Origin of the sequence: Microbacterium testaceum (assembly GCF_001476655.1) — a bacterium.
GTDB lineage: Bacteria > Actinomycetota > Actinomycetes > Actinomycetales > Microbacteriaceae > Microbacterium > Microbacterium testaceum_C.
On sequence record NZ_LDRT01000001.1, the window covers coordinates 1 to 55844 of the forward strand.

The 55844-nt window shown below is 69.8% G+C and carries 57 protein-coding genes and 1 pseudogene (1 of these 58 running past the window's edge); 45 read left to right on the forward strand and 13 right to left on the reverse strand.

Annotated elements, in window-relative coordinates:
- Window positions 1-336 (reverse strand): hypothetical protein (locus tag NS220_RS00005; protein WP_242864478.1); only part of this gene is annotated, 336 nt, incomplete at its 3' end.
- A gap of 302 nt (window positions 337-638) precedes the next feature.
- Here NS220_RS00005 and NS220_RS00010 point away from each other — a divergent pair.
- The 3 genes from NS220_RS00010 (at window position 639) to NS220_RS00020 (ending at window position 4847) form a co-directional block, all read left to right on the forward strand.
- Entirely contained in the window at window positions 639-2936 is a 2298-nt protein-coding gene (locus NS220_RS00010) for a polyribonucleotide nucleotidyltransferase (RefSeq protein ID WP_058622073.1), read from the forward strand.
- Between the two features lie 202 nt (window positions 2937-3138).
- Entirely contained in the window at window positions 3139-4164 is a 1026-nt protein-coding gene (locus tag NS220_RS00015) for an aldo/keto reductase (RefSeq protein ID WP_058622074.1), read from the forward strand.
- 80 nt (window positions 4165-4244) lie between these two features.
- Window positions 4245-4847 (forward strand): histidine phosphatase family protein, encoded by a 603-nt coding sequence (locus NS220_RS00020; RefSeq protein WP_058622075.1) that lies wholly within the window; start codon window positions 4245-4247, stop codon window positions 4845-4847.
- Window positions 4848-4874: 27 nt separating this feature from the next.
- Here NS220_RS00020 and NS220_RS00025 read toward each other — a convergent pair whose 3' ends face one another.
- Complete coding sequence (locus tag NS220_RS00025) at window positions 4875-5510, reverse strand: class I SAM-dependent methyltransferase (RefSeq protein ID WP_058622076.1); 636 nt, start codon at window positions 5508-5510, stop codon at window positions 4875-4877.
- A gap of 42 nt (window positions 5511-5552) precedes the next feature.
- Between NS220_RS00025 and NS220_RS00030 the strand changes: the two genes are divergently transcribed.
- Window positions 5553-5792, forward strand: coding sequence for a hypothetical protein (locus NS220_RS00030; RefSeq protein ID WP_058622077.1), 240 nt, complete (start codon window positions 5553-5555; stop codon window positions 5790-5792).
- 91 nt (window positions 5793-5883) lie between these two features.
- Here the strand turns inward: NS220_RS00030 and NS220_RS00035 are convergent, their stop codons facing one another.
- Window positions 5884-6510 (reverse strand): hypothetical protein, encoded by a 627-nt coding sequence (locus NS220_RS00035; RefSeq protein ID WP_058622078.1) that lies wholly within the window; start codon window positions 6508-6510, stop codon window positions 5884-5886.
- 130 nt (window positions 6511-6640) lie between these two features.
- On the opposite strand from NS220_RS00035, the gene dapB reads away from it, so the two are divergent.
- Both dapB and NS220_RS00045 read left to right on the forward strand, forming a co-directional pair.
- Window positions 6641-7453, forward strand: coding sequence for a 4-hydroxy-tetrahydrodipicolinate reductase (gene dapB, locus NS220_RS00040; RefSeq protein WP_058622079.1), 813 nt, complete (start codon window positions 6641-6643; stop codon window positions 7451-7453).
- Window positions 7450-7902, forward strand: a complete 453-nt coding sequence (locus NS220_RS00045) for a hypothetical protein (protein WP_058622080.1) — start codon at window positions 7450-7452, stop codon at window positions 7900-7902. Before dapB ends, NS220_RS00045 begins: the two co-directional genes overlap by 4 nt.
- A gap of 109 nt (window positions 7903-8011) precedes the next feature.
- On the opposite strand, the gene NS220_RS00050 is transcribed toward NS220_RS00045, so the two are convergent.
- From NS220_RS00050 to NS220_RS00065, 4 genes are all read right to left on the reverse strand, one after another.
- Entirely contained in the window at window positions 8012-8932 is a 921-nt protein-coding gene (locus NS220_RS00050) for a TIGR01777 family oxidoreductase (protein WP_058622081.1), read from the reverse strand.
- On the reverse strand, window positions 8925-9350 hold the full coding sequence (locus tag NS220_RS00055) for an OsmC family peroxiredoxin (protein WP_058622082.1): 426 nt from the start codon (window positions 9348-9350) through the stop codon (window positions 8925-8927). Before NS220_RS00055 ends, NS220_RS00050 begins: the two co-directional genes overlap by 8 nt.
- Before the next feature lie 134 nt (window positions 9351-9484).
- Entirely contained in the window at window positions 9485-10060 is a 576-nt protein-coding gene (locus tag NS220_RS00060) for a DUF4395 domain-containing protein (RefSeq protein WP_058622083.1), read from the reverse strand.
- Window positions 10053-10490, reverse strand: coding sequence for a TlpA family protein disulfide reductase (locus tag NS220_RS00065; protein ID WP_058622120.1), 438 nt, complete (start codon window positions 10488-10490; stop codon window positions 10053-10055). Before NS220_RS00065 ends, NS220_RS00060 begins: the two co-directional genes overlap by 8 nt.
- Window positions 10491-10645: 155 nt before the next feature.
- On the opposite strand from NS220_RS00065, the gene NS220_RS00070 reads away from it, so the two are divergent.
- Genes NS220_RS00070 through NS220_RS00080 form a run of 3 tightly spaced genes read left to right on the forward strand, consistent with a single transcriptional unit; the run spans window position 10646 to window position 12706 of the window.
- A complete protein-coding gene (locus NS220_RS00070; RefSeq protein WP_058622084.1) occupies window positions 10646-11455 on the forward strand; it encodes a thymidylate synthase in 810 nt (269 codons plus the stop codon).
- Window positions 11452-11952 carry a dihydrofolate reductase gene (locus tag NS220_RS00075; RefSeq protein ID WP_058622085.1) on the forward strand — a complete coding sequence of 167 codons (501 nt, stop codon included), beginning with the start codon at window positions 11452-11454 and terminating at the stop codon, window positions 11950-11952. Before NS220_RS00070 ends, NS220_RS00075 begins: the two co-directional genes overlap by 4 nt.
- 1 nt (window position 11953) lies before the next feature.
- A complete protein-coding gene (locus NS220_RS00080) occupies window positions 11954-12706 on the forward strand; it encodes an SDR family NAD(P)-dependent oxidoreductase (protein ID WP_058622086.1) in 753 nt (250 codons plus the stop codon).
- Between the two features lie 7 nt (window positions 12707-12713).
- Here NS220_RS00080 and NS220_RS00085 read toward each other — a convergent pair whose 3' ends face one another.
- Window positions 12714-13250: an NUDIX domain-containing protein gene (locus NS220_RS00085; protein WP_058622087.1), complete on the reverse strand. Its 537-nt coding sequence runs from the start codon at window positions 13248-13250 to the stop codon at window positions 12714-12716.
- Between the two features lie 83 nt (window positions 13251-13333).
- Between NS220_RS00085 and dapA the strand changes: the two genes are divergently transcribed.
- The 10 genes from dapA to NS220_RS00135 all read left to right on the forward strand — a co-directional run bounded on the left by dapA (window position 13334) and on the right by NS220_RS00135 (window position 23594).
- Window positions 13334-14311 carry a 4-hydroxy-tetrahydrodipicolinate synthase gene (dapA, locus tag NS220_RS00090; RefSeq protein ID WP_013583404.1) on the forward strand — a complete coding sequence of 326 codons (978 nt, stop codon included), beginning with the start codon at window positions 13334-13336 and terminating at the stop codon, window positions 14309-14311.
- A gap of 106 nt (window positions 14312-14417) precedes the next feature.
- Window positions 14418-16094 (forward strand): ribonuclease J, encoded by a 1677-nt coding sequence (locus NS220_RS00095; RefSeq protein WP_058622088.1) that lies wholly within the window; start codon window positions 14418-14420, stop codon window positions 16092-16094.
- Window positions 16095-16172: 78 nt separating this feature from the next.
- Window positions 16173-16664 carry a GNAT family N-acetyltransferase gene (locus tag NS220_RS00100; RefSeq protein WP_058622089.1) on the forward strand — a complete coding sequence of 164 codons (492 nt, stop codon included), beginning with the start codon at window positions 16173-16175 and terminating at the stop codon, window positions 16662-16664.
- A 50-nt stretch (window positions 16665-16714) separates the two neighbouring features.
- The gene (locus NS220_RS00105) at window positions 16715-19438 is read left to right on the forward strand and encodes a DNA translocase FtsK (protein ID WP_058622090.1); all 2724 of its coding nucleotides are present in this window, start codon (window positions 16715-16717) and stop codon (window positions 19436-19438) included.
- On the forward strand, window positions 19438-20025 hold the full coding sequence (gene pgsA, locus NS220_RS00110; protein ID WP_058622091.1) for a CDP-diacylglycerol--glycerol-3-phosphate 3-phosphatidyltransferase: 588 nt from the start codon (window positions 19438-19440) through the stop codon (window positions 20023-20025). Before NS220_RS00105 ends, pgsA begins: the two co-directional genes overlap by 1 nt.
- The gene (locus NS220_RS00115) at window positions 20022-20549 is read left to right on the forward strand and encodes a CinA family protein (RefSeq protein WP_058622092.1); all 528 of its coding nucleotides are present in this window, start codon (window positions 20022-20024) and stop codon (window positions 20547-20549) included. Before pgsA ends, NS220_RS00115 begins: the two co-directional genes overlap by 4 nt.
- A 171-nt stretch (window positions 20550-20720) precedes the next feature.
- On the forward strand, window positions 20721-21029 hold the full coding sequence (locus tag NS220_RS00120) for a helix-turn-helix domain-containing protein (protein WP_013583398.1): 309 nt from the start codon (window positions 20721-20723) through the stop codon (window positions 21027-21029).
- 18 nt (window positions 21030-21047) lie between these two features.
- Window positions 21048-21272, forward strand: coding sequence for a DUF3046 domain-containing protein (locus NS220_RS00125; RefSeq protein ID WP_058622093.1), 225 nt, complete (start codon window positions 21048-21050; stop codon window positions 21270-21272).
- Window positions 21273-21585: 313 nt separating this feature from the next.
- Window positions 21586-22638, forward strand: coding sequence for a recombinase RecA (recA, locus tag NS220_RS00130; RefSeq protein ID WP_013583396.1), 1053 nt, complete (start codon window positions 21586-21588; stop codon window positions 22636-22638).
- A complete protein-coding gene (locus tag NS220_RS00135) occupies window positions 22638-23594 on the forward strand; it encodes a regulatory protein RecX (RefSeq protein WP_058622094.1) in 957 nt (318 codons plus the stop codon). Before recA ends, NS220_RS00135 begins: the two co-directional genes overlap by 1 nt.
- Window positions 23595-23686: 92 nt before the next feature.
- Here NS220_RS00135 and NS220_RS00140 read toward each other — a convergent pair whose 3' ends face one another.
- Window positions 23687-26275, reverse strand: coding sequence for a helix-turn-helix transcriptional regulator (locus NS220_RS00140; protein ID WP_058622095.1), 2589 nt, complete (start codon window positions 26273-26275; stop codon window positions 23687-23689).
- Between the two features lie 201 nt (window positions 26276-26476).
- Between NS220_RS00140 and miaB the strand changes: the two genes are divergently transcribed.
- The 4 genes and pseudogenes from miaB to dapF all read left to right on the forward strand — a co-directional run bounded on the left by miaB (window position 26477) and on the right by dapF (window position 30108).
- Window positions 26477-28024, forward strand: coding sequence for a tRNA (N6-isopentenyl adenosine(37)-C2)-methylthiotransferase MiaB (miaB, locus tag NS220_RS00145; protein WP_058622096.1), 1548 nt, complete (start codon window positions 26477-26479; stop codon window positions 28022-28024).
- Complete coding sequence (gene miaA / locus NS220_RS00150) at window positions 28021-28950, forward strand: tRNA (adenosine(37)-N6)-dimethylallyltransferase MiaA (protein ID WP_058622097.1); 930 nt, start codon at window positions 28021-28023, stop codon at window positions 28948-28950. The genes miaB and miaA overlap by 4 nt, the downstream gene beginning before the upstream one ends.
- Window positions 28910-29146, forward strand: a pseudogene (locus tag NS220_RS20750) (hypothetical protein); the annotation flags it as partial. The gene miaA and the pseudogene NS220_RS20750, both read left to right, overlap by 41 nt.
- Window positions 29147-29253: 107 nt before the next feature.
- Window positions 29254-30108: a diaminopimelate epimerase gene (dapF, locus tag NS220_RS00155; RefSeq protein WP_058622098.1), complete on the forward strand. Its 855-nt coding sequence runs from the start codon at window positions 29254-29256 to the stop codon at window positions 30106-30108.
- Between the two features lie 82 nt (window positions 30109-30190).
- Here the strand turns inward: dapF and NS220_RS00160 are convergent, their stop codons facing one another.
- On the reverse strand, window positions 30191-30835 hold the full coding sequence (locus tag NS220_RS00160; protein ID WP_058622099.1) for a class I SAM-dependent methyltransferase: 645 nt from the start codon (window positions 30833-30835) through the stop codon (window positions 30191-30193).
- A 98-nt stretch (window positions 30836-30933) separates the two neighbouring features.
- Between NS220_RS00160 and hflX the strand changes: the two genes are divergently transcribed.
- Window positions 30934-32451 (forward strand): GTPase HflX, encoded by a 1518-nt coding sequence (hflX, locus tag NS220_RS00165; protein WP_058622100.1) that lies wholly within the window; start codon window positions 30934-30936, stop codon window positions 32449-32451.
- Between the two features lie 103 nt (window positions 32452-32554).
- Window positions 32555-33547 carry a cell division protein ZapE gene (zapE, locus tag NS220_RS00170; RefSeq protein WP_058622101.1) on the forward strand — a complete coding sequence of 331 codons (993 nt, stop codon included), beginning with the start codon at window positions 32555-32557 and terminating at the stop codon, window positions 33545-33547.
- Window positions 33548-33604: 57 nt separating this feature from the next.
- On the opposite strand, the gene NS220_RS00175 is transcribed toward zapE, so the two are convergent.
- Together NS220_RS00175 and lexA are read right to left on the reverse strand one after the other, a co-directional pair.
- Window positions 33605-35497, reverse strand: coding sequence for a S9 family peptidase (locus NS220_RS00175; RefSeq protein ID WP_058622102.1), 1893 nt, complete (start codon window positions 35495-35497; stop codon window positions 33605-33607).
- A 103-nt stretch (window positions 35498-35600) separates the two neighbouring features.
- Window positions 35601-36290, reverse strand: a complete 690-nt coding sequence (lexA, locus tag NS220_RS00180) for a transcriptional repressor LexA (RefSeq protein WP_058622103.1) — start codon at window positions 36288-36290, stop codon at window positions 35601-35603.
- A 258-nt stretch (window positions 36291-36548) separates the two neighbouring features.
- On the opposite strand from lexA, the gene NS220_RS00185 reads away from it, so the two are divergent.
- The 6 genes from NS220_RS00185 (at window position 36549) to NS220_RS00210 (ending at window position 40974) form a co-directional block, all read left to right on the forward strand.
- On the forward strand, window positions 36549-36902 hold the full coding sequence (locus tag NS220_RS00185; RefSeq protein ID WP_058622104.1) for a LysM peptidoglycan-binding domain-containing protein: 354 nt from the start codon (window positions 36549-36551) through the stop codon (window positions 36900-36902).
- A gap of 118 nt (window positions 36903-37020) precedes the next feature.
- Entirely contained in the window at window positions 37021-38106 is a 1086-nt protein-coding gene (locus NS220_RS00190) for a histidinol-phosphate transaminase (RefSeq protein WP_058622105.1), read from the forward strand.
- Window positions 38103-38717: an imidazoleglycerol-phosphate dehydratase HisB gene (gene hisB, locus NS220_RS00195; protein ID WP_058622106.1), complete on the forward strand. Its 615-nt coding sequence runs from the start codon at window positions 38103-38105 to the stop codon at window positions 38715-38717. Before NS220_RS00190 ends, hisB begins: the two co-directional genes overlap by 4 nt.
- On the forward strand, window positions 38714-39364 hold the full coding sequence (hisH, locus tag NS220_RS00200) for an imidazole glycerol phosphate synthase subunit HisH (RefSeq protein WP_058622107.1): 651 nt from the start codon (window positions 38714-38716) through the stop codon (window positions 39362-39364). Before hisB ends, hisH begins: the two co-directional genes overlap by 4 nt.
- A 46-nt stretch (window positions 39365-39410) precedes the next feature.
- Window positions 39411-40157, forward strand: coding sequence for a bifunctional 1-(5-phosphoribosyl)-5-((5-phosphoribosylamino)methylideneamino)imidazole-4-carboxamide isomerase/phosphoribosylanthranilate isomerase PriA (gene priA, locus NS220_RS00205; RefSeq protein ID WP_013583379.1), 747 nt, complete (start codon window positions 39411-39413; stop codon window positions 40155-40157).
- The gene (locus NS220_RS00210) at window positions 40141-40974 is read left to right on the forward strand and encodes an SseB family protein (RefSeq protein ID WP_058622108.1); all 834 of its coding nucleotides are present in this window, start codon (window positions 40141-40143) and stop codon (window positions 40972-40974) included. The genes priA and NS220_RS00210 overlap by 17 nt, the downstream gene beginning before the upstream one ends.
- 135 nt (window positions 40975-41109) lie before the next feature.
- Here NS220_RS00210 and NS220_RS00215 read toward each other — a convergent pair whose 3' ends face one another.
- A complete protein-coding gene (locus tag NS220_RS00215; RefSeq protein ID WP_440589449.1) occupies window positions 41110-41535 on the reverse strand; it encodes a DUF1844 domain-containing protein in 426 nt (141 codons plus the stop codon).
- A 207-nt stretch (window positions 41536-41742) separates the two neighbouring features.
- Here NS220_RS00215 and infC point away from each other — a divergent pair, with 207 nt between their 5' ends.
- The 14 genes from infC to NS220_RS00285 all read left to right on the forward strand — a co-directional run.
- Window positions 41743-42408, forward strand: coding sequence for a translation initiation factor IF-3 (gene infC / locus NS220_RS00220; protein ID WP_081322906.1), 666 nt, complete (start codon window positions 41743-41745; stop codon window positions 42406-42408).
- Window positions 42409-42456: 48 nt separating this feature from the next.
- Window positions 42457-42651 carry a 50S ribosomal protein L35 gene (gene rpmI / locus NS220_RS00225; RefSeq protein WP_013583375.1) on the forward strand — a complete coding sequence of 65 codons (195 nt, stop codon included), beginning with the start codon at window positions 42457-42459 and terminating at the stop codon, window positions 42649-42651.
- Window positions 42652-42680: 29 nt separating this feature from the next.
- On the forward strand, window positions 42681-43064 hold the full coding sequence (rplT, locus tag NS220_RS00230; protein WP_058232312.1) for a 50S ribosomal protein L20: 384 nt from the start codon (window positions 42681-42683) through the stop codon (window positions 43062-43064).
- 104 nt (window positions 43065-43168) lie between these two features.
- Window positions 43169-43966, forward strand: coding sequence for a TrmH family RNA methyltransferase (locus NS220_RS00235; RefSeq protein WP_058622109.1), 798 nt, complete (start codon window positions 43169-43171; stop codon window positions 43964-43966).
- A gap of 74 nt (window positions 43967-44040) precedes the next feature.
- Window positions 44041-44802, forward strand: coding sequence for an amino acid ABC transporter ATP-binding protein (locus NS220_RS00240; protein WP_058622110.1), 762 nt, complete (start codon window positions 44041-44043; stop codon window positions 44800-44802).
- Window positions 44803-44920: 118 nt separating this feature from the next.
- Entirely contained in the window at window positions 44921-45823 is a 903-nt protein-coding gene (locus NS220_RS00245) for a glutamate ABC transporter substrate-binding protein (RefSeq protein ID WP_058622111.1), read from the forward strand.
- 69 nt (window positions 45824-45892) lie between these two features.
- Entirely contained in the window at window positions 45893-46549 is a 657-nt protein-coding gene (locus NS220_RS00250) for an amino acid ABC transporter permease (RefSeq protein ID WP_058622112.1), read from the forward strand.
- A complete protein-coding gene (locus NS220_RS00255) occupies window positions 46546-47469 on the forward strand; it encodes an amino acid ABC transporter permease (protein WP_058622123.1) in 924 nt (307 codons plus the stop codon). The genes NS220_RS00250 and NS220_RS00255 overlap by 4 nt, the downstream gene beginning before the upstream one ends.
- 55 nt (window positions 47470-47524) lie before the next feature.
- Entirely contained in the window at window positions 47525-48565 is a 1041-nt protein-coding gene (gene pheS / locus NS220_RS00260) for a phenylalanine--tRNA ligase subunit alpha (protein ID WP_058622113.1), read from the forward strand.
- Window positions 48565-51075: a phenylalanine--tRNA ligase subunit beta gene (gene pheT / locus NS220_RS00265; RefSeq protein ID WP_058622114.1), complete on the forward strand. Its 2511-nt coding sequence runs from the start codon at window positions 48565-48567 to the stop codon at window positions 51073-51075. The genes pheS and pheT overlap by 1 nt, the downstream gene beginning before the upstream one ends.
- A 539-nt stretch (window positions 51076-51614) precedes the next feature.
- Window positions 51615-52664: an N-acetyl-gamma-glutamyl-phosphate reductase gene (gene argC, locus NS220_RS00270; RefSeq protein ID WP_058622115.1), complete on the forward strand. Its 1050-nt coding sequence runs from the start codon at window positions 51615-51617 to the stop codon at window positions 52662-52664.
- A complete protein-coding gene (gene argJ / locus NS220_RS00275) occupies window positions 52661-53818 on the forward strand; it encodes a bifunctional glutamate N-acetyltransferase/amino-acid acetyltransferase ArgJ (RefSeq protein WP_058622116.1) in 1158 nt (385 codons plus the stop codon). Before argC ends, argJ begins: the two co-directional genes overlap by 4 nt.
- Window positions 53815-54717 carry an acetylglutamate kinase gene (gene argB / locus NS220_RS00280; protein WP_058622117.1) on the forward strand — a complete coding sequence of 301 codons (903 nt, stop codon included), beginning with the start codon at window positions 53815-53817 and terminating at the stop codon, window positions 54715-54717. Before argJ ends, argB begins: the two co-directional genes overlap by 4 nt.
- Window positions 54714-55844: the 5' portion of an acetylornithine transaminase gene (locus NS220_RS00285; protein ID WP_058622118.1), read on the forward strand. The gene runs 90 nt beyond the window's last position; only the first 1131 of its 1221 coding nucleotides appear in the window; its start codon is at window positions 54714-54716; its stop codon lies beyond the right edge, outside the window. Before argB ends, NS220_RS00285 begins: the two co-directional genes overlap by 4 nt.

Below are 55844 nucleotides of genomic sequence, written 5' to 3' on the forward strand. Positions count from 1 at the left end.
TGGGTATAAGGGACAGGCAGTGGCCAGCACCGCGTCGGCGGCCGAGCTCTGCGTCGCGAGCGCCTCGGCGCGCGCTGCGGTCGACTCCGCGAGAAGACGCGTGCGCTCAGCCTCGGCAGAGGCGTCGAGGGCGCGCCGTGATGCCGCGGCGGCGGACGCCTCTGCCGCGTCCAGCTCCTTCTTGACCTCGATCACCGCGGGGTCGTTGTCGTCGGCCGCCGCGGCGAGGACGCGGACCGACGACGGTGTCGACGCCCACGCCGATGCGGGAGCGATGGCGGCGCCGATCAGCGCGCACGCGAGAAGCGTGTGACTGGTGCGACGAATGAGGCCCATGAGGCCACTGTATTCGTCGCACCGTGTCGGAACCACCCGAATGCCTACGGCGCTGCTAGGCTCCTTCGGGGTGCCGTCTTGGCATCCGCTCAATTACATATGAGCACACGGAGCAGGCCGGCAGACGCTGGTCCCCTGTGGTGGACTCCCCGTCTCTAGCCGGGTGGTCGTCTACTGGTGGCCAGTCGCCGGGATTTCCGGGCCGACACGTCGGCGCGCCCTTTCTGCCTGTTCCTGCTCCTTCGCATGTCAGCTCGCCTCTCACACGGGGCGGCGAGCCTAAACAAAGAAGGAGGGACCTCTTGGAAGGTCCAGAAATCACCGCCGCTGAAGCCGTTCTCGACAACGGCCGCTTCGGCACCCGTACCATCCGTTTCGAGACCGGTCGCCTCGCTCAGCAGGCCCAGGGCGCCGTCGCCGCCTACCTCGACGAAGAGACGATGCTCCTGTCGGCCACCAGTGCCGGCAAGCACCCGCGTGAAGGCTTCGACTTCTTCCCGCTGACCGTCGACGTCGAAGAGCGCTCGTATGCCGCCGGCAAGATCCCCGGCTCGTTCTTCCGCCGCGAGGGTCGCCCCTCGACCGAGGCCATCCTCGTGTGCCGCCTCATCGACCGCCCGCTGCGCCCGTCGTTCGTCGACGGCCTCCGCAACGAGGTCCAGATCGTCGTGACCGTCCTCTCGATCGCGCCGGGCGAGTTCTACGACGCCCTCGCCATCAACGCGGCATCCATGTCGACCCAGATCTCGGGCCTGCCGTTCTCGGGTCCCATCGCCGGTGTGCGCCTCGCGCTCATCCCCGGCCAGGGTGAGCACGCCGACCAGTGGGTCGCGTTCCCCAAGGCCGAGCAGCTCGAGGACGCCGTCTTCGACCTCATCGTCGCGGGCCGCGTGCTCGACGACGGCGACGTCGCCATCATGATGGTGGAGGCCGAGGCCACCGAGGGCAGCTGGAACCTCATCAAGGGCGGCGCCACCAAGCCCAACGAGCAGGTCGTCGCCGAGGGCCTCGAGGCCGCGAAGCCGTTCCTGCGTCAGCTCGTGGACGCGCAGAACGAGGTCGCTCGTACCGCGTCGAAGGAGATCCAGTCGTTCCCCGTCTTCCCGGCCTACAGCCAGGAGACCTACGACTTCGTCGCCGGTCGTGCCTACGACCGTCTGGTGCCCGTGTACCAGATCGCCGACAAGCAGGAGCGCCAGAACGCCGATGACGAGGTCAAGACCTCGGTGAAGGAGCAGCTCGTCGCCGCCGTCGAGTCGGGCGAGCTGCCCGCCGTGGCGACCCTCGAGTTCGCCGCGGCCTACAAGTCGGTCACCAAGACGATCGTGCGCGGTCGCATCCTCGCCGAGGGCGTCCGCATGGACGGCCGAGGACTTGCCGACATCCGTCCGCTCGACGCCGAGGTGCAGGTCATCCCGCGTGTCCACGGCTCGGCGATCTTCCAGCGCGGCGAGACCCAGATCCTGGGCGTCACCACGCTGAACATGCTCAAGATGGAGCAGCAGATCGACTCGCTCTCGCCCATCACGAGCAAGCGCTACCTGCACCACTACAACTTCCCGCCCTACTCGACCGGTGAGACCGGCCGCGTGGGTTCGCCGAAGCGTCGCGAGATCGGCCACGGCTTCCTCGCCGAGCGCGCGCTCGTGCCGGTGCTGCCCAGCCGCGAGGAGTTCCCCTACGCGATCCGTCAGGTGTCCGAGGCCCTCGGCTCCAACGGTTCGACGTCGATGGGCTCGGTCTGCGCCTCGACCCTGTCGCTGCTGAACGCGGGTGTGCCCCTTCGCGCCCCCGTCGCCGGTATCGCGATGGGTCTGGTCACCGACGAGGTCGACGGCCAGACGCGCTACGCCGCGCTGACCGACATCCTCGGCGCCGAAGACGCGCTCGGTGACATGGACTTCAAGGTCGCCGGTACCTCGGAGTTCATCACCGCGATCCAGCTCGACACCAAGCTCGACGGCATCCCGTCGTCGGTGCTGGCCGCCGCTCTCACCCAGGCCAAGGAGGCTCGCCTGACGATCCTCAACGTCCTGAACGCCGCGATCGACGCGCCCGACGAGATGGCGCCGACCGCGCCCCGCGTCATCAGCGTGCAGATCCCGGTCGACAAGATCGGTGAGCTCATCGGCCCCAAGGGCAAGACGATCAACTCCATCCAGGACGAGACCGGCGCCCAGATCTCCATCGAGGAGGACGGCACCGTCTACATCGGCGCGACCGACGGCCCCTCGGCCGAGGCCGCCCGTGCCCAGGTGAACGCGATCGCCAACCCGACCAACCCCGAGGTGGGCGAGCAGTTCCTCGGAACCGTCGTCAAGATCGCGACCTTCGGTGCGTTCGTCTCGCTGCTTCCCGGCAAGGACGGCCTGCTGCACGTCAGCGAGGTCCGCAAGCTCGCCGGCGGCAAGCGCGTCGAGAACGTCGAAGACGTGCTCTCGGTCGGTCGCAAGATCCTCGTGCGCATCACGAAGATCGACGACCGCGGCAAGCTGTCGCTCGAGCCCGTGCTCGACGAAGAGGCCACCACGCCCGAGCCGGCCGACACGCAGAGCTCGGCCGCCGCGAGCGAGGGCCCCGAGGCTCCCGCCGAAGGCTGATCCCGCGATCACCGGATGCCCGTCCCGCCTCGTGCGGGGCGGGCATCCGCGCGTCTGCGGTCAAGCGTTATGCAATGTTTATCGGCGCGGCGGACGAATCGGCGGCCTGTTCCGGGCGAGGCTTTACCCTCGTAGTACGCGTCGGGGGGCGTGGACGTCGGCTCACGCGGCGATCTCCCGGTGCAACGAGGGGGATCCCATCATGAGCGGCTCGGGCGTAGAGAACGTCTCGTCCGCGCGCCTGCGTCGCGACCGGTCGCCGCACCCCTCCGCTCCGGTCACCCTCCAGGGGCCGGGCCTCGGCTCGCACGTGCGGGTCCCGCTGGGGGAAACCGGCTTCGACGTGTTCCCCCTGTTCCTCGGCGGCGGCGAGTTCGGCTGGAACGTCGACGCGAAGGCCAGCCACGACATCCTCGATGCCTACGCCGAACTCGGGGGAAACGCGTTGCACACCGCCGACAGCTACGCCGCCGGCCGCAGCGAGTTCATCATCGGCGAGTGGATGCGCACGCGTCGCGTCCGCGACGACGTCGTGCTCACGGTTCGCGTGGGGCGCCACCCTGACAACCCCGGCCTCGACTCGGTCAACCTCGTGCGCGCCGTCGAGGCGTCGCTTCAGCGGCTCGGCACCGACCGCATCGACGTCCTCTCGTTGGACGCGGCCCGAGGCGACGCGGCGGTCTTGGAGGACACGCTCGCCACCAGTGAATGGCTCGTCGAGTCGGGCAAGGTGCGCGCGATCGGCGCGCACGGCTACACCGCCGCGCAGTTGGTCGAAGCGCGGATCCTGTCGTCCGCGGGCTACCCTCGCGTCACCGTGCTCGACGTGCCGTACAACGTTCTGCGTCGCGAGGAGTTCGACGGCGACCTGCGTCTCATCGCGGCGGCGCAGGGGATCGCCGTCACGCCGTCGCATCCTCTCGCGCACGGCTTCCTCGCGGGCGAGACCCGGACCCGCGACCAGCAGTCGCGGTCGGTCCGGGGCTCGCAGCTGGCGATGCATCTGAACCGTCGCGGCTCGAAGGTCCTGCGGGCTCTGGATTCCGTGGGCACCGAGCTCGGGATTCCGGATGCCGCTGTGGCGGTCGCGTGGCTGCTTGCGCAGAAGATCGTGGTGGCCCCGATCGTCAACGCCTTCGCGCCCCGCCACGTCGTGGAGTGCATGCGCGCCGTGGGTGTGCGCCTCAGCCGCGCACAGCTCTCGGACATCGCCCGCGCCGCGGAGTGACGGGCTCCGTCTCGAGGGTGTGACGTAGGGTGGAAGGTGTGCGGCGGGGGGCCGTAGGACTGACGACGAGGTGAGCTGACGTGACGCACTACATCTACCTGGTGCGCCACGGCGAGCATCAGGATGCCGAGCACGGGCTCGCGGACGGACCGCTCTCCCCGCGCGGTCAGCGTCAAGCGGCACTGATCGCCGACCGCCTGTCGGGGCTCCCGCTGGATGCCGTGTGGCACTCGCCTCTGGAACGCGCGGCGCAGACCGCGCACGCCGTCTCCGAGCGTCTGCCGTCGGTCTCGCCCGAGCCGTCCGCCCTGCTGTTCGACTGCGTGCCCACGGGCATGACCCCCGAGACCCCGGCCGCCTACGAGCCGTTCTTCGGGTCCGTCACCGAGGCCGAGATCGATGCCGGCCGGGCTCAGATGGCGGACGCCACGGCCGAGTTCCTCGCCCGCAAGGCCGGCGAGGTGCACGAGCTGCTGATCACGCACAACTTCGTGATCTCGTGGTTCGTCCGCGAGGTGCTGCAGGCGCCCGACTGGCGGTGGATGACGATCAACCAGGCGAACTGCGGCCTGACGGTCATCGCGCAGAAGAAGGGTCGCCCCTGGACGCTGCTGTCGCACAACGATCTCGCTCATCTGCCGGTCGAGTTGCGCACGGGCCTGGTCGACCCGCTCCCGGTCTGACCGTCGTCGCGGGGCGGGTCACCGCCCTCAGCGGCGGCGTGCCAGCACGAAGCCCTGGGAGTGCTTCTCTCGGGCCCGGGCGGTGCGTTCCGCCACGGCGGTGACCTCGAATCCCGCCGCCTCCAGGATGCGGACGACGTCCTCCGGTTCATGGAGCACGGCATCCATCTCGGCGTCGCGTCCGTATGCGCTCCGGATCGTCCGGTGTCCGACCCCCGCCTGAAACCCCAGCAAGACGGGACCGCCGGGGACGAGAACGCGTCGCGCTTCGCGGCTGATGGCGGCGACCTCGTCGGCCTCGCTGTGGATGATGGCGTACCAGCACAGGATGCCGCGCACCGTGGCATCCGGAAAGGGCAAGGCCGTCAGCTCGGCGACCTGGATGGGGATGTCGGGATGCGACGCTCGCGCGTGCGCCGCCATGGCGGGGGAGAGGTCCACTCCGGTGAGCGGGGACGCCCCGAGCGTGGCGAGGTGCGCGAGCAGGCGACCGGTTCCGCACCCCGCGTCCAGGACCGGCCCTTCCCCGTCGGGGAGATCGGTCACGAACTGGGCGATCAGGCCGCGCTCGAGCGGTGCTTCGGCGCGGGTGTCGGGAAGGGCCGCCGCGTAGGCCGCGGCGACGGTGTCGTAGAAGCGCCGCGTCCGGTCGGTATCGGTCATCGCGCCATCATGCCGCGGCCCGGTGTGGCGAGAGTCGCCGACATGTCGGCATCCTCTGATCTCGTCCTCCGACCCGCCGTCGATACGGGACCCCGTCTGCTCGACAGCGTGTACGCCTCGCTTCCCGAGGGGACGGAGCGGGTCGCCATCGAGCACTTCACGATCAACGAGAGCGCCGGTCGCTTCTACGAACGCGAGGGCTTCGCCGTCGAGCGCGTGGAGGACGCGGCATCCGGGGATCCTCGTCAACGTGTGACGTGGCGTGTGAAGGGGCTGCGCTGAGCGGGCCGCCGTGTCGGTGCGCGGCCCTGAGCCCGCCGCGTGGTCCCTGAGTGCGATGCTGCTCCCGATCGCGCTGGACTCCGGATCTCGCTCAGTTGCCGCGTGAGTCGATGACGATCGTGTCGCGGCTGTCGGGGTAGACGAGGGTGACCTCGACATCGCGGGGGAGCGAGGCGCGCACGAGGTCACGTGCGCCAGCACGCTCCTCTGCGGCGTAGGGCAGGTCTCGGTAGATCGACAAGGAGAACCGACACGAAAGCGTTCCGGGCTGTCCCCACTGCACGGCAGGGGATGACGCGAGTTCGTAATGGTCCGCCACGACATTCTGCGTGTCGTGGGCTGCAGTCGCGCACTCCGGAGAAGTCGCCGACAAGGTGTCCGATCCGGTGTCGTAACGGATCGTGACATCCACACCCTCGACGGACAGATCGTTCACGATCGCGAATACCCGATCCGCCACGTCTCGCCGCTGGGAATCGCTCTCGGGCAGGTCCTTCCCCGTGACGACCTCGAACCGGCACCACACGTCCGACTCGCCCGCCCACTCGTCCTCAATCGAGACTTCGTTTCCGTAGGCCTCGTTCGCGATGTCGCGAATCCGCTCCGACAGGTTCCCGCACTCTCCGCTCATGGCGTACTCACCCCACTGCAGACAACCGGTGGTCGAGAAGACGATGGCGATGAGAACCAACGGTGTGAACGCGCGGTACCGAGCCATGCGGTCACGGTATCGAGCGGGGGCCGTGGACGACGTCGCGATCGTTCGACGGTGGACCTCCGGAAGACCCGCGCAACGCGCCTGTGGACAACGCCACGACCGGCGGCGTCGCGCCGCCTAGGCTTGAGTCATGACGACGCGTGTGGCCATCGTGGGCGGGACCGGCAAGCTGGGCGGAGTGATCCGCGAGGTCGTCGAGGCCGAAGAGGGGTACGAGGTGTCCGCGGTTCTCACCTCGAGGTCGGAGATGAGCGAGCTCGACGGTGCCGACCTCGTCGTCGACGCATCGACGCCCGCCGTGTCGATCGACATCGTTCGCGCGGCGATCGAGCGGGGCATCAACGTGCTCGTCGGCACGTCGGGGTGGTCCAACGAGCGCATCGCCCTCGTCCGCCCGCTCGTGGATGCCAGCGGCACCGGCGTCGTCTTCATCCCCAACTTCTCGCTGGGGTCCGTCATCGGCAGCGCGCTCGCCGCCGCGGCGGCGCCCTTCTTCCCCTCGATCGAGATCATCGAGGCCCACCGTGAGACGAAGGTCGACTCGCCCAGCGGCACGGCCGTGCGGACGGCGGAGCTCATCGCCGCCGCGCGCGCAGAGGTCGGACCGGTCGAGTCGCCCCATGTCGACCAGCGCGCCCGCGGTCAGCGGGTGGCATCCGTTCCCATCCACTCGCTCCGTCGCCCGGGCGTGATCGCCCGTCAGGAGACCGTCCTGTCCGGCCCGGGCGAGTCGCTCACGATCGTGCACGACACCGTCGACCCGGCCACCGCGTACGCCCCCGGGATCCGCCTCGCGCTCGCCGCGGCCCGCGAGGCCACGGGCGTCGTGATCGGACTCGACAGCTTCATCGACATCGGCGTACGTACGCGCCCTGTCGCCGCCGAGGCTCCTGTCGCCGACGGCGACGTCTCGGGCCAGGTGGCGGGCGCCACCAGCGCATGAGGGTTCGCCTCGCCGTCGCCCTGATGACGGTGCTGCTTCTGCTCTACGTCTTCCTCGCGGGGCAGCGCGCGATCGTGCTGCTCGGCAGTGGTGAGACCGTGGGTGTCGTCATGGGCACCGCGTTGATCGTCCTGCCCCTGCTTGCGCTGTGGGCCATCGGGCGGGAGCTGTGGTTCGGCGTGCGCGCGCAGCGCGTGGGGGAGCGTCTCGACGCCGAGGGCGGACTCCCCGACGAGGATCTGCCCGTGCGTCCGAGCGGCCGTATCGAGCGCGAGGACGGCGACGCGCTGTTCCCGCGGTACCGCGCCGATGTCGAGGCGCATCCCGACGACTGGCGCGCCCGCTACCGCCTCGGGCTCGCGTACGACGCGGCCGGCGATCGCCGTCGCGCCCGTGAGGCCATCCGCACGGCGATCCGGCTCGAGACGGCCGAGCGCCGCCGCGGCTGACTCCGTCCGCGAGGGAGGGCGCCTGCCTTCGGACGCGCGCGCCGTGGTCCGACGTGTACCCGCCGTGGTCGGGCGTGGACCCGCCGCACGCGATCGCGTCCGGGCGGAGTCAGTCCTCGTCCGGGGCGGGCACGGCGGAGGCGACGGCGTCCTCGATGGTGCGATGCGTGAACGCGAAGCCGTTGTCTTCGAGGACCCGCGGACGCACGTCGGCGTCCGAAGTCAGGAGGGCATCCGTCGCGTCCTTCCCCAACGCGAGCTTCATGCCCCAGACCGGGGCACGGAGGACATAGGGGCGGTTCATCCGGCGGGCGAGGGCGAAACCCAGATCGTTGGCGGTCGCGCGCGTCGGACCTGTCAGGTTGACGGGGCCGTCGACGTCGGAGTCGATGACGTGCCGGATGGCGCGCACCTCGTCGTCGAGGGTGATCCACGGCCACACCTGGGTTCCTCGGCCGATCGGGCCCGAGGCCCCGAGCTTGGTCAGGAGCAGCAAGGGCTTGAGAACGCCCTTCTCGTGAACGATCGGGGCGGTGCGCAGCAGCGCGACACGAGCGTGATCGCCCGCGGCGCGGGCGGCCGCCTCCCAGTCGACGCAGACGTCGACGAGGAAGCCCTTCCCTCGTCCGGAGGCCTCTGTCAGCACGGCGCCCGGCTGGGAGCCGTAGAACCCCGTGGCGCTCGCGTTCACGAGCGCGGGAACGTCGGAACCGAGCGCGCGGATCGCGGTCGCGAGCGTGCGCGTCGGCGTGATCCGCGACCACAGCAGGGTGCTCTTGTACGACGGCGTCCAGGGGAAGCGCCCGATAGAGGCGCCGTTGAGGCAGACCACCGCATCGGCTCCGGCGAGGACGTCGGGGTCCAGGGGAGTGGAGTCCTGCAGCCACTGCACGTCGTGAGGTCCGCGCGGCTCGTGGCGCACGAGCGACGTCACCTCGACGCCGTCGGCGCGCAGCGACTCGGTCAGAGCCGAGCCGATGAGGCCCGACGCGCCGGTGAGGACGACGCGTCGGGCCGGGGTCTCAGGCAAGCGTCGCCTCGAGGGTGATGTCGATGCCCGCGAGCGCCTGCGACACCGGGCAGTTCGCCTTCGCGTCGTTGGCGATCTTCTCGAACGTCGCCGCGTCGAGACCGGGTACGACGGCGTTCACGTTCAGGTGGCTACCGGTGATGCCGGTGCCGGGCTTGAACGTGACGGACGCGGTGGCGTCGACCGACTCCGGCGGGGTGCCGTTCTCGGCGAGGGCGTTCGACAGCGCCATGCTGAAGCACGCGGAGTGCGCGCCGGCGAGGAGTTCCTCGGGCGTGGTGACCGAGCTCGAGCCCTCGCTGCGGGCCTTCCAGTTGACGTCGAACGTGCCGATGCCGGAAGAGGTGAAGGTGACCTCGCCCGATCCCTCGAAAAGGCTGCCTTTCCAGGCGGTGGCGGCTTCGCTCGTGACGGCCATGGGAACCTCCGTGGTGTCTGCGCGGTCCGAGGACCACGTCGTGATGGGTGCGATCCGGGTGACCGCGACGCGGCCAGCCTAACGAGGACGACCGTCACGCTTCAGGTCTTGACAGCCCTTCCGTGGGGAACCGATCAGGCGGATGCCGGCCCCCGGCGCCCCACCACGCCCGCCCGTTGCAGAACGAGGTAGAGCTGGCATCCGAGGCACAGTCCGAAGGCGGCGTTGAGGAACGCGGCGACGAAGGCCATCGCTGCGGCGATCGGCAGCGCCCAGGGCACCCCCGCCAGATGGAGCAGAAGACCGACCGCGGTGACGAAGAGCCCGACACCCTGCGCGAAGCGCGGAGGACGAGGGTCTTCGAAATCGGTGGGCGGCGCGAGCCGAGGCTGGACGAGGCGGCGATACAGCACGCCCCAGGGCGCGGTGCGAGGCGAGGACACGCCCCACACGAACAGCAGTGCGACGACGAGTACGAGCAGGAATCCCGGGTCGGCCGCGCGCGCCACCGGCGAGATCTGCGGGAGCACCCATCCGCCGGGGGTGAAGGTCTCGCCCGAGAGGGGCTGATAGGCGAACCAGCCGAAGCTCGCCTCGCGCCAGGTCGAGACGCCGATCAGGCTCAACAACGTCGCGACGAGAAGAAGGACGGCGGTGATGGATGCCGCGAACCGCGGGCCGCGGGCGTCGATGCGGGCGGGTTCAGCCATGGGCGTTCTCTTTCGTGAGGCGGTCGAGTTCGTGCTCGACGTCTGCGCGCGTCGGCGGGCCGCCGAAACGACGTACGGTGAGGCCGCTCCCGTCGAGGAGGAGCGTCGTCGGCGTCTGCAGGACCCGGAATCGCTTCGCCAGGTCGGGGCGATGCGTCAGATCGACGTCGATGTGCTGCACTCCTGCGCGGTCGTCGGCGACCGCGGAGAGCATGCGGTGCACGCCGGGGCAGCGGGTGCACATCTCGGTGCTGAACTGCACCAGCGTGGCGGTCGCTCCGAACGGGCCCGACTCGAGCACGCGGGGGTCGATGATCTCGCCGGCTTCCACCGTGCGCGCCCGCCCTTGTCCGCGCCGCCACACCAGGCCCAGCACGACGGTGGCCGCGAGCAACGCGGCGACGATCACGAGCGCGAGAGCGAGGTCCACGGTGAACAACGCTAGCCGCCGTCTCCGACATCGGGGCCGATGAGTCGCATCGTGACGTCCCCACTCCTCCTCCCCATGCCGGAGCACCCGAGGACGATCCTCATGCGCGCCAGGTCCACGGCTCGACAGCGCCCGCGGCGGGTATCGTGAGGGCCGTGACCGCCGACATCCCCACCCCGTATGAAGACCTGCTGCGCGACGTGCTCGAGACGGGCGTCCACAAGTCCGATCGCACCGGCACCGGCACCACGAGCGTCTTCGGCCGTCAGATCCGCTTCGACCTCGCCGAGGGCTTCCCGCTCATCACGACCAAGCGTGTGCACCTGAAGTCCATCGTCTACGAACTGCTGTGGTTCCTCCGCGGAGAATCCAACGTCGGCTGGCTCAAAGACAACGGCGTCACGATCTGGGACGAGTGGGCCGACGGCGACGGCGAACTGGGACCCGTGTACGGCGTCCAGTGGCGCTCCTGGCCCACCGTCGACGGCGGCACGATCGACCAGATCTCGCAGGTGGTCGAGCAGATCCGTCGCGATCCCGACTCGCGGCGACTGATCGTGTCGGCGTGGAACCCTGCCGACATCCCCGACATGGCGCTCGCCCCGTGTCACGCGCTGTTCCAGTTCTACGTGGCCGACGGCAAGCTGTCGTGCCAGCTCTACCAGCGCAGCGCCGACATGTTCCTCGGCGTGCCCTTCAACATCGCGTCCTACGCGCTGCTGACCCTGATGGTCGCGCAACAGACCGGCCTCCAGCCCGGCGAGTTCGTCTGGACCGGCGGCGACTGCCACGTCTACGACAACCACCGCGAGCAGGTCCGGGAGCAGCTGACACGCGCGCCCTACCCGTACCCGACGCTGCGTTTCACGCGCACACCGGAGTCGATCTTCGACTACACCTACGACGACATCCTCGTCGAGGATTACCAGCACCACCCCGCCATCCGCGGAGCCGTCGCGGTATGACGATGGTCGGGCTCGTCTGGGCCGAGGCCCGGGGAGGCGTCATCGGCGCTGAGGGCGGGATGCCGTGGCATGTGCCCGAAGACCTCGCGCACTTCCGCGCGGTGACGGGATCCTCCGACGTCGTCATGGGGCGGCGCACCTGGGAGTCCCTTCCCCCGCGGTTCCGGCCCCTGCCCGGCCGACGCAACATCGTGGTCACCGGCTCCGACACCTGGAGCGCCGAGGGGGCCGAGCGGGCATCCTCGTTCGACGACGCCCTGTCGCAGGTCGAGAGCGACACGGTGTGGGTCATCGGCGGCGGTCGCCTCTACGCCGGCGCCCTTGATCGCGCCGACGTCGTCGAGCTCACGCGCCTCGACGTCTCCGTGGACGGTGACACCTTCGCTCCTTCGATCGACGGATGGCGACGGGATGCCGTCGACCCTGTCGAGGGATGGCACACCTCGCGCAGTGGCATCCGGTACCGCTTCGAGACCTACCGCCGACCGGAGGACTGACATGCCGACAGCCGTGATCACCGGAGCCAGCTCCGGACTGGGATCCGAGTTCGCCCGCCAGCTCGCGGCGCGGGGAGCCGACCTGGTGGTCGTGGCGCGCGATCGGGCGGCCCTCGAGGCGCTCGCCGCCGAGATCCGCGATCGGTGCGGAGTCCGGGTCGAGGTCCTGGTCGCCGATCTCCTCGACGAGGACGCTCTGGCCGCGGTCGAGACGCGTCTGGCCGAGGGCGTCGACGTTCTCGTCAACAATGCCGGCTTCGGGCTCGACCTCGCATTCGAGGAGAACCCGGTGGACGATGAGGTCCGTCATCTCCGCCTTCACGTGGAAGCCGCCCTGCGCCTCGCGCGGGCCGCCCTGCCGACGATGCTCGATCGGGGGCGAGGCCGGATCGTCAACGTCGCCTCGGTGGCGGGTTTCGTGCCGCGCGGAACCTACGGTGCCGCGAAGGGGTGGCTCATCTCGTTCAGCCGCTGGGCGAACGTCGCGTACCGGCCGCGCGGGGTCACCGTCACGGCCGTATGCCCGGGCTTCGTCCACACGAACTTCCACGAGCGCCTGGGTCTGCCGCCCGGTGAAGAGGGGGTCCCGCCGGGTCTCTGGCTCGATGCCGAGACGGTCGTGCGCGAGGGGCTCCGCGACGCGGCGCGCGGTCGCGCGGTGTCGATCCCGTCATGGCGGTACAAGGTGCTTGTCGCCGTCTCCCGTCTGCTACCCGACAGCACGGTGGTGCGGGCGGCGGCGCGGGGCCGCTGAGGGCCGGCTAGCGGAACCGCCCGAGCCGGATGCCCGCGAACGCCAGCGCGGCGATCGTCTCTCCGTCGGTGATCTCCCCGTCGGCCACGAGCGTGAGGGCCTCGCTGAACGGGACCCACCGCACGGCAGCGATGCCTTCCTCGTGCTGCGAGGCCGTGGCATCCGTCATCGACAGCCCCCGCGCGAGATAGACGTGCTCGGGTGCGTCCGCGATGCCGTTGAGGGCGTTCATCCGACCGAGGTGCTGCCATTCGGATGCCGTGACCCCGGTCTCCTCGCGCAGCTCCCGCTGCGCGGCGACGAGCGGATCCTCGCCGTCGGAGCCGCCCGCGGGGACCTCGATCGATCGACCGGTCGTGTAGCGCTCGAGCTCGACGAGGCAGACCCGTTCGCGGTCGTCGAGCGCGATGACGAACACGGCCGGGTGCTGCATTCGGACGACGCCGTAGATCCCGTCACCGTGCGGGCCGGTGACCTGGTCTTCCCGCACGTGGATCCAGGGGTTCTCGTAAACGGTGCGGCTCGCGCGGGTGGTCCAGGTCATTCCGCCACCCTAGGCTCCGGTGCCGTCACGCATTGTTCACCGGTGCCACGAGGAGGAACCTCGCGAACCGATACCCTGGGACCATGACGCACTCCGGCAATCCCTTCGGTCAGGTGCTCGTCGCGCTCATCACCCCGATGACCGCCGACGGCGAAGTCGATTGGCCCGCCACCGAGAAGCACATCGACGACGTCATCACCGCGGGAGCGGACGGGATCGTCGTCACCGGCACCACGGGCGAGACCTCGACCCTCACCGACCCCGAGAAGCTGCGTCTGGTCGAGGTCGGCAAGAGCGTGTCGGCCGGCCGCGCCAAGATCATCACGGGCGGTGGGTCCAACGAGACCGCGCACGCGATCGAGCTCTACAAGGCCAGCGAGAAGGCCGGCGCCGACGGCATCATGATCGTCACGCCGTACTACAACAAGCCGACGCAGGCCGGCATCCTGACGCACTTCCGTCTCGTCGCCGACGCGACCGACCTGCCGGTCATCCTGTACGACATCCCCGGCCGCACCGGCGTGCCCATCAAATACGAGACGATCCTCCGCCTGGCCAAGCACCCCAACATCCTCGCGATCAAAGACGCCAAGGGCGACTTCAGCGAGGTCAGTCGGGTGCTGAACCAGACCGACCTCATGTACTTCTCCGGCGACGACGCCAACGTGCTCCCGCACCTCTCAATCGGCGCGAGCGGCCTGATCGGTGTGACGGCGAACATCACCGCCACGCCCTACCGGACGATCGTGGATGCCGTGAACGCCGGCGATCTGGCATCCGCCACCGCCGCTCACCAGAGCCTCGAGCCGCTCGTCCGCGCCGTCATGACGCACGTTCCCGGCACGGTCGCGGCGAAGTACATCCTGCACGGCCTCGGCCGCATCGGCAGCCCCCGCGTGCGTCTTCCCCTCGTCGGTCCCGAAGAGTGGGAAGCCGCCGTGATCGAGGACGAGCTCGCCCTCGTGAAGAACGTCGCCGGCGCCGACTTCTCCAACTTCCGCCCCGACCGCAACGCGGCCGCCGGCGGTGCGCTGCCGAAGGTGCACGGCACGACGCGATAGACATCGGCGCGCGCCGATCCGCGGCGTGGGACGCGCCACAGAAGGATGCCGCGAGGCGGCACCAGAAAAGAAGGGATGCCACGGGGTGGCATCCGAGGAGGCACATATGCCCACGACCGTTTACGATCCCCCGGAGCTCGCCCCCGGCACCCTGCGCGTCTTCCCTCTCGGCGGCCTCGGCGAGGTCGGTCGCAACATGACCGTGTTCGAGTACGAGGGCAAGCTCCTCGTGGTCGATTGCGGCGTGCTGTTCCCCGAGGAGCACCAGCCCGGCGTCGACCTGATCCTGCCGGATTTCGAGCCCATCAAGCATCGCCTCGACGACATCGTCGGCGTCGTGCTGACCCACGGACACGAAGACCACATCGGCGCCGTGCCGTACCTGCTCAAGCTCAAGGGCGACATTCCCCTCATCGGCTCGGGCCTGACCCTCGCCCTCATCGAGGCGAAGCTCAAAGAGCACCGCATCCGTCCGTTCACGCTGACGGTGCAAGAGGGCCAGCGCGAGCAGGTGGGTCCCTTCGACCTCGAGTTCGTCGCGGTGAACCACTCGATTCCGGATGCCTTGGCCGTCGCGATCCGCACACCTGCGGGTCTCGTGCTCGCCACCGGCGATTTCAAGATGGACCAGCTGCCCCTCGACGGCCGCATCACGGATCTGCGCGCGTTCGCCCGGCTCGGCGAAGAGGGCGTCGACCTCTTCCTGGTCGACTCCACCAACGCCGACGTGCCCGGTTTCACGCCGACGGAGCGGGGCATCGGCCCTGTGCTCGACCAGGTGATCGCCAAGGCGCCTCGTCGCGTCGTCGTGGCCAGCTTCTCCAGCCACGTGCACCGCGTGCAGCAGGTGCTCGACGCCGCGCACGCCAACGGTCGTCGCGTGGCGCTCCTCGGGCGCAGCATGGTGCGCAACATGGGCATCGCCGCCGACCTCGGCTACCTCAACGTGCCCGACGGCGTGCTGATCGACTACAAGAAGGCGCGCGACCTCCCCGACGACAAGATCGTCTACATGTCGACCGGTTCGCAGGGCGAGCCGATGGCGGTGCTCAGCCGCATGGCCAACCTCGACCACGCGATCGAACCGGGCGAGGGTGACACGATCATCCTGGCATCCAGCCAGATCCCCGGAAACGAGAACGCGATCTACCGTGTGATCGACGGGCTGACGAAGCTCGGCGCGACGGTCGTGCACAAGGGTAACGCCAAGGTGCACGTCTCCGGCCACGCCGCCGCGGGCGAGCTGCTGTACTGCTACAACATCTTGAAGCCGAAGAACGTGCTCCCCGTCCACGGCGAGTACCGCCACCTGATGGCCAACGCCAAACTGGCGCAGGAGACCGGGATCCCCGAGCAGAACACGATCCTCGGCGAGAACGGCACCGTCGTGGATCTGCGCGATGGCGTCGCGACGGTGGTCGGGCAGCTGGACATCGGTTTCGTCTACGTCGACGGTTCGTCGGTGGGCGCCATCACGGATGCCGATCTCAAGGACCGTCGCATCCTGGGCGAGGAGGGCTTCATCTCGGTGATCGTCGTCGTGGACTCGGCGACAGGCAAGATCGTCTCGGGTCCGGACATCCACGCTCGCGGTGTCGCCGAGAACGATTCGGTCTTCGAGAGCGTCAAGCCCAAGATCGCCGCAGCCCTCACCGAGGCGGCACATTCCGGGGTGCGCGACAACCACGCGCTGTCGCAGGTGGTGCGTCGCACGATCGGCCGCTGGGTGAACCAGTCGCTGCGCCGCCGCCCCATGATCGTTCCGCTGATCATCGAGGCCTGATCCTCTCGAAGCGCCACGGGTTCGCCCGTGGCGCTTCGTCGTTTCCCGCGGTGCTCGCGTCGTCGCTATCATGCGGGCATGCCCGGTCTCCCGATCCGCGCGGCGCTCCCGTCCGACGGCGCCTTCCTCGCCGACATGATGGTCGAGGCCGCGACCTGGCGTGCCGGGGCGGTGCGTCCGCGGCACGAGATCCTCAGCTCCGAGGAGTACCGGCGCTATCTCGCCGGCTGGCTGCGCCCGGGCGATGCGGGGTTCGTGGCCGAGTCACCCGGCGGTGAGCCGATCGGCGCCGCCTGGTACCGCATGCTGCCGCGCGACGAGCCCGGCTTCGGCTGGGTGGGAACCGGCGTGCCGGAACTCATCATCGGCGTGCGCCCCGTCTGGCGCGCGCACGGCGTCGGCCGCGCGCTGCTGCAGCGCCTCGCCGAGCACGCGCGCGCTCAGGGCTTCGCCCGTATCAGTCTGAGCGTGGAACGCGAGAACTACGCGGTGTCGCTGTACCGTTCCGAGGGATTCGCGGTGGTGCGGCGCGGCATCGGTCGCGACGTCATGGTGAAGCGACTGCGGTGAAGCCCGCGTCGGTACGGGCGAATGTCGGTGGTCCCGCCTACCGTGGAAGCATGGCTCGAACCTCGTCCCCCTCCGGCGGTCGCGCCCCCGCGAAGGGGACGCCGCGATCCAAAGCCGCGGCGCCGGCGCCGAAGCGCTCGGCCCCCGCGCCCAAGCGCTATGTCGACGAGCCCGAAAAACCGTCGATCGCCGTGCGGGCGTGGATGGCGGTCGCACACGGCGTGGGAGGAATGTTCCGTGCCTTCGGCCTCGAGAACCTCGAGCGCGACCAGCGGCGCGATGGTTTCCCGTTCTTCCTCGTGGTCCTCGCTGTCGTCGGTGCGGTGGTCGAGTGGTTCTTCATCGGCAACGACGTGGCGGCGGTCATCAGCGCCTACAGCTTCGGTGCTCTCGTCGGCCGCGTGGCTTTCGTCCTGCCCGTGCTGCTCCTGCTGCTGGCGGGCTGGCTCTTCCGCCATCCGGCGTCCGTCCACGACAACGGCCGCGTCGGGATCGGGTGGGCTCTCTTCATCATCACGGTGGCCGGTTTCTGCCATGTCGCCGGAGACCGTCCTGTCCCGTCCAACGGCGGACTGCCCGTGCTCAGCCTGGCGGGCGGTCTCGCCGGCTGGATCGTGGGAGAGCCCCTCGCCCTCCTGCTGACGAATGTCGGCGCGTATATCGCCCTGTCTCTGCTCGCGCTGCTGAGCATCCTGATCCTCACCAAGACCCCGCCGAACCGGATCGGCCGTCGTCTCGGTGACCTGTACGCCTGGATGTTCGGGGTCGAGCGCACCGAGTCCTCCGAGACGACGACGAAGGTGTTGCCGGCCGCTGAGGACGACGACGACGAACCCTCCGAGAAGTCGCTGCCGTGGTGGCGACGGAACAAGTCCGGTCGTGAAGAAGACGTCGACGGGTCGCTCGGATCCGACGACCTCACCGAACTGCTCACCCCGGGTACGCCGCAGGGGGGCTTCGAGTCGCCCGTCGTCGCGCCCGAGCAGGTCACCGCGCCCGTGCGGCCACTGTCTCCGCCGCCTGCACCCGAGGCCCTCACCGAGGTCTTCGACGCCGGCACTCTCGCGAAGGCCGCGAGCGGACGCGGACTCCACGACGACTCGCCCGTCGACGACGTTCCCGACGACGACCTGCCCGGTATCTCGGGTCTCGGCGGCGACAACGCGGGTGCTCCGCCGTCCGCCAACTATCGCCTCCCCGCGGTGACCGCCCTCGCCACGGGTACCCCGCCGAAGGCTCGCTCCGCCGCGAACGACGCCGTCGTGAAGGCGATCGAGAGCGTCATGGAGCAGTTCAAGGTCGACGCGCGCGTCACCGGCTTCTCGCGCGGACCGACCGTCACCCAGTACGAGATCGAGGTCGGCCCGGGCGTCAAGGTCGAGCGCATCACGGCGCTCACCAACAACATCGCTTATGCGGTCGCCTCGAACGAAGTGCGCATCCTCGCCCCCATCCCGGGCAAGAGCGCAATCGGCGTCGAGATCCCGAACGCGGACCGCGAGATCGTCACTCTCGGTGACATCCTCCGGTCGGATGCGGCGACGTCCTCGACCCACCCGATGACCATCGGCGTCGGTAAAGACGTGGGCGGTGGCTTCGTCGTCGCCAACCTCGCGAAGATGCCCCACCTGCTCGTGGCGGGTTCGACCGGCTCGGGTAAGTCGAGCTTCGTGAACTCGATGATCACGAGCCTGCTCATGCGGGCCAAGCCATCGGACGTGCGCATGGTGCTCATCGATCCCAAGCGCGTGGAGCTGACGTCGTACGCCGGTGTTCCCCACCTCATCACCCCCATCATCACCAACCCGAAGAAGGCCGCCGAGGCGCTGCAGTGGGTCGTGAAAGAGATGGACATGCGCTACGACGACCTGGCGTCGTTCGGATTCCGGCACATCGACGACTTCAACAGGGCGGTCGTGGCCGGGGAGATCCAGCTGCCCGCCGGCAGCGAGCGTGTTCTCAAGCCCTATCCCTACCTGTTGGTCGTGGTCGACGAGCTCGCCGACCTCATGATGGTCGCGCCGCGTGACGTCGAGGACTCGATCGTCCGCATCACGCAGCTCGCCCGCGCGAGCGGCATCCACCTCGTCCTGGCGACCCAACGTCCGTCGGTCGACGTGGTCACCGGACTCATCAAGGCCAACGTCCCGTCGCGTCTCGCGTTCGCCGTGACGAGCGTCACCGATTCGCGGGTCATCCTCGACCAGCCCGGTGCCGACCGCCTGATCGGTCAGGGCGATGGCCTCTTCCTCCCGATGGGGGCGTCCAAAGCCGTCCGCGTCCAGGGTGCCTGGGTGAGCGAGCAAGAGATCGAGAAGGTCGTCGCACACGTCACGCAGCAGGCGCGGCCCGAGTACCGTTCCGACGTGCAGGCCGCGGCCGAGAAGAAAGAGATCGACGCCGACATCGGCGACGACCTCGAGCTTCTGCTCGCGGCGGCCGAGCTCGTCGTCTCGACGCAGTTCGGTTCGACCTCCATGCTGCAGCGCAAGCTCCGCGTCGGGTTCGCCAAGGCCGGACGGCTCATGGACCTCCTCGAGTCTCGCGAGATCGTCGGGCCGTCCGAGGGGTCCAAAGCCCGCGACGTGCTCGTCACGAACGAGCAGCTTCCCGCTGTGCTGGCGAAGCTCCGCGGCGACGATGTTCCCGCCGCCGCGGTCGCGGACGACGACCGGTACGGGGCGGATCCGATCGAAGCGCAGTTCGAGGGTGTTCCCGTCGCCGATGACGACGAGGGTTCCGAGGACGCCTGGCAGTTGACGGGCCGCGACTGATGGCCGTGCACCGCCAGCTTCCGAATGCGATCACGATCGCGCGCATCCTGTGCGCCCCGGTGTTCCTCTGGATGCTCCTGGCCGACGGGGGCGCGGGCGGTGCGCTGCGATGGGCTGCGGGCGTCGTCTTCATCGTCGCCATCGCGACCGATGGGATCGACGGGTACATCGCACGCAAGTACGACATCGTCAGCGACCTGGGCAAGCTCCTGGACCCGATCGCCGACAAAGCCCTCACGGGGGTCGCGTTCGTGGGTCTGTCGATCCTCGGCGAGTTGGACTGGTGGGTGACGATCGTGGTGCTCGTCCGCGAGGTCGGGATCACGGTCTACCGCTTCATGGTGGTCAGCGATCACGTGCTCGCCGCGGCGTGGATGGGCAAGCTCAAGACCGTGGCGCAGGCCGTCGCGCTCTCGATCGCGCTTCTGCCCTTCGCGAGCCTCTCGGATGCCGCCGGCTGGCAGGCCACGGTGTGGTGGGCCGGCGTGGTGACGATGACGATCGCGGTGATCCTCACGATCGCTTCCGGTCTCGACTACGTCGTGACGGAGGTGCGGGCAGCGCGCACAGCACGGAGGGCACGATGAGCCACGGCATCCCCGAAGACTTCGACGAGACACTCATCAGCGATCCGCGCGAGAGCGCCGCGATGCTGCTCGACCGTCTGGCCGAACTCGGCTGGACCGTCGCCGTCGCCGAATCGCTCACGGGCGGTCTGGTGGTCTCCTCCCTGGTCGATGTCCCCGGTGCATCGCGGGTGGTCCGCGGGGGAGTGGTGGCGTACGCGACCGACGTGAAACAGAGCGTCCTCGGCGTCGACGCCGCGCTCCTCGAGGCGCACGGAGCAGTACACCCTCGCGTAGCCCGTCAGATGGCGCGGGGGGTGCGCGACGTCCTCGGACGCGATGGGATGCCCGCCGACGTCGGAGTGGCGACCACGGGCGTCGCCGGCCCCGATACGCAGGACGGACACGTCGTGGGAACGGTGCACATCGGCGTCTCGACGCCCCTGGGAACCAGCGTCGACTCCCTCGTCATCGCGGGAGACCGTGAACGCATTCGCCGGGAAGCCGCTCGCATCGCGCTCCGGCGGACCCTCGCTGCCCTGTGAGAACCGTCTCGGGGCGCACGGGTCGAGAACGCGGGAACAAATGATGACATAGATCGGTTTTGCATAGCGATTCCCATCCAGTGCCCAGCGCGCGGCATTAGGGTGACCACATGGTGTTGTACGGTTGTCCACTCGGACAGCGTCGGAATCAGCAGTGAGGAGGGGCCCAAAATGATCCTGGTTCGTCAAGAGATCGGCGAAGTCCTGCGTGACCTCCGCCAGCAGAAGGGTCGTACCCTCCGTCAGGTCGCCAGCCGCGCAAGCGTGGCCCTCGGCTACCTCAGCGAGGTGGAACGCGGCCAGAAGGAAGCGTCGAGCGAGATCCTCGCCTCGGTCGCGGAAGCCCTCGACGTTCCCATCTCGTCGATCATGCGTGAGGTCGGAGACCGCCTCTCGGTGCTCGAGGGCCTGCAGACCTTCCCCGACGTCGTCCCTGACGACCTCGTGGCCGAGGTCGAGCCCGAGCTCTCGCTGCGCTGATCCCTCCCCGTCGACCGCATGCGTCGTAGTGAATTCGACCGTGCCGTCGCCGACGAGTTCGGCGCGCGCGGTGGCTCTTTGATGACCGACCTCGTTCTCTCGGCCGTCGGCGGGCGCACCCCCGCCGAGGCTCTCTCCGCCGGGGCGGATCCGCGCGAGGTGTGGCTCGCGCTGTGCGCGGAGACGGATGTCCCCCTGGAGAGGCGTTACGGCGTCGGACGGCTCGATCCTCGCCGTCGCTGAGGCGTGATCGCACGACCCGCCGCCGCCGCCGTACGCGAGTGGCCAATGCCTGGCCCTGCCGAAGGTTTCGGGGGTGGAGGACTTTTTTCCGGCGTGTCATCGAATCTTCGTTCGATGAGCGCGTAGGCTCCTGCACATCGGAGTTCTTCGCTGATCCGTCCCCGTTCGGCGGGCTTCCCGAAACCAATGTCGGAGGCCCTCTCTAACGTGGATGACGTCGAACGACACTCTGAACGCCTTGTCGGGCGTCCCCACCGTCGGTGCGGAGCGCGACAGCCTATAGGCGACGGAACGCGAGAAGAAAGAAGACGTCATGCCCTCACCCGCAGAGCGCGAGAAGGCCCTCGAGTCGGCCCTTGCGCAGATCGACCGGCAGTTCGGAAAGGGCTCGGTCATGCGACTGGGGAGCGACGACCGCGCCCCGATCGAGACCATCCCCACCGGCTCCGTCGCCCTCGACGTGGCCCTCGGCATCGGCGGTCTTCCTCGCGGCCGCATCATCGAGATCTACGGGCCTGAATCCTCCGGTAAGACCACCCTCACGCTGCACGCCATCGCCAACGCGCAGCGGGCCGGCGGTATCGCGGCGTTCATCGACGCCGAGCACGCGCTCGACCCCGAGTACGCGAAGAAGCTCGGCGTCGACATCGACGCGCTGCTCGTGTCGCAGCCCGACACGGGGGAGCAGGCGCTCGAGATCGCCGACATGCTCATCCGCTCGGGCGCGATCGACCTGGTCGTGATCGACTCGGTCGCCGCCCTCGTCCCCGAAGCCGAGATCAAGGGTGAGATGGGTGATTCGCACGTCGGCTTGCAGGCTCGTCTGATGTCGCAGGCGTTGCGCAAGCTCACCGGTGGCCTCAACACGACCAAGACCACCGCGATCTTCATCAACCAGCTGCGCGAGAAGATCGGTGTGTTCTTCGGATCCCCCGAGACCACCGCCGGCGGAAAGGCGCTGAAGTTCTACGCGTCGGTTCGACTCGACATCCGTCGCATCGAGACGTTGAAGGACGGCACCGAGGCCGTCGGTAACCGCACTCGCGTCAAGGTCGTGAAGAACAAGATGGCGCCCCCGTTCAAGCAGGCCGAGTTCGACATCCTCTACGGCGTCGGCATCTCTCGTGAAGGAAGCCTGATCGACTTCGGTGTCGAGCATGGCATCGTCAAGAAGTCGGGTGCGTGGTACACCTACGAGGGCGAACAGCTCGGCCAGGGGAAAGAGAACGCCCGAAACTTCCTCATCAAGAACGCGGACGTGGCGGCCGAGATCGAGTCGAAGATCAAGAACAAGCTCGGCATCGGCGCTCCGGCTGCTCCGGCCGAGCCCGCGGCCGACGAACTCGCGGCTCGCCGCCCGGCCTGATGATCGACGGACAGCGCCCGGGTCGTCATCGCGGACAGTCGTCCGTCGATGGCGACCCCGGGGCCGCTCAAGACGACGTCGGAGACAACGCCCTGGCACCCGTCATTCCGCTTTTCGGGAGTGGTCGGTCCCGTTCCACGGGGGAGCGCGACGCCGGGGACGCGACGCCGTCGGCGATCGTCGACGCGGGCGCGCGTTTCGGACGTTCCTCGACCGTCGACGAGAGCCTGAGGTCCGGGCATCCCTCGACCTTCGGTCGGGGCGGCTTCGACCAGCACACCCCGCTCCGGGGCGACATGGGCGGGCCTGCCGACGCCGGGTACGACGCGGTTGCCCACGATGCCGCTGCATACGACGACGCGACGTACGACGACGCGACGTACGACGACGCGACGGACAAAGACGGGTATGACGGCGTTGCGGCTGCCCGAGATGATGTGCGTGAGCGCGCCGAGACCCTGCTGCTTCGCAAACTGCGGTCCCGCTCGCTGTCGATCTCCGAGGCGCGTTCGGTCATCCGCGAGGTGCAGGGAGCCGACGAGGTCGTGATCACCGAGCTGATCGACCGCTTCGTCGACCTCGGCTACCTCGATGACGCGGTGTTCGCGGAGCAGCTCGTCCTCTCCGCGGTCGAGCGGCGCGGTGAAGGGCGCCGCGCGGTGGCCTCGACGTTGATGAAGCGCGGAATCCCCCGTGATATCGCAGACGCCGCCCTTGCCGAGATGCCCGATGACGACGCGGAGCGCGCGCTCGAGTTCGCCCGCAGCAAGGCTCGCGGCATCGGCGGCAAAGACGACGATGCGGCTCTCCGGCGTCTGGCAGGTCAGCTCGCCCGTCGAGGGTATCCGTCATCCATTGCGCTGTCAGCGGCGCGGCAGGCTCTGCGGGAGGTGGGCGTCGGGCGTTCCCGGCCCGTTCGACCGATGTCGGGAGTGCGCTTCACTCCCGACGAGTAGGGCCCCGCGGCCTCCGTCCGGTCGGCTCCGGCACGCGGGTCTCGCGCACGAGGCTGAGGGCGCGGCCTCGTGGACGCTCGAGTCACCCCGGGTCACGCGCGGGACTGCCGGTTCTCCCACTGCGCGACCAGCCGCCCGAGTTCGCTGCGCGACGCGCCGCCGATCTTCGCCCGCGCCTGGTAGACGTGCGACTCGACCGTCCGAACGGACAGATAGAGCCGCTTCGCGATCTCCCGGTTCGTGTGGCCCTGCTCGACGAGGAGGGCGATCTCCCTCTCACGCCGGGTGAGTTCGTTCAGCGCCGGCAGGTCCCCAGGCGGCGTGTGCGACGGCAATCGCGACAACCGCCCCAGCCGCACGCCGTCGATGGCCTCCTCCGCCGACCAGAGGGGAGGCAGCCGCAGACCCTCGGCCGCCTCGTGGACATCGCCGGCATCCCAGGCGTCGAGCCGACGACGAAGCTCGACGGCCAGGGGCAGATCGCTCGTCCGCAGGAGTTCGCGAAGCTCCTCGGTCTCCCATCCGGTGATGCTTCGCAGCACGACCAGCCGGAAGAGGTCCCGAATCCGGATCGCGGGAACCTCGTGTTCGGCCGACAGCCTCGCCGCGGTCTGCGCGGTCGCGCGCGCCTCGTCGATTCGCCCCTCGGCCATGAGCACGGTGGTCTCGACCGAGGTGCGCGCGTGGCGCACGTGCAGTTCGTCACCCGTCTCGATCCGCGAGAGCAGCGTCCGGGCGTCCGCTGCCCTGCCGCCCGCCGCGAGGGCCTCCGCGAGACCGAGCTCCACAAGATCCGCGTCGGGTCCGGAGAGACAGCCGGCGGTCTTGGCTCGCACCGCCTCCCACTCGAGAAGGGCGTCGCCAGGCCTTCCCAGATTCGTATCGGCGACGGATGCGGTCACGCCCGCGATCGTCAACGCCACCGCGTCGTGTTCCCGGGCGGCCGTGGTGCGTTCTCCGGGAAGGCGCGCGGCCAGGGGGCCGCCGTCGGCTCCCGCCACCTGGTGGCTCGCAAGCATCACGAGAAGGGCGCTGAGCCGCTGCGTCGCTCCGATGTCCACCGGACGCTGGCGGGCGTCGAGCAGACGCTCGACCTCGTCGAAGTGCGTCCGCGCTCGTGCCCACCGACCGCGGAAGCTCTCAGCCATGCCGGCGCTCAGCCGGGCACGAAGGTGCGTCGCATTCCGCTCGGGCGACAGGGCCAGCGCACGCTCGGCGGCCTCGACGGCCCGGGCCCACGCGAACGACGCTCCCGTGCGCGCGGATTCGTCGAGGTGCCGTTCGATCTCGGCATCCGGGTCGCCCCTCGTCGCCGCGTAGAGCGGGACGGTCAGCCCTCGATCCGCGAGGACCGCCCGCAGGCGGGCGAGACGTCCGCGCCCCTCGTCGTCCAGGTCCTGGGGGGCGATCTCGTCGATCGTCATCGTGTCCGACCCGGTGCCCAGCTGCGCGAGCGCGAACGCGGCCTCCAGGCGCAGCTCGGGCGAGTCGACGGAGCGGAGCCCGCGGGCCGCATGGGCAGCGGCGTGGGCGGCGTCCGCGCGATCGTTGGCCTCCCGCGCGGCGTCCAGGGCGACACGAGAACGCAGCGCCGGCGATGCGGGCACGTCCGGCGCCTCGTCATCGCCGCGATGCCACCTCTGGGCGATGGACACCGCCAGCGGAGTGCACCACCACTCGCCGTCGGCTTCGAGCATGCGCACGCCGGCCGCTGCGACGAGAGCGTCTATCCGCCGTGTGCCGAGCTGTCGTTCGGCTTCGCGAGCGATCGCCTCGTTCGCGGTCAGACGGCGCGCCGGACTGTCGTCGGAGTGCACGAGTCCCGCGGTGATGAGAGCTTCGATGCGCGTGTGCGAGACGAATCGCGTCGCGACCGAGAACTCGATATGGGGAATGCGGTCGAGGAAAGCGAGGCACTCCTGATCCGCTTCGGCGAGATCGCCGGTATGCAGCCTGAGGGCCACGGACAGCCGACTGTGCGGCGGGGTGTCGCGGATGGCGGCGAAGGGATCCCGGCCGGCCGCCACGGCACCGACCGCCTCGGCGACGAGCTCGCGCAGCAGTGTCCGGGAGCCGTCGGCCCGCCAGAGGATCGCGCCGCAGATCGTGGCATCCAGGGTCGACGCGCCCGGAAGGACGGCGAGGAGTCTCTCGCTGTCCGCGGGAGTCAGTTCCGAGAGGTCCAGGCGTCGCGCGAGACCGTCGAGCCACAGGCTGAGCATCGTCTGTCCCACGCCCGTCGTGTCCCCATCGACGCGGCGAGCCCGGGCGCGCGGAATGCGGAGCGTGGCGAGGAGCGTGACGCGGCCATCGGCCACGCACCGGGCGAGGAAGTGCGCGGAGTCGACGTCGAGGGCGTGGACGTCGTCGACGAGGACCACGACACCTTCGTCGGGGACACGGCCCCGGCGGAGGTCGATCATGCGGGGATCGCCCGCGGCGTCCACCGCTCCGAAGGGCACATCCGAGAGCACGGTGGACGGGCGCACGATGACAGGCGCGACGCCGTGCGTGGCGAGCTCTCGAACGACGGCGCGGAGGAGGTGGCTACGGCCGCTCCCTCGCGTTCCGGCGACGATCACCGATGTCGCGGTGAGGAGGGAGTCCGCGAGAGCCGCCGCGTCCCGATCCGCCCCGATGAGGGGTTCGGACCAGGATGTCCACGACGAGCCTTCCCTCACAGAGCTCTCCTTCGCGGTGCGCCCGCGCACGCCGGACGAACGCGAGGGGCCCCCGCGTCGTTGTCAACCTATCGATGCGCCCCTGGCGATGTCCGGCCGTCGAACGCACACTTGCGCCCGATTCGCGAGGCGCCCGCCGCGGCGACGAAACCCCCTCGACGGGGGATGCCGAGACGACCGGCGCTTAGACTTGCACCCATCATGACCACCCCCGTTTCGACTCCGACGCTGATCGCGCCGTCCCCCGCCGCGCAGGGCGCCCAGGGACCGCGCACCTACGAGGTCCGCACCTTCGGCTGCCAGATGAACGTCCACGACTCGGAGCGTCTCTCCGGTTCTCTCGAGAGCGCGGGATACGTCCGGGCCGAGGTCGGCACCGAGGCCGATGTCGTCGTCATCAACACCTGTGCCGTGCGCGACAATGCGGCGGGCAAGCTCTACGGCACGCTCGGCCATCTCAAGTCGCGCAAGGACGCGCACGCGGGGATGCAGATCGCCGTCGGCGGCTGCCTCGCGCAGATGGACAAAGACGCCGTGCAGCAGAAGGCGCCGTGGGTCGACGTCGTCTTCGGAACGCACAACATGGGTTCGCTCCCGGGCATGCTCGAGCGCGCGCGGCACAACGGCGAAGCGGAGCTCGAGATCCTCGAGTCGCTCGAGGTCTTCCCCTCCACCCTCCCCACGAAGCGCGATTCCGTCCACAGCGGGTGGGTGTCGATCTCGGTCGGCTGCAACAACACGTGCACGTTCTGCATCGTCCCGAGCCTCCGTGGCAAAGAGAAGGACCGTCGCCCCGGCGACATCCTGAACGAGATCCGCCTGCTCGTCGAAGACGGAGCGATCGAGGTCACCCTCCTCGGCCAGAACGTCAACTCCTACGGCGTCGAGTTCGGCGACCGACTGGCCTTCGGCAAGCTCCTGCGCGCCGCGGGCGAGATCGAGGGGCTCGAGCGCATCCGCTTCACGAGCCCCCACCCGGCCGCCTTCACCGACGACGTCATCGCCGCGATGGCCGAGACGCCGGCCGTCATGCCTCAGCTCCACATGCCGTTGCAGTCGGGCTCCGACCGCATCCTCAAGGCGATGCGCCGCTCGTATCGCAGCGAGAAGTTCCTCGGCATCCTGGACCGCGTGCGCGAGCGCATCCCGAACGCCGCGATCACGACCGACATCATCGTCGGCTTCCCCGGTGAGACCGAGGAGGACTTCCAAGAGACGCTGCGCGTCGTCGAGGCGGCGCGCTTCTCCAGCGCCTTCACCTTCCAGTACTCGATCCGCGAGGGTACCCCGGCGGCGACGATGGCCGATCAGGTGCCGAAGGCGGTGGTGCAGGAACGCTACGAGCGCCTCATCGCGCTGCAGGACCGCATCGCGGCCGAAGAGAACCGGAAGCAGCTCGGACGCACGCTCGAGGTGCTCGTCTCCACCGGCGAGGGCAAGAAGGATGCCGAGACGCACCGCCTCACCGGTCGCGCCGAGGACAACCGCCTGGTGCACTTCGAGCTCCCGGCGGGCTCGCCCGTGCCGCGGCCCGGCGATGTCGTCTCGGTCACGGTGACCCACGCCGCGCCCTTCCACCTTCTCGCCGATGCGCCGGACGGTGCGCCGCTGCGCATCCGCCGCACCCGCGCCGGAGACGCATGGGATCGTTCGCAGGCCGAGTCGTGCGGCGTCCCCGCTCCCGCGGGTCAGGCCGGAGCACCCCGCGCGGTGTCGCTGGGCCTGCCCACTCTTCGCGTCGGCGTGTGACCGCGCCGACCCTGTGGGCCGTCGTCGGTGCCACGGGTACCGGCAAGACGGGGCTCTCCCTCGATCTCGCCGAGGCACTGGAGCGCCGCGGGCGCCCGGCCGAGATCGTCAACGCCGACGCCATGCAGCTGTACCGCGGGATGGACATCGGCACCGCCAAGGTGCCCCTCGCTGCGCGTCGCGGCATCCCGCATCACCTCTTCGACGCCCTCGCGGTGACCGAAGAGGCGGCGGTGGCCTGGTACCAGGATGCCGCCCGCGCAGCGATCCGCGAGATCCATGCCCGCGGGGCCGATGCGATCCTCGTCGGGGGATCGGGCCTGTACGTGTCGGGGGTGCTGTGGGACTTCCGCTTCCCTCCGCGCGACGAGGCGCTGCGCGCCGCGCTTGAGGAAGAGAGGGAACGTCTCGGCTCGGGTGTCCTCTTCGCGCGCCTGCGGGAGGCGGATCCGGCGGCAGCGGCGCGCATCGATCCGCGTAATGGCCGCCGCGTCGTCCGCGCGCTGGAGGTCCTGGCGCAGGGCGGCGAGACGCACGGGGGAGCGCTCCCCGAGGCGCCGGAGTTCTGGCATCCGCAGACTCGTATCCTCGCGACGGCCATCGATCGGGAGGACCTCGTCCCCCTGCTCGACGCGCGCGTCGAAGAGATGTGGGCGACAGGACTCGTCGACGAGGTCGACGCGCTGCGCGCGGAGGGGCTCGAACGGGGAGTGACCGCGGGACGCGCGATCGGCTACGCCCAAGCCCTCGCGCAGCTGCGCGGCGATCTCACCCCCGACGAAGCCATCGCCGAGACCCAGGCGCTCACCCGCCGATACGCCCGCCGCCAGGTGTCGTGGTTCCGTCGGTATCGAGAGGCGCTGTGGGTCGACGCGCGGACAGCGGATGCCACGACCCTGGCATCCGCCGGAGAGGAACGCCCGTGACGATCGAGATCCGGGCGTTCGCCCTCGCAGACGAGGACGCCGTCGTGGCGCTCCGGGAGGAGGCCGGTCTCGCGCGGCCGTGGAACGACCCGCGCGCAACATCCGCCGCAACCTCACCGTCCAGCCCGAGCTCTTCCTCGTCGCGGTCGAGGCGGGTGCCGTCGTGGGCAGCGTCATGGCGGGGTACGGCGGGCATCGCGGGTGGCTCTCCTACCTGGCCACCGCCGACACGTGTCGAGGGCGGGGCGTGGGGGCCGCTCCTCACACGGTGACGAGCGCGCCGCCCCTCCCTAGACTGGGCGTATGGCGACTCACGCGTTCACCAAAGGCCACGGCACCGGCAACGACTTCGTGGTGCTGGCCGATCCCGACGGGGAGCTCGACCTCTCCGATGCGCAGATCGCCGTCCTCTGCGACCGTCACTTCGGCATCGGGGCGAACGGCCTGCTGCGCGTAGTCCGCTCCGCCGCCATCGACGAGGGTGCCGACGCCGCGGCATCCGGCGCCGAGTGGTTCATGGACTACCGCAACGCCGACGGTTCCAAAGCCGAGATGTGCGGCAACGGAACGCGCGTGTTCGCCCGGTATCTCAGCGACACGGGTCTCGCGAGTCTCGACGGCGGCTTGCGCATCGGCACCCGCGCGGGCGTGAAGACCCTCACGCGCAGCGAGCGCGGGTACGAGGTCGATCTCGGCGCGTTCGCGATCGAGGCGAGCGACACGCTCGTGCGCGCGAAGGGATTGCCGGTCGCTCGTCCCGGTGTCGGCATCGACGTCGGCAACCCGCACGTGGTCGTCGCGGTGGCGTCGGATGCCGAGCTCGAGGCGCTCGATCTGACCTACCAACCCGTGCTCGACCCCGCCCCTCGGCACGGTGCGAATGTGGAGTTCGTGGTCCCGGCCGACCCGCTCGTTCAGGAGGGCGTCGGTGCGATCCGCCTCCGTGTGTTCGAGCGCGGGGTGGGGGAGACGCTCAGCTGCGGTACCGGCGTCGCCGCGGCGGCCCTGGCGGTGCGCCACTGGGCCGGTTCTGCCGCGCCGGACGTCTGGACCGTCGACACCCCGGGCGGCACGCTCGGAGTCCGCGTGGCCGAGGGGCACGTGTTCCTCTCGGGCCCCGCCTCGCTCGTGTTCACGGGCGAGGTGACGTTGGCGTAGGCGGCGGGGCGCGGTGTCGCTCGTGTTCACGGGCGAGGCGCGCCGTCGCGAGCTCGCGCATACCTGCGGGCGGGCGTGCGGATCAGGAGACGACGTCGATCGGCTCGCTCGGGGGCGAGCCGTGCCGCCGCACGCGCAGTACGCGGAAGCCGCGGCCGGTGGCGGCGCGGTGGACGCTGTACCCCGGCGTGAAGGAGGCCGCGAGCCAGCGCTGCAGCGAGTCGGAGCCGAGATTGCGCTGCACGACGAACCACCCGTCCGAGCGTTCGGACAGACGGGGGATCCAGTGCTCGAGCATGCTGTGCAGCTCGCTCTTTCCCACGCGGATCGGCGGGTTCGAGCGGATCGTGCGGAACGAGACGTGGTCGGGAACATCTTCCGGACGCACGGCGTTGACGTTGGTGAGGCCCAGCGACTCGGCATTGCGCCGCACGAGATCGAGAGCCCGCTCGTTGACGTCGACCGCCCACACGGTCGCGTGCGGTGACGCGAGCGCCAGCGACAGCGAGATCGGACCCCACCCGCACCCCAGGTCGAGGAAGTGCCCACCGGCGGGCGGGGGCGGCGTGTTGGCGAGGAGCACCGAGGTTCCGGCATCCACGTGCTCGGGGCTGAAGACTCCGCCCGCCGTGACGACCTCGAGGTCGCGACCGGCGAGTGTCACGCGGATGCGGCGGAGCTGTTCGGGACTCGACGGCGACGCGGTGAAGTAGTGGTCGCTGCCCATTCCGACAGGATAACGGACCCGGACTCCCGACGCCGGGGGCGGCTAAAGTGCGAGAACAGCAGACAGGATCCGCGGGAGCCCGCGGGCGAAAGGAACACATGACCGAACAGACCACACCCCCGAACACGGACGCGGCCCCGGTGGACCCGGTGGACCGCGTGCTGTCGCGCGCCGAAGCGCACCGCGGGGTCCGGGTCTTCGGTGCGGCACAGGCTCTGCAGGACGCGGCGACCGCTTACGGCGGGAGCTCCGACGGCGACCAGTGGGACCGTGAGGAGCGCGCCGCGCTCCGGCGCGTGCCCGGACTGTCGACCGAGCTCGAAGACGTCACCGAGGTCGAGTACCGCCAGCTGCGGCTCGAGAACGTGGTGCTCGTCGGCGTGCACCCGCAGGGTTACCAGTCGGATGCCGAGAACTCCCTCCGCGAACTCGCCGCACTCGCCGAGACGGCCGGTGCGGTCGTGCTCGACGGCGTGCTCCAGCGACGCCCCCATCCCGACCCGGCGACGTACGTCGGGCGCGGCAAAGCCCAGGAACTGCGCGACATCGTTGCCGCCGTCGGTGCCGACACCGTCATCGCCGACACGGAGCTGGCTCCGAGCCAGCGGCGTGCGCTGGAAGACGTGGTGAAGGTCAAGGTGATCGACCGCACCACCGTCATCCTCGACATCTTCAGCCAGCACGCGAAGAGTCGCGAGGGCAAGGCGCAGGTGGAGCTCGCTCAGCTCGAGTACCTGCTGCCCCGTCTGCGCGGTTGGGGTGATTCGATGTCGCGCCAGGCCGGTGGACAGGTCGGCGCGGGCGGCGCCGGCATGGGTTCGCGTGGGCCCGGTGAGACGAAGATCGAACTCGATCGTCGCCGCATCCGCACCAAGATGGCGCTGCTGCGCAAGCAGCTGCGGGACTTCGCGCCCGCTCGTGCGGCGAAGCGCGCCGAGCGCAAGCGTCACACGATCCCCTCCGTCGCGATCGCCGGGTACACGAACGCCGGAAAGTCGAGCCTGCTCAACCGTCTGACCAGCGCGGGGGTGCTGGTCGAGAACGCGCTTTTCGCGACCCTGGATGCCACCGTCCGCCGTTCCGAGACCACCGACGGCCGCGTCTACACGCTGACCGACACGGTCGGTTTCGTGCGCAACCTCCCGCACCAGCTCGTCGAGGCCTTCCGATCGACACTCGAGGAGGTCGGCGACGCCGACGTCATCCTCCACGTCGTCGACGCGTCGCACCCGGATCCCGCCGCTCAGCTGGCGACGGTCCGTGACGTGATGGGCGATGTCGAGGCCGACTTCGGCCACGAGATCGTCGTGTTCAACAAGGCCGACCTGGTCAGCGACGACGATCGACTGGTGCTGCGCGGGCTCGCACCGCACGCGCACTTCGTGTCGTCGCGCACGGGCGAGGGGATCGACGAGCTTCGCGCTGCGATCGAGGAGGCGTTGCCTCTTCCCGCCGTCGAGGTGCAAGCCGTCGTGCCCTACGACCGGGGCGACCTCGTCTCGGCCGTGCACGAGAGCGGTCTGATCCTGGCCCAGGAGCACCGCGAGACGGGGACGTTCCTGCACGCGCACGTCGGGGCGCGGCTGGCGGCCGAGCTCGAGCCGTACGCCGCCTGAACGGGGCCCTCGCGCTGTGGCGCGAGGGCCCGCCGCGTGCGCGGGCGTCTCGACGGTGAAGCAACGGGTCAGCGCGCCTCGCGAGTCGTGCCACGCTTCGTAGGTGTCATCGCCGGCCCCGTTGCTCGCCGCCGTGGAGGCCCGCGCCCGGCGGGAGGGCTTCGCGCTCGACCCGAGACAGCGGGTGGTCCTGGAGCACCTGGCGCGCGCGGCGACGCACGCTCTCGCCGGCCGGCCCGCGCGCGGGGTGTACCTCTTCGGTCCCGCGGGCCGGGGCAAGTCCTGGCTCGCCGATGCTCTCTTCGCCGCGCTTGCGGACGGGGGCGCCACGCGGGTGCACTTCCACGGCTTCTTCGACGATCTCCACCGCCGTATCCAGATGCACCGCGGGGAGCCGGATGCCACGAACCGGGCGCTCGACGACGTGTGCGGCGCAAGCCGGTTGGTGTTCTTCGACGAGCTGCACGTGCATGACCCGGGTGACGCGCGCCTGCTGACGCGTCTGATCGAGCGGCTCGTGGAGCGCGGGTGCACGCTCGTGGCGACGTCGAACTACGCGCCTCGGGAACTGCTGCCCGACCCCGTCTGGCATCACCTCTTCATTCCGGGCATCGCGCTCATCGAGACGCATCTCGACGTCCTCCGGCTCGACGGCGCGGTGGACTATCGCACGCGCGCATCGGTGCGGAGCTCGGGCTTCCGCGCGGGGGTGTGGTCGACGGCGGAGCCCCCTCGGATCGAGACCGCGCCGACACCGCTGTCCGTGCGCGACCGGGTGTTCCCCGTGACATTCGCCGACGCCCCTTCACTGACCGCGACGTTCGCCCAGCTGTGCGATGCGCCCGTGGCAGCCGTGGAGTATCGGCACTGGAGTCACACGTACGCGCACTGGACGATCACGGGGGTGCCGCCGTGGGACGAGGTCGGTCCCGCCGCCCGGCAGCGCTTCGTGAACCTCATCGACGTCCTCGCGGACGCCGACGTGCACCTCGACGTGCACGCGTCCGTCGACCTCGATGTTTTCCTGGAGCGCGCCGTCGGGCGACCGGACGCGTTCCGCATGGCGAGTCGCTTGCACTTGTTGCGGCGCGGCTGACCGCTGCCGACGAACGGCGTCGGGCGCTCGACAGGTCACCGTGGAGCGCCCGACGGCTCAGTCGAGCTCGAGAGGGGTGACGCCCGGTGTCTCGAACCCGAACACCGCTCCCAGGAACCCGAGTTCGCGTTCGAGGGAGTCGATCACGGTCTCCGCGCGGCGGAAGCCGTGTCCTTCTCCTTCGTAGAGCACGTAGGCGTGCGGGACGCCGTGCGCTGCCAGGGCGTCTCGGATCGCCTCTGCCTGTGACGGGGGGACGACGCGATCCTCGGTGCCCTGCAGGATCAGGAGCGGAACGCGGAACCGTTCGGGATGGCTGAGCGGCGACCGCTCGACGTACACCGATTCGGCCTCGGGCAGGGGTCCGATGAGCCCGTCGAGGTAGCGCGCTTCGAAGTCGTGCGTGTCTTCGGCCAGGGCACGCGCGTCTCCCACGCCGTATCGCGAGATCCCGGCGGAGAACACCTCGGTGGTGGTGACCGCGGCGAGGACCGTCCACCCGCCCGCCGAGCCCCCGGCGATCGCCAGGCGCGCGGGGTCGGCGAGCCCCGCGTCGGCCAGGGCGGATGCCGCAGCGGCGACGTCATCGACGTCGACCACGCCCCACTGCCCCTTCAGGCGTTCGCGGTACTCCCGGCCGTAGCCGGTGGACCCGCCGTAGTTGACGTCGAGGACGCCGATTCCGCGGCTCGTGAAGAACGCGGTCTTCGCCGAGGGGGCTGGACCGACCTGCGATGTGGGGCCGCCGTGCACGAGCACGACGTAGGGCGGACGTTCGTCGGTGGGAGCCGCGACGTCGGGATTGGTCGGTGCGTAGGCGAAGGCGTGCACCGGGCCGTGCGGACCTTCGGTCTCGAGGGTCAGAGCCGTCGGCATCCATTCGTCTCCCCACGCGCCGGCTCCACCGGTGACGAGGTCGACGGCGCCGGAGTCCAGGTCGACGAGCCACAGGCCGGAGCGGCCCCCGCCGTCGGTGCCGGAGACGAGAACGCGCGAGCCGCGCGCATCGTCGACGGCGGTGCCGGAGACGGAGGGAACCTCGAGCGCGCGGATGCCCGAGGGGGCGATCTCGACCACCTCGTCGCCGCCGTGGGTGCGGACGGCCACGATGCGGCCGTCGTCGGTCGCGGCGAACCAACGGGTGCCCAGCACCCAGAGGCCGCCACCCGTGTCGGCGTCGGCGGGGGCGACCGCTTGCGCGTCATCGTCGAGCGGGTGCCGGTAGAGGTTCCAGCGCCCGCTCGGGTCGTCGGCGTAGAGCAGCTCGTCGTCGCCCATCCAGACGGGCTGCAAGGGTGCTCGATCGTCGCCTCCGGCGAGGTCGCGGACGACGCTCGAGTCGAGATCGGCGACGCGGATGGTCGTGGCGTCCCACGGCATGTCGGGGTGGTTCCATGCCACCCACGCGAGGTGGCGCCCGTCGGGGGAGAGCGCGGGCTGGGCGACGAAGTCGCTGCCTGCGGCCAGGATCTCTCCGGCCCCTTCGGCGTCGGTTCCGATCCGGACGATGGCGCGTGTCGGGATGCGTTCGTCGCCGTGCGTCTCTCGAACGGCGAGCAGCACGCCGTGCTCGAACCGCAGACCGCCATGGCGTACGGCGTCGTCGACAGGGGTCAGCGCGCGGGCCGTGCCGCCGGGGCGGAGCGCGTAGACGCGCTGGTCGGTCTTCTCGACGTAGAACAGTTCCCCGTCGTCGGATGCCGTCCAGGCACCGCCGCCGTACTCATGAACCGCCGATCGAGCGTTTCCCGGAGCCGGCAGGACGGTCTCGACGCCGCCGTCCGCGCGGCGACGTTTCACGGCGACCCGACCGGCTTCTGCCGGTACGGACTCGCCCCACCACACCTCGTCGCCCACGAGCCGCGCGCCGTCGACACGCGGGGAGGACTGCGCCACCGACTCGGGAGTAAGGGGCGAGGGCCAGGAGCCGTAGGGGAGGGTGTCTGCCATGGACCCAGCCTAGGGAGGGGGGCCGACATCCGCCGGGATGCGCAGCGAATCCTCATACCGTCCCCGGACGCGTGGCTCCGGCCGCGCGTCGCCGTGGCGGGCGTCAGACCGCGCGCAGCACCGCCACGACGCGGCCCAGCACCACGGCCTCGTCGCCGAGAATCGGCTCGAACGCGCTGTTGCGGGGCAGGAGCCACGTGTGTCCGTCGCGGCGGCGGAAGGTCTTCACGGTGGCTTCGCCGTCGAGCATCGCGGCGACGATCTCGCCGTTCTCGGCGTTCGCCTGCGAGCGCACCACCACCCAGTCGCCATCGCAGATGGCGGCGTCGATCATCGAATCGCCCGAGACCTTCAGCATGAACAACTCGCCCTTGCCGACGAGCTGACGGGGCAGGGGGAAGATCTCCTCCACCTGCTGATCGGCCGTGATGGGGACGCCGGCGGCGATGCGCCCGACCAGGGGCACCAGGGCGGCGTCGCCCAGGGCGGGGGCGGTGTCGGCCGGGTTCTCGGCGGCGGCGCCGGGGAGGTCGATCAGCACCTCCATCGCGCGCGTCTTCCCGGGGTCGCGGCGCAGGTAGCCGCTGAGTTCGAGCTGATTCAGCTGGTGGGTGACGCTCGACAGCGACTTGAGTCCGACGGCGTCGCCGATCTCGCGCATGCTCGGCGGGTAGCCGTGACGGGCGATGGATCGCTGGATGACCTCGAGGATGGCGAGCTGCTTGTCGCTGAGGTTCTTGCGTCGCCGTGTCTGCGGTCGTTCGCGGCCGGCGGCGGTCGTCGCGTCGGTCATCTGCGCTCCCCTCGCGCCGCGGATTCTGCGGCGGAAATTCGAATGTCGGAGGTTGGTGATGAGGTCTCCGTGTCGAAACCGTATCCGGTGGACGACCCGAATGGCAGGGAGCCTCCCGCGTGTCGCGTTCGATTCGTCTCCGATCACAGCCGGTATTGACACTCAAAAGTATCGAATATAGATTCGGAATACAGATTCGCACTCCCGCCCTCCCGGCCGAGGGCGGGGTGCGAATCTCTCCCCACCAAGGAGCACATCATGAGCAGCTTGTCCGTCACTCCCGCCCCCGTCACCCGCCTGCGTCTGACCGCACGTGGCCGCCGGGTCATCGCTTTCCTCGTCGCACTGCCGGTGGTCGTCGCCCTCGGTCTCGCGATCGTGGGCGGGGGCGCTGCCCTCGCCTCCGCTGAAGCGGGAGTCCCGAGTGGTTCGTTCGCCGAGATCACCGTCATGAGCGGCGAGACCCTGTGGTCGATCGCCGAAGACGTCGCTCCCCAGGCGGACCCGCGAGACGTGGTCGCCGAGATCTCCCGCCTGAACGCGCTCGATGGCGGCGTGGTCGCGGCCGGCCAGCGGATCGCCATTCCGTCCGAGTACCTCGCGGCACCCTGACCGGGCGCGCTGGGCCGGGGCCTCGCTCAGATGCGTCGCGTGAGCCTGGGCTTCGTCCTCGTCCGGAGTCGACGGTCTCCGCGACGCGCGAGGTCGCGAGCCGCCTACCATTGGTGGGGTGACTGTGCGCCTCGATGACCTGCCTCTTCGTGACGACCTGCGGGGGATGACCCCCTATGGTGCCCCGCAGGCGGCCCTCCCGGTGGCTCTGAACGTGAACGAGAACACGCATCCCGTTCCGTCCGAGGTTGCCGACGACATCCTCGATGCCGTTGCTCGAGTTCTGCGCGACGTCAACCGCTACCCCGATCGCGAGTTCACGGGGCTCCGCGAGGCCTTCGCCGGGTACCTCGGGCACGGTCTCGCCCCCGAGCAGATCTGGGCGGCGAACGGCTCGAACGAAGTCCTGCAGCACATCCTCCAAGCCTTCGGCGGTCCCGGCCGGACGGCGATGGGCTTCGCGCCGACCTACTCGATGTACCCGATCCTGACGCGCGCGACGGGCGCGGCCTGGATCGCGGGGGAGCGGGAGCACGACTTCACCCTGAGTCCCGAGTTCGCCGCCACGCAGGTGCGCGAGCGACGTCCCGACATCGTCTTCCTCTGCGCGCCGAACAACCCCACCGGGACGCCTCTTCGTCTGGATGTGGTCGAGGCGGTCTACAACGCCACCGACGGCATCGTCATCGTCGACGAGGCGTACCAGGAGTTCGCCCCCCGTGACGAGCCCTCGGCGGTCACGCTGCTGCCCGGGCGTCCTCGCCTCGTCATCTCGCGCACCATGAGCAAGGCCTTCGCGTTCGCGGGTGCGCGGGTGGGTTACCTCGCCGCCGCCCCCGCCCTCGTCGACGCCCTGCGGCTCGTGCGACTGCCGTACCACCTCAGCGCTCTCACCCAGGCGGCGGCGACGGCGGCGCTGCGCCACGCCGACACGATGCTGTCGATGGTCGACGAGATCGTCGCGCAGCGCGACCGCATCTCGGCGACCGTGTCCGCCCTCGGATACTCCGCGCACGAGTCCTGGACGAACTTCGTCCTGTTCGGCAGCGTCGACGACCCCGCTGCGACGTGGCAGGCGCTCTACGACCGCGGTGTCCTGATCCGCGACGTCGGCATCGCGCACCACCTGCGCGTGACGGCGGGCACCGCCGACGAGACCACCGCGTTCCTCGACGCTCTCGCCTCGGTAGGATCGCGAACATGACCGGCCCCGCCACGCCCCGCACCGCCTCGATCGCCCGCGAGACGAGTGAATCGCGTATCGAGCTCGAGCTCGATCTCGATGGCCGCGGGGCGAGTGACATCCAGACCACGGTCCCGTTCTTCGACCACATGCTCACGGCGTTCGCGAAGCACTCGCTGACCGACCTTCGGGTACGGGCGACCGGTGACACCCACATCGATGCTCACCACACGGTCGAGGACACCTCGATCGTGCTGGGCCAGGCCATTCGTCAGGCGCTCGGCGACAAGTCGGGCATCGCGCGCTACGGCGACGCCCTCGTGCCGCTCGACGAGGCGCTCGCCCAGGCCGTGGTGGACATCAGCGGGCGTCCCTACCTCGTTCACACGGGGGAGCCGGCCGGGTTCGAGCACCACCTCATCGGTGGCCACTTCACCGGCTCGCTGGTGCGCCACTCCTTCGAGGCGATCTCGATCCACGCCGGCTTGACCGTGCACGTTCGCGTGCTCGGCGGGCGCGACCCGCACCACATCGCCGAGGCCGAGTACAAGGCTCTCGCGCGGGCGTTCCGCCAGGCCAAGGCCCTCGACCCGCTCGTCGACGGCATCCCCAGCACCAAGGGCGCCCTGTGACACGTCAACCCGTCGTCGCGGTCCTCGATTACGGCTCGGGCAACGTCCACTCGGCCGTCAAGGCGCTCATCGAGGCCGGTGCCGACGCGCGCCTCACCTCCGACCGGTCCTTGTTGCTCGATGCCGACGGTCTGCTCGTCCCCGGTGTCGGCGCGTACAGCGCGGTGATGGGGGCCCTGAACGACAGCAGGGGAGGCGAGATCATCGATCGCCGTCTCGCCGGTGGTCGCCCGGTGCTCGGGATCTGCGTGGGCATGCAGGTGATGTTCGAGCGCGGTATCGAGCGGGGCGCCGACACGGAGGGGCTCGGCGAATGGCCGGGCACCGTCGCAGAGCTCGAAGCCCCGGTGCTCCCGCACATGGGGTGGAACACCGTGGCATCCGGATCCGGATCGCGTCTGTTCGACGGGATCGAGAACGAACGCTTCTACTTCGTGCACTCGTACGCGGCTCAGGAGTGGTCTCTCGAGGTCACGCCCCCGTTCCCCGAGCCCGTGCTGACGTGGTGCACCTACGGGGCGCCGTTCCTGGCGGCCGTCGAGAACGGTCCGCTGTCGGCGACGCAGTTCCATCCCGAGAAGTCGGGCGAAGCCGGCATCCGACTCCTGGCCAATTGGATCGACGGGCTGCGCACGACTACTGTGTGACCTCGTGCCCCGGCTCGGCGAGATGCGCCGAGGGGCCCGAGGAGCCATGAACGATTTCGCGTCCACGCCCGAACTTGTGCTGCTTCCGGCGGTCGATGTCGCCGACGGCAAGGCCGTCCGTCTGACCCAGGGGGAGGCGGGCACCGAGACGAGCTACGGCGATCCCGTCGACGCGGCGGCGGACTTCGCCCGCCAGGGCGCCCAGTGGATCCATCTCGTGGACCTGGATGCCGCCTTCGGCCGCGGCAGCAACGCGAACGTGATGCGCAAGGTCATCAAGCAGGTCAAGGGCGTGCAGGTGGAGCTCTCCGGCGGCATCCGCGACGACCGTTCGCTCGAGGCCGCTCTCGAGAGCGGCGCGAGCCGCATCAACCTGGGCACCGCGGCGCTCGAGAACCCGGAGTGGGCCGCCGACGTCATCAACCGCTACGGCGAGGCGATCGCGGTCGGGCTCGACGTGCGTGGCACGACGCTCGCCGCCCGCGGCTGGACCCGTGACGGCGGCGACCTGTGGACCGTGCTCGAGCGTCTCGAAGACGCCGGATGCAGCCGCTACGTCGTCACCGACGTCACGAAGGACGGCACGCTCCGCGGCCCCAACATCGAGCTGCTGCGCGAGATGACCCAGCGCACCCCCAAGCCGATCGTCGCCTCCGGCGGTGTCTCGAGCCTCGACGACATCGCGGCTCTGCGCGAACTCGTGCCCCTGGGTGTCGAGGGTGCGATCGTCGGCAAGGCGCTCTATGCGGGCCAGTTCACGCTGGCCGAGGCCCTGGATGTCGCCGGACACTGACGATCCGAGCGGTCACGGCTCCGGCGGGCATGGCTCCGCCCACCGCGGCGCTGCCCACCACGGCGCGGACTCGGCCGGTGTGCCCTGGGAGGGGCGCAGCTTCGAGCCCAATCCCCACTCGGGCGACGACGGCTCCGCCGACCCGGCCCTGCTCGCAGCGCTCCTCGCGTTCCGTTCGGGTGCCGGCGATGCGCGCGCGGTCGTCGACGCCTACCGTGACGCCCGGCTGCTGATCCCCCTCGTCGCGGAGAAGGGCGATCACGGCATCGGCGCCCACGGCCTCGAGGTCGACAAGACGCAGGAGCTGTCCATCGTCACGGTGGCCGCCCCCGACGGGCGCAAGGTCCTGCCGGTGTTCACGTCGGTGACGGCTTTGCAGACGTGGGATGCCGCGGCGCGCCCGGTACCCGCCGACGGGCGCCGCACGGCGCTGGCCGCGGCATCCGAAGACACCGAACTCGTCGTGATCGACCCCGCGTCCGAGACGGAGTTCGTGCTCCGGCGTCCCGCGGTCTGGGCGATCGCGCAGGGCGAGCCCTGGGAGCCGGCGCACACGTCGCCGACGATCTTCACCGGGCTGCAGGAGAGCATCTCCGGTGAACTCGCGGTGCTCGACCTCGCTGTCGAGTCCGGCGACCCCACCGGCCGTCTGCGCGGTCCCGAACTGGTGGTGCACCTCCAGCTGATGTCGGGGCTGGAGCAGGAGGAATTGGATGCCGTGCTCGCCCGCCTCGCGCGCCGATGGTCGGCCGACGACCGCATCGCGGTTCTCGTCGACTCCCTGACGGTGAAGCTGCACCGCAGCACCGACGCCTGAGCATCGCTCTCTCGCTCGACGTCACCAGAACAGGGGATGCCACGGCAACAGGCCGTTTCGCGCTCGATCGTCCTGTTCTCGTGGCATCCCCTGTTCTCATGACAGGCCCGGAGCCGGTACCCCAGAACGAGCGCTTTACGTGACGGGACCCGTCCACTTCTCGCCGGGCCCCTTGCCGATCGGGTCCTGGATGGTCGAGGCCTCGCGGAAGGCGAGCTGCAGGGAGCGCAAGCCGTCGCGGAGCGATCGTGCGTGCATGTCGCTGATCTCGGGTGCTCCCGCGGTGATGAGGCCGGCGAGGGCGTTGATGAGCTTGCGGGCCTCGTCGAGATCGAGCTGATGCTGCGGGTCGTCGGCCAGTCCGGTCTTCACGGCCGCGGCGCTCATGAGGTGCACGGCGGCGGTCGTGATGACCTCGACGGCGGGCACATCGGCGATGTCGCGGGTGGCGGAGGAGGCGGCGCGCTCCTGCTCCTCCCAGCGGGCGAGACGCTCGTCTTCGGCTCCGTGGCGGTGCGCGGGGCGGTCGTCGGCGGGCTGGTCGGAGGGGATCGTGTCCACGTGAATCTCTCTGCTAGACTATGGCGGGCTTCGGAGTGTCTCACTCCGTACGAAAGAGGATCACATCCCACCCGCGCTTGCCGCTCCAGGCTACCGGGTTCCCGCACTCCGCTCCGTTTCGCACGGGGTCGTCTGGGTGCAGAAGCCGGTGCTGACAGCACCGTGCCGGGTGGCGTGTGTACTCCTCTTCGCCCGCGATTTGACCGAATCGCGGCGGCCACCACCCGCACACAAGAGGAGTTCCGCATCAGCGATCCCCGCACCAACGAGCGCATCCGAGTCCCGGAGGTCCGTCTCGTCGGACCCAACGGCGAGCAGGTCGGCATCGTCCGAATCGAAGCTGCGCTGCGCCTGGCCCAGGAAGCGGACCTCGACCTGGTCGAGGTTGCGCCGAGCTCGAAGCCTCCCGTGGTCAAGATCATGGATTACGGCAAGTTCAAGTACGAGGCCGCTCAGAAGGCCAAGGAAACGCGCCGTAACCAGGCCAACACCGTCCTCAAAGAGGTCCGGTTCCGCCTGAAGATCGAGGCTCACGACTACATCACCAAGCTCAAGCGCGCCGAGGGATTCCTCCAGGCGGGCGACAAGGTGAAGGCCATGATCCTGTTCCGCGGTCGCGAGCAGTCGCGCCCCGAGCAGGGTGTGCGCCTGCTCCGCAAGTTCGCGGAAGACGTGGCCGAGTTCGGCACCGTCGAGTCGAACCCCACGATCGACGGCCGCAACATGGTGATGGTGGTCGCCCCGCACAAGAACAAGTCCGAGGTCAAGACCGAGCAGAACGCGCAGCGCGCGGCGAACCGTGAGGCGGCGCGCAGCGCGTCTCGCGGTGAGGCGGCCTCGGAAGAAACGCCCACCTCGGCCCCCGCCGAGTAAAGCTCCCCAGACTCCCGCTCCGTCGGGAACCCCAACGAAGGAAGACAGATGCCGAAGCAGAAGACCCACTCGGGCGCCAAGAAGCGCTTCAAGCTGACCGGTAGCGGCAAGCTCATGAAGCAGCAGGCCGGCATGCGCCACAACCTCGAAGGCAAGGCCTCGAAGCGCACCCGCCGTCTGAACCAGGAGCAGGTCCTGGCCAAGGGTGACTCGAAGGTCGCCAAGAAGCTCCTCGGTCTCTGAGCGCCGACGCACGTTAGGAAGAAACAGAAATGGCTAGAGTCAAGCGGGCCGTAAACGCCCACAAGAAGCGTCGCGTCATCCTCGAGCGCGCCTCCGGTTACCGCGGTCAGCGTTCGCGCCTGTACCGCAAGGCCAAGGAGCAGGTCACCCACTCCCTCGTCTACGCGTACCGCGACCGTCGCAAGCGCAAGGGCGACTTCCGTCGTCTGTGGATCCAGCGCATCAACGCGGCATCCCGTCAGAACGGCCTCACGTACAACCGCTTCATCCAGGGCCTCGGCCTCGCGGGTGTGCAGGTCGACCGTCGCATGCTCGCCGAGCTCGCCGTGAACGAGCCCGCCGTGTTCGCCTCGCTGGTCCAGACCGCGAAGGCGGCGCTGCCCAGCGACGTCAACGCTCCGAAGTCCGCGTAAGTCGCGACTTCTCCCGGAACGGGCGTCCTCTTCGGAGGGCGCCCGTTCCGTCGTTCGTGCGCGGCATCCCCGGCTCCATGCCCTCAGCGCCATACACTGGTCACGTGCTGGAGAACCCCCGTTCGCCGCGGGTGCGCGCCGTGGCCAAGCTCAGCAAACGCGCCGCCCGTCAAGAGACCGGCCTGTTCCTCCTCGAGGGTCCGCAGGCCGCGCGCGAAGCTCTGGCGTGGGCACCGGAGACCGTTCTCGAGCTCTACGCGACGCCGACGGCTCTCGAGAAGCACACCGACGTTCGCGACGCCGCCGAGCAGGCCGGCGTCGATCTGCAGTACACGACCGAAGCGGTCCTGGATGCCATGGCTGACACGGTCACGCCGCAGGGCATCGTCGCGGTGGCCCGGCAGGCGCCGTCCGCGTTGAAGGACGTCCTCGCGGGCAGTCCTCGCCTCATCGCGATCTGCGAGGAGGTGCGGGATCCCGGCAATCTCGGCACGATCATCCGCGCCGCTGACGCGGCCGGCGCCGATGCGGTCGTCCTCACGGGGCGAACCGTCGACCCGTACAACCCGAAGGTCGTCCGCTCGACGACAGGGTCGCTCTTCCACGTTCCGGTGGCCGTCGATCTCGAGCTCGCCGACGTCGTCGCCCGCGCGCACGAAGCCGGACTCCGCGTGGTCGCCGCCGATGTCGACGGCGATGACTTCCTGGCATCCCGAGATCTTCTCTCCGAGCCGACGGCGTGGCTCTTCGGCAACGAGGCGCGGGGGCTCGACGAGACGGCGCTCGCTCACGCGGACCTCTCGTTGCGCCTGCCGATCTTCGGGCGCGCCGAGTCGCTGAACCTCGCCACCGCGGCGAGCGTGTGCCTCTACGAGACGGCTTTCGCGCAGCGCGCGCGATAGATCTGCTGTTACAGAACGGTTAAGGCGTGCGCCGGAATGTGGTCGCTTGCACAACATCCTCATAGGGTGAACGCATGGCATCCGTTCCCCCGGCGGGCTCCGAGCCCCTTGTCGTCGTCTCCGATGTGCAGAAGCACTACGGCCAGTTCCAGGCGCTCACAGATATCAACCTGACCGTCGACCGCGGAGAGGTCGTGGTCGTCATCGGCCCGTCCGGCTCCGGGAAGTCGACGCTCTGCCGCACCATCAACCGTCTCGAGACCATTACGAGCGGCTCCATCACGATCGACGGCAAGGAGCTTCCCAAAGAGGGGAAGGGCCTGGCCGAACTGCGTGCCGACGTCGGCATGGTCTTCCAGTCGTTCAACCTCTTCGCGCATCTGACGATCCTCGAGAACGTCACGCTGGGTCCGATCAAGGTCCGCAAGCTCAAGAAGGCGGATGCCGAGAAAGAGGCGCGCGCGTTGCTTGAGCGCGTGGGCGTCGGGCACCAGGCCGACAAGCTCCCTGCCCAGCTCTCGGGTGGTCAGCAGCAGCGCGTGGCGATCGCCCGCGCTCTCGCGATGAAGCCCAAGGTCATGCTGTTCGACGAGCCGACCTCGGCCCTCGACCCCGAGATGATCAACGAGGTGCTCGACGTGATGGTCGGTCTCGCCAAAGACGGCATGACCATGATCGTCGTCACCCATGAGATGGGCTTCGCCCGCAAGGCGGCGAACCGTGTGGTCTTCATGGCCGACGGCCAGATCGTCGAGCAGGCCGCTCCCGAGCAGTTCTTCACGCACCCGGAATCGGATCGTGCCAAGGACTTCCTCTCAAAGCTGATCACGCACTGATCTGAGAAGGCGACGAACACGGTGGTTCGCTCGCCCCCTCGCGTCACCCCCCCGGCCGACCCGAACGTGCCGTCATCGACCCTTATCCGCACAGCACACGTAACCAAGGAGACAGCACATGCGTAAAACACGTACTCTCACCGGCCTCGGCATCCTCGCCGCAGGGCTCCTCGCCCTGACGGCCTGCAACAGCGGCACCCCCGGTGCCCCCGACGCCGGGTCCGGCGGCGGCTCCGACTCGACGCAGCTCTGGGAGGTCGCCTCCGGCGTCTCGCTCGACGGCAGCCCCACGTACGACCGCATGGTCTCGGCCGACAAGGTCGTCGTCGGTGTGAAGGAAGACCAGCCCGGCCTCGGCTTCAAGGACCCCATCAGCGGTGAGCGCGGCGGGTTCGACGTCGAGATCTCGCAGTGGATCGCGGCCTCGCTCGGCTTCGACGCCGACAAGATCGAGTACAAGACGATCCCCTCCGCCAACCGCGAGCAGGAGCTGGTCAACGGGAACATCGACTACTACGTCGGCACGTACTCGATCACCGACAAGCGCAAGGCGCAGATCGACTTCGCCGGCCCGTACCTCATCACGGGCCAGGGTCTGCTCGTCGCCGCCGACAACGAGGACATCAAGGGACCGAACGACCTCGCGGGCAAGATCGTCTGCTCGGTGACCGGTTCGACGCCGCTGCAGCGCATTCGTGACGAGTACTCGCCCGGCGACACCGTCGAGTACGACACGTACACGCAATGCCTCGAGCAGTTGCGCGCGGGTTCGGTCGACGCCGTCACCACCGACCAGGCGATCCTGGCCGGCTACGTCGCCCAGGAGCCCGAGGCCTTCAAGATCGCCGGCGACACCTTCAGCGAGGAGCGCTACGGCGTGGGCCTGCCCAAGGGCGACACCGTCCTGAAGGACCACATCAACACCCTCTTCAACGACGGTGGTGAGGTCTGGACCGCCCTGTTCGAGAAGAACCTCGCTCCTGCCGGCATCAAGGGCGAGCAGCCGACCGCCGACGAGTGATCCCTCGGGGGCGGCGTGCCTTCACCGGCCCGCCGCCCTCGACCCCCCCCGATCAAGACAGGACCATGCATGGGTGTCATCACCGACAACCTCGACATCTGGAGCGAAGCGCTCGTCGGCACGCTCGTGCTGTTCTTCGCCGGCGGCGCGCTCGCGCTCGTCCTCGGCATCGTCGTCGGCGCGATGCGCGTCTCGCCGGTGCCGATCGCCCGCGGCGTCGGCACGTTCTACGTCAGCGCGATCCGCAACACGCCGCTCACGCTCGTGTTCTTCGCGTTCGTGTTCGCGCTGCCGCCGCTGCTGGGGCTGCGCCTCACCGGCGACGTCTCGCTGACGCTGGGCATCTGCGCCCTCGGCATCTACACCGCGACCTATGTCGCCGAAGCCATCCGTTCGGGGGTCAACACCGTGCCCGTCGGTCAGGCCGAGGCGGCGCGAGCTCTGGGGCTGACCTTCGGACAGGTCATGTCACTGATCGTCCTCCCGCAGGCGTTCCGCTCGGTCATCCCCCCGATGGTGAGCGTTTTCATCGCCCTGCTGAAGAACACCACCGTCGCGGCCGGATTCTCGATCGTGAACCTCGGCTCGGTGCGCAACTACCTCAGTGAGCGCGGAGAGAACGCGTTCATCGTCATCCTGTGGATCATGGTCGTCTTCGTCGCGCTCGTCCTGCTGCTGTCCTGGCTGCAGCGAACGCTCGAGAACCGATGGAGGGTCGCCCGATGAGCAGCGTCCTGTACGACGTCCCCGGCCCCAAGGCCATCGTCCGCAATCGCATCCTGGGAGTGCTGACGATCCTCGTCGTGCTCGCGATCGTCGGCTTCTTCGTGTGGAGGCTCGCCGACACCGGCCAGTTCACCGCGCAGAAGTGGTCGGCGTTCACCTACACGAACGTCTGGATCGAGATCCTCAAGGCGACCGGGGCCACTCTCGCCGCCTTCGCCGCCGCGGCCGTCGGCGCTCTGACGCTCGGCTTCGTCCTCGCGATCGGTCGCCTGTCGGACCACAAATGGGTCCGATGGCCGTTCACCGCCGTCATCGAGGTCTTCCGCGCGATCCCGGTCCTCGTCTTCATGTTCCTGCTGTACTACGGCTTCCCCGTCATCGGCATCCGCATGGAGCCGTACTGGGCCGTCGTGATCGCGCTCGTCTGCTACAACGGGTCGGTGCTGGCCGAGGTCATCCGCGCCGGCGTCGAGTCCCTGCCGCGCGGACAGGCCGAGGCCGGCTATGCGATCGGGCTGCGCAAGGCCGGGGTGATGCGCCTGGTCCTGCTCCCGCAGGCGGTCCGCGCGATGATGCCCGTCATCATCGCCCAGCTCGTCGTGACGCTGAAGGACACCGCGCTCGGCTTCGTCATCACGTACCCGGAACTGCTGTTCTACGCGAAGTACATCGGCGCGCAGCCGAGCGTCGGCTCGCCGATCGTCCCGGCGACCATCGTGGTCGGCATCATCTACATCGCGCTCTGCCTCATCCTGTCGTTCGTGGCGAACCTGGTGGAGAAGCGCTTGCGGCGTTCTCCGCGTGTCACGCAGGTGGCCGCCGCCGTGCAGGCTCCGCAGCAGGGCGGGACCGACACCGAGCTGATCGTCGCGCAGCGCGGTCTCGGGAAGTACAACGCCGGGAGCGGCGGCGGAATCTGAGGAGTCCTACCGAGCGGCGGGGGAGTGTCCCCGCCCCTCGGTAGACTCTCATCTCGTGTCCGACGCACCCGAGATCACCCCCGAGGCCGTCGCCTCCGCCGTCGATGCCGCCCTCGCGGCCATCGCCGCGGCCGCGACCACGGCCGACCTGAAAGCCGCCCGCGCAGCTCACACCGGTGAGCAGTCCGCCCTCGCGCGACTGAACGCCCAGATGCGCCACGTCGCCCCCGACCAGAAGGCCGCGTTCGGCAAGCTCGTCGGCCAGGCCCGAGGGCAGGTCAACCAGGCGCTCGCCGCCCGCGAGGCCGAACTGGCCGAGGCCGAGACGGCCGCTCAGCTCGAGGCCGAGCGCATCGACGTCACGGCGCTGCCCCAGCGCGCGCGCGTCGGGGCTCGGCATCCCATCTCCCTCCTGCAGGAGCAGGTGTCCGACATCTTCGTCGGAATGGGGTGGGAGATCGCCGAAGGGCCCGAGCTCGAGCACGAGTGGTTCAACTTCGATGCGCTGAACGTTGACCCCGATCACCCTGCCCGCACGATGCAGGACACCTTCTACGTCGATCCGGTCGCGCGGCACCTCGTGCTGCGTACCCAGACGTCGCCGGTGCAGATGCGGTCGATGCTGGAGCGGGAGATCCCGATCTACGTTCTTTCCCCGGGCCGCGTGTACCGCACCGACGAATTCGACGCGACGCACCTGCCGGTGTTCACGCAGTTCGAGGGGCTCGTGATCGACAAGGGCATCACGATGGCGCACCTCAAGGGCACCCTCGATCACGCGGCGCGCGTGCTCTTCGGACCCGAGGCCAAGACGCGCTTCCGCGCGAACTTCTTCCCGTTCACCGAGCCGAGCGCCGAGCTCGACCTGTGGCACCCGACCTTCAAGGGCGGAGCGCGCTGGATCGAGTGGGGCGGCTGCGGAATGGTGAACCCCAACGTCCTGCGGGCGGCCGGCATCGACCCCGAGGAGTACTCGGGCTTCGCGTTCGGTATGGGCATCGAGCGCACGCTCATGTTCCGCAGCGACGTGCAAGACATGCGCGACATGGCCGAGGGCGATGTCCGCTTCAGCGAACAGTTCGGAATGGTGGTCTGATGCGCGTCCCGCTCTCCTGGCTGCGCGAGTACGTCGACGTGCCCGCGGAGGCCACGCCCGACGACGTTCTCGCGGCCCTGGTGTCCGTCGGCTTCGAAGAAGAAGACGTGCATCGCTTCGAGCTCGAAGGCCCCATCGTGGTCGGAGAAGTGAAGGAGTTCACCCCCGAGCCGCAGTCCAACGGCAAGACCATCCGCTGGTGCCAGGTCGACGTCGGCGACGAACACGGGGGAGTGCGCGGCATCGTCTGCGGCGCCGGCAACTTCTTCCCCGGCGACAAGGTCGTCGTGACCCTGCCCGGATCGGTGCTGCCCGGGCCCTTCCCGATCGCCGCACGCAAGACCTACGGGCACGTGTCCGACGGCATGATCGCGTCCGCGAAAGAGCTGGGCCTGGGCAGCGAGCACTCCGGCATCCTGCGTCTGGTCGACCTGGGTATCGACGCGCCGGTGGGAACGGATGCCATCGCGCTGCTGGGTCTGGACGACATCGCCGTCGAGATCAACGTCACACCCGACCGCGGGTACGCGCTGTCGCTGCGCGGCGTCGCGCGCGAGTACTCCCACGCGACGGGAGCGGCATTCCGCGACCCGGGCACGGGCCACGAGGGCGCCGTCGCGCGGACGCCCCAGGGCTTCCCGCTCGCGGTGAACGACCGCGCGCCGATCCGCGGACGCCAAGGTGCGAGCGAGTTCGTCGCCCGGATCGTCCGCGATGTCGATCCCTCGCGCCCGACGCCGCCGTGGATGATCACGCGGCTGTCGCTCGCCGGCATCCGCTCGCTCGGTGTGCTGATCGACATCACGAACTACGTCATGCTCGAGCTCGGCCAGCCGATTCACGGCTACGACCTCGATCGTCTGCAGGGCGGCATCACCGTGCGCCGCGCAGAAGAGGGCGAGAAGCTCGAGACGCTCGACGGACAGGTGCGCACCCTCAGCGGCGAAGACCTGCTGATCACCGATGACTCGGGGCCGATCGGTCTCGCGGGCGTGATGGGCGGCGGCCCTACGGAGATGAGCGACGCCACCCGCAACGTGCTCATCGAAGCGGCGACCTTCGATCAGGTGTCGATCGCCCGTACGGCGCGGCGGCACAAGCTGCCCTCCGAGGCGTCGCGTCGGTTCGAGCGCGGCGTCGACCCGCTCGTGCCGTACGTCGCCGCCGAGCGCGTGGCCTCGCTGATGGTGGAGCTCGCCGGCGGCACGCTCGACACCGAGCTCGGGGGAGCGCTCGGCGCGCCCTACCACCGTGACCCGATCACCCTTCCCGCGGGTTTCGTGCCGGGCCTGATCGGTGTCGAGTACACCGACGACGAGATCGTGTCGTCGCTGCGTCTCATCGGCTGCACGCTCGACGAACGCGACGGCGGGTGGTCGGTGACGGCGCCGTCGTGGCGTCACGACCTCTCCGACAAGTGGACGCTCGCCGAAGAGGTGGCGCGTATCGAGGGCTACGACCGCATCCCCTCCGTCCTGCCCACCCCGCCCTCGGGTCGTGGTCTGACGCGTGCCCAGCAGGGCCGCCGCCGGGTCGCGAACGCGCTCGCCGCGGCGGGCTTCGTCGAGACGCCGTCGTTCCCGTTCACCACCGAGGAGCAGAACGCCCTGCACGGCTCGCCCTCGGGTGACACGCTGCCGAGCGTCAAGCTCGCCAACCCGCTCGACGGTCTCGCGCCGTTCCTGCGTCGCTCGCTCATCCCGGCGATGTTGCAGGTCGCGCACCGCAACGTCTCGCGCGGCATCGTCGATCTCGCCCTGTTCGAGGTCGGCACGGTGTTCCTGCCGAAGCCCGGCGTGCAGTACGGCACGTCGTCGGTTCCGCCGCTGGCGGTGCGACCGGATGCCGCGACCCTGACGGCTCTGGATGCCTCGATCCCGCCGCAGCGCCGACATGTCGCGGTGCTGCTGACGGGCCACACCGTGCCCAAGCAGCCCGGGCAGGCGGCCGTCGCGGCCGATCTCGCCGACGCGGTCGACGCGGTGCGCGTGCTGACCGCCGCGGCAGGACTGGACATCGAGCTCGTGCAGGCGCAGCGTGCCGCCCTGCACCCCGGCCGCACGGCTCGCGTGCTCTCCGGTGGGCAGGACATCGGCTACGTCGGCGAACTGCTCCCCACCGTCTCGGCCGATGCCGACCTGCCGGGCCGCGTGCTCGTGGCCGAACTCGACCTCGACGCCATGCTCGACCTCGCGCAGGCGCGCCCCGTGGCCGCTTCGCTCTCGGGCTTCCCGGCGGCGACGCAGGACGTGTCGCTCGTCGTCCCGCTCGAGGTCGCGGCCGGCGCGGTGCGCGCGGCGCTGCTCGAGGGGGGCGCGCCGCTGCTCGAGGGAGCGCGCCTGGTCGACGACTACCGCGGTTCCGGCCTCGCCGAGGGCACGAAGAGCCTGACGTTCGCCCTGCGCTTCCGCGCCGACGACCGCACCCTCACGGCGGCGGAGGCGACGGATGCCAAACTCGCCGGCGTCGCGGTGGCCGCTGAGCGTTTCGGGGCTGCGATCCGCGACTGAACGACGTCGAGCTCACGACGGGGCGGGGTGCACGCGGCGGAGGCCGTGGCATCCCGCCCTCTTCGTGCGCCGGAAGACGTGCGCCGGAAGACGTGCGTCGGCGGGCGTGCTCGGAAGACGTGTTCCGGAAGACGTGCGCCGGCGGGCGAGCACCCCGTGCAGACGTGGACTGCCCTCACCGCGGATAAAGGGGGCAGTCGGAAGCAACCCGCGGTGAGGGCAGGATTGAAGCATACCGCCCTCTTGTCCCCCAAATGGGGGACAAGACAGGATTTGCAGGACGATTTCCCAGCCGGGCCTTCTCGCCGGCCCGCGAAGGGGGATTTGCCCCCGAGCCGGGCGGGCCGATACCCTCGCCAGATGTCGTCGATCGCCGCGTTCAGCTCGGAGCTCTCCGTGAGCACCGCTGCGCTGCGCCGACGTCGGGTCGCACGCCGAGTCTCGGCGACCTCGTAGTCCGCCGATTGTCGGGCATGCGGGCGTCGCCGCCCCGGTACGCGCTGAATTTCAGCACCCGCCCCGACTCCTAAGGTAGATACATGACCCTCTCGGTCGCCGTCTCCGGCGCTTCCGGCTATGCGGGCGGCGAGATCCTCCGCCTCCTCGCCGACCATCCCGATGTCGAGATCCGCACCGTCACCGCGCACTCCAGCGCGGGTCAGCCGCTTCTCGCCCACCAACCCCACCTGCGCTCGCTCGCGCACCTCGAGCTGCAGGCGACGACACCCGAGATCCTGGCCGGTCACGACGTCGTCTTCCTCGCGCTGCCGCACGGCCAGTCCGCGCAGTACACCGACGCGCTCGCAGACACCCCGCTCGTGATCGACGCCGGAGCCGACCACCGGCTCACCTCGTCGGACGACTGGGCGGCGTTCTACGGGGGAGCGCACGCCGAGCCGTGGGCGTACGGCGTGCCGGAGCTCCCTGTCGCGGGCGGCAAACAGCGCGAGAACCTCCGCGGCGTGACGCGCATCGCCGCCCCCGGATGCAACGCCTCGACCGTGTCGCTCTCGCTCGCGCCCGGGGTGGCCGCGGGCGTCATCGACCCGGGCGACATCGTCTCGGTGCTGGCCGTCGGACCCAGCGGGGCGGGGAAGTCCGCGAAGACCAACCTCCTCGCGAGCGAGATCCTCGGCACGGCCAACCCGTACGCGGTCGGTGGGACCCACCGTCACATTCCCGAGATCCGGCAGGCGCTCGCCGCGGCCGGGGCCCCGGCCGACGGCATCCGGATCTCGTTCACCCCGGTTCTCGTTCCGATGGCGCGGGGGATCCTCGCGACCTCGTCGGCACCGATCCGCGACGGGGCGACGGATGCCGAGATCCGCGCCGCGTGGGAGGACGCCTACGCCGACGAACCCTTCGTCCAGTTGCTTCCCGCCGGGGTCTTCCCGCGGACCGCCGATGTGCTCGGAGCCAACGTCGCCTCGATCGGTCTGGCGATCGATCGCGCGGCGAACCGGGTCGTCGCGGTCGCCGCCGTCGACAATCTCGTCAAGGGCACGGCCGGAGCCGCCGTGCAGTCCATGAACCTCGCGTCGGGTCTCGCCGAGACCACCGCCCTTCCCCTGAACGGAGTCGCCCCGTGAGCGTGACCGTCCCCGCCGGATTCGAGGCGGCCGGAGTCGCCGTCGGCCTGAAGTCGACCGGCGCGCGCGACGTCGCCGTCGTGGTCAACCGCGGTCCCCTCAAGGTGGGTGCGGCCGTCTTCACGTCGAACCGGGCGAAGGCCAACCCGATCCTGTGGTCGGAGCAGGTCGTGAAGGACGGCGTCGTCGAGGCGATCGTGCTCAACTCGGGCGGAGCGAACTGCTTCACGGGGTCGTTCGGTTTCCAGACCACGCACCAGACCGCCGAGCGCGCGGCCAAGTTGCTCGGTGTCGGCGCGGGCGACGTGCTCGTGTGCTCGACGGGGCTCATCGGAACGGGCGACGAGGTCTTCCGGGCGAAAGTGCTCGCGGGCGTGGACGAGGGGATCGCGACCCTGTCGCCCGAGGGGGGCGAGGACGCGTCGCTGGCGATCATGACCACCGACTCGAAGCCCAAGCGCGCCGTGCACGTCGGAGAGGGCTGGTCGATCGGCGCGATGGCGAAGGGCGCCGGGATGCTGGCACCGGGCTTGGCGACCATGCTCGTCGTCGTGACGACCGACGCGGTCCTCGACGCGGCCCCGGCCGACGCCGCGCTCCGGGCCGCGACGCGGGTCAGCTTCGATCGCCTCGACTCCGACGGCTGCATGTCGACCAACGACCAGGTCACGCTGATGGTCAGCGGGGCCAGTGGCATCCGCGTTCCCGCCGACGAGTTCACGGCGGCTCTGACCGCGGTGTGCGACGACCTCGCCTCCCAGTTGCAGGGGGATGCCGAGGGTGCCAGCCACGACATCACCATCGAGGTCGTGAACGCCGCGAGCGAGGACGACGCCGTCGAGGTGGGGCGCTCGATCGCCCGCAACAACCTCTTCAAGGCCGCGATCTTCGGTAACGACCCCAACTGGGGACGTGTGCTCGCGGCCATCGGCACGACCGACGCCGCCTTCGACCCCTACGACGTCGACGTGTGGATGAACGGCGTACGCGTGTGCACCGCGGGCGGTCCCGACCGCCCCCGCGAGGACGTCGACCTCACCCCGCGGGCGACCGACCTCGTCGTCGACCTGCGCGTCGGGGAGGCTTCGGCCACGATCCGCACCAACGACCTGACGCAAGATTACGTCCACGAGAACAGCGCCTACTCCTCATGACCCACGTCGACCTCCAAGACACCGACCCCGCCGAAGCCAGCGAGCGGGCGGTCACGCTCGTCGAGTCGCTGCCCTGGGTGCGCAAGTACCGCGACCAGGTCGTGGTGGTGAAATACGGCGGGAACGCCATGGTGAGCGACGAGCTGCAAGATGCCTTCGCCGCCGACATCGCGTACCTCCGCTACGTGGGCGTCAAGCCCGTCGTCGTGCACGGCGGCGGCCCGCAGATCTCGTCGATGCTGGACCGTCTCGACATCCCCAGCGAGTTCCGCGGCGGGTACCGGGTCACCTCGACCGAGGCGATCGGCGTCGTCCGCATGGTCCTGACGGGGCAGATCAACCCGCAGCTCGTGGCCAAGGTCAACGCCCACGGCCCCCTCGCCACCGGGCTCAGCGGAGAGGACGCCGGCCTGTTCGGCGGACGTCGCCGCGGTGTCGTGGTGGACGGCGTCGAGCATGACCTGGGCCGCGTCGGCGATGTCGTGACCGTCGACCCGCAGCCGGTGCTCGACCATCTCGCCGCCGGTCGCGTGCCGATCGTCTCGAGCATCGCACCCGACCTCGACCACCCCGGCACGTCGCTGAACGTGAACGCGGATGCCGCGGCGGCGGCGCTCGCGGTGGCTCTGAACGCGAAGAAGCTCGTCGTCCTGACCGACGTGCCCGGGCTCTACGCCGACTGGCCGAACCGCGACTCGCTCGTGTCGCACCTGACCTCGACGGAGCTGCGCGCGATGGTGCCGCGTCTCGAATCCGGGATGATCCCGAAGATGCAGGCGTGCCTCGACGCCGTCGACGGGGGAGTGCCCACCGCGGCCATCATCGACGGACGCGTGCCGCACTCGGTGCTCGTCGAACTCTTCACCAGCAAGGGAATCGGAACGGAGGTGGTCGCATGACCGCGGACACGAAATGGCAGGAAGACGCCGGACGCGACCTCGTCCGCAGCTTCGGCGACCGCATGGCGCTGTTCGTCCGCGGCGAGGGCGCATACGTCTGGGATGCCGACGACACGAAGTACCTGGACTTCCTCGCCGGCATCGCGGTCAACGCGCTCGGCCACGCCCACCCGACCTTCGTCGAGGCGATCACCGCGCAGGCGTCCACGCTCGCGCACGTGTCGAACTACTTCGCCACCCCGCCCCAGCTCGCTCTCGCGGCGCGCCTCAAGCGCCTCGCGGGCACGGGGGAGTCGGGCCGGGTGTACTTCGGCAACTCGGGCGCCGAGGCCAACGAAGCGGCGTTCAAGCTCGCGCGCCTGCACGGCCGCGGCACCGATCGCACGCGCATCCTGACGCTCAAGGGCGGATTCCACGGCCGCACGATGGGCTCGCTCGCCCTGACCGGCAAACCCGCGCTCCAGGCCGATTTCCTGCCGATGGTCCCGGGTGTCGAGCACATCGACGCCACGATCGAGGCTCTCGAGGCCGCGGTCGACGACCGGGTCGCGGCGCTCCTCGTCGAGCCCATTCAGGGCGAGGCCGGCGTCGTCGAATTGCCCGAGGGCTACCTCCAGGCCGCACGGGAGATCACGGCGCGTCACGGCGCGCTGCTGATCATCGACGAGATCCAGACCGGCGCGGGCCGCACCGGCGCGTGGTTCGGGTTCCAGCACGCCGGGATCGTCCCCGACGCCATCACGGTGGCCAAGGGCATCGGCGGAGGCTTCCCGATCGGAGCGCTCATCACCTTCGGTGCCGCGAGCGACCTGTTCTTCCCGGGCACCCACGGGTCGACCTTCGGCGGAAACGCCCTGGGCACCGCGGTCGGGGGAGCGGTCCTGGAAGAGATCGAGGCCTCCGGTCTCGTCGAGAACGCCGCCCGTCGCGAGACCCAGCTGCGCGACGGTATCGCCGCGCTCGGCTCCTCCCTGGTCGCGGGCGTCCGTGGGCGGGGTCTGCTGCTGGGAATCGGGCTCACCAGTCCCGTCGCGAAGGCCGTGGTCGCCGCGGCCCAGCAGCACGGGCTGATCGTCAACGCGGCCAACGACGACACGATCCGCATCGCGCCGCCGCTCACCATCGGC

What these genes read in the sequence shown, in the direction of transcription:
- NS220_RS00015 (WP_058622074.1), top strand. Translation starts at nt 3,139, where the DNA reads ATGAGCGGCTCGGGCGTAGAGAACGTCTCGTCCGCGCGCCTGCGTCGC.
- NS220_RS00025 (WP_058622076.1), bottom strand. Translation starts at nt 5,510, where the DNA reads ATGACCGATACCGACCGGACGCGGCGCTTCTACGACACCGTCGCCGCG.
- NS220_RS00030 (WP_058622077.1), top strand. Translation starts at nt 5,553, where the DNA reads ATGTCGGCATCCTCTGATCTCGTCCTCCGACCCGCCGTCGATACGGGA.
- NS220_RS00035 (WP_058622078.1), bottom strand. Translation starts at nt 6,510, where the DNA reads ATGGCTCGGTACCGCGCGTTCACACCGTTGGTTCTCATCGCCATCGTC.
- dapB (WP_058622079.1), top strand. Translation starts at nt 6,641, where the DNA reads ATGACGACGCGTGTGGCCATCGTGGGCGGGACCGGCAAGCTGGGCGGA.
- NS220_RS00045 (WP_058622080.1), top strand. Translation starts at nt 7,450, where the DNA reads ATGAGGGTTCGCCTCGCCGTCGCCCTGATGACGGTGCTGCTTCTGCTC.
- NS220_RS00055 (WP_058622082.1), bottom strand. Translation starts at nt 9,350, where the DNA reads ATGGCCGTCACGAGCGAAGCCGCCACCGCCTGGAAAGGCAGCCTTTTC.
- NS220_RS00060 (WP_058622083.1), bottom strand. Translation starts at nt 10,060, where the DNA reads ATGGCTGAACCCGCCCGCATCGACGCCCGCGGCCCGCGGTTCGCGGCA.
- NS220_RS00075 (WP_058622085.1), top strand. Translation starts at nt 11,452, where the DNA reads ATGACGATGGTCGGGCTCGTCTGGGCCGAGGCCCGGGGAGGCGTCATC.
- NS220_RS00080 (WP_058622086.1), top strand. Translation starts at nt 11,954, where the DNA reads ATGCCGACAGCCGTGATCACCGGAGCCAGCTCCGGACTGGGATCCGAG.
- NS220_RS00085 (WP_058622087.1), bottom strand. Translation starts at nt 13,250, where the DNA reads ATGACCTGGACCACCCGCGCGAGCCGCACCGTTTACGAGAACCCCTGG.
- dapA (WP_013583404.1), top strand. Translation starts at nt 13,334, where the DNA reads ATGACGCACTCCGGCAATCCCTTCGGTCAGGTGCTCGTCGCGCTCATC.
- NS220_RS00095 (WP_058622088.1), top strand. Translation starts at nt 14,418, where the DNA reads ATGCCCACGACCGTTTACGATCCCCCGGAGCTCGCCCCCGGCACCCTG.
- NS220_RS00100 (WP_058622089.1), top strand. Translation starts at nt 16,173, where the DNA reads ATGCCCGGTCTCCCGATCCGCGCGGCGCTCCCGTCCGACGGCGCCTTC.
- NS220_RS00105 (WP_058622090.1), top strand. Translation starts at nt 16,715, where the DNA reads ATGGCTCGAACCTCGTCCCCCTCCGGCGGTCGCGCCCCCGCGAAGGGG.
- pgsA (WP_058622091.1), top strand. Translation starts at nt 19,438, where the DNA reads ATGGCCGTGCACCGCCAGCTTCCGAATGCGATCACGATCGCGCGCATC.
- NS220_RS00115 (WP_058622092.1), top strand. Translation starts at nt 20,022, where the DNA reads ATGAGCCACGGCATCCCCGAAGACTTCGACGAGACACTCATCAGCGAT.
- NS220_RS00120 (WP_013583398.1), top strand. Translation starts at nt 20,721, where the DNA reads ATGATCCTGGTTCGTCAAGAGATCGGCGAAGTCCTGCGTGACCTCCGC.
- NS220_RS00125 (WP_058622093.1), top strand. Translation starts at nt 21,048, where the DNA reads ATGCGTCGTAGTGAATTCGACCGTGCCGTCGCCGACGAGTTCGGCGCG.
- recA (WP_013583396.1), top strand. Translation starts at nt 21,586, where the DNA reads ATGCCCTCACCCGCAGAGCGCGAGAAGGCCCTCGAGTCGGCCCTTGCG.
- NS220_RS00135 (WP_058622094.1), top strand. Translation starts at nt 22,638, where the DNA reads ATGATCGACGGACAGCGCCCGGGTCGTCATCGCGGACAGTCGTCCGTC.
- miaB (WP_058622096.1), top strand. Translation starts at nt 26,477, where the DNA reads ATGACCACCCCCGTTTCGACTCCGACGCTGATCGCGCCGTCCCCCGCC.
- dapF (WP_058622098.1), top strand. Translation starts at nt 29,254, where the DNA reads ATGGCGACTCACGCGTTCACCAAAGGCCACGGCACCGGCAACGACTTC.
- NS220_RS00160 (WP_058622099.1), bottom strand. Translation starts at nt 30,835, where the DNA reads ATGGGCAGCGACCACTACTTCACCGCGTCGCCGTCGAGTCCCGAACAG.
- hflX (WP_058622100.1), top strand. Translation starts at nt 30,934, where the DNA reads ATGACCGAACAGACCACACCCCCGAACACGGACGCGGCCCCGGTGGAC.
- NS220_RS00175 (WP_058622102.1), bottom strand. Translation starts at nt 35,497, where the DNA reads ATGGCAGACACCCTCCCCTACGGCTCCTGGCCCTCGCCCCTTACTCCC.
- lexA (WP_058622103.1), bottom strand. Translation starts at nt 36,290, where the DNA reads ATGACCGACGCGACGACCGCCGCCGGCCGCGAACGACCGCAGACACGG.
- NS220_RS00185 (WP_058622104.1), top strand. Translation starts at nt 36,549, where the DNA reads ATGAGCAGCTTGTCCGTCACTCCCGCCCCCGTCACCCGCCTGCGTCTG.
- hisB (WP_058622106.1), top strand. Translation starts at nt 38,103, where the DNA reads ATGACCGGCCCCGCCACGCCCCGCACCGCCTCGATCGCCCGCGAGACG.
- priA (WP_013583379.1), top strand. Translation starts at nt 39,411, where the DNA reads ATGAACGATTTCGCGTCCACGCCCGAACTTGTGCTGCTTCCGGCGGTC.
- NS220_RS00210 (WP_058622108.1), top strand. Translation starts at nt 40,141, where the DNA reads ATGTCGCCGGACACTGACGATCCGAGCGGTCACGGCTCCGGCGGGCAT.
- rpmI (WP_013583375.1), top strand. Translation starts at nt 42,457, where the DNA reads ATGCCGAAGCAGAAGACCCACTCGGGCGCCAAGAAGCGCTTCAAGCTG.
- rplT (WP_058232312.1), top strand. Translation starts at nt 42,681, where the DNA reads ATGGCTAGAGTCAAGCGGGCCGTAAACGCCCACAAGAAGCGTCGCGTC.
- NS220_RS00240 (WP_058622110.1), top strand. Translation starts at nt 44,041, where the DNA reads ATGGCATCCGTTCCCCCGGCGGGCTCCGAGCCCCTTGTCGTCGTCTCC.
- NS220_RS00245 (WP_058622111.1), top strand. Translation starts at nt 44,921, where the DNA reads ATGCGTAAAACACGTACTCTCACCGGCCTCGGCATCCTCGCCGCAGGG.
- NS220_RS00250 (WP_058622112.1), top strand. Translation starts at nt 45,893, where the DNA reads ATGGGTGTCATCACCGACAACCTCGACATCTGGAGCGAAGCGCTCGTC.
- NS220_RS00255 (WP_058622123.1), top strand. Translation starts at nt 46,546, where the DNA reads ATGAGCAGCGTCCTGTACGACGTCCCCGGCCCCAAGGCCATCGTCCGC.
- pheT (WP_058622114.1), top strand. Translation starts at nt 48,565, where the DNA reads ATGCGCGTCCCGCTCTCCTGGCTGCGCGAGTACGTCGACGTGCCCGCG.
- argC (WP_058622115.1), top strand. Translation starts at nt 51,615, where the DNA reads ATGACCCTCTCGGTCGCCGTCTCCGGCGCTTCCGGCTATGCGGGCGGC.
- argB (WP_058622117.1), top strand. Translation starts at nt 53,815, where the DNA reads ATGACCCACGTCGACCTCCAAGACACCGACCCCGCCGAAGCCAGCGAG.